This window comes from Eisenbergiella tayi (genome assembly GCF_001881565.1).
In the GTDB taxonomy this organism is placed as follows: Bacteria; Bacillota; Clostridia; order Lachnospirales; family Lachnospiraceae; genus Eisenbergiella; species Eisenbergiella tayi.
In genome coordinates this window covers 1-57,671 of the sequence record NZ_MPDJ01000001.1, presented here as the reverse complement: position 1 = coordinate 57,671, position 57,671 = coordinate 1, and the positions used below count along the sequence as shown (strand labels likewise).

General features: G+C 47.9%; 46 protein-coding genes and 1 tRNA gene (1 of these 47 running past the window's edge). 31 read left to right on the top strand and 16 right to left on the bottom strand.

The features are described 5' to 3' along the window. From BLA28_RS00245 to BLA28_RS00220, 6 genes are all read left to right on the top strand, one after another. Window positions 1–241, top strand: partial view of a HAMP domain-containing sensor histidine kinase gene (locus tag BLA28_RS00245; RefSeq protein WP_069155558.1) — the final stretch only. Its footprint begins 1,001 nt before the window's first position; 241 of the gene's 1,242 nt are visible here — the last part of the coding sequence; its start codon lies beyond the left edge, outside the window; the stop codon is at window positions 239–241. 174 nt (window positions 242–415) lie between these two features. Next, window positions 416–1,111 (top strand): ABC transporter ATP-binding protein, encoded by a 696-nt coding sequence (locus tag BLA28_RS00240; protein ID WP_044972248.1) that lies wholly within the window; start codon window positions 416–418, stop codon window positions 1,109–1,111. After that, window positions 1,104–3,446, top strand: coding sequence for an ABC transporter permease (locus tag BLA28_RS00235; RefSeq protein WP_069155557.1), 2,343 nt, complete (start codon window positions 1,104–1,106; stop codon window positions 3,444–3,446). The genes BLA28_RS00240 and BLA28_RS00235 overlap by 8 nt, the downstream gene beginning before the upstream one ends. 122 nt (window positions 3,447–3,568) lie before the next feature. After that, complete coding sequence (locus tag BLA28_RS00230) at window positions 3,569–4,930, top strand: ADP-ribosylglycohydrolase family protein (protein WP_069155556.1); 1,362 nt, start codon at window positions 3,569–3,571, stop codon at window positions 4,928–4,930. A gap of 258 nt (window positions 4,931–5,188) precedes the next feature. Then, window positions 5,189–5,758: a TetR/AcrR family transcriptional regulator gene (locus BLA28_RS00225; protein WP_069155555.1), complete on the top strand. Its 570-nt coding sequence runs from the start codon at window positions 5,189–5,191 to the stop codon at window positions 5,756–5,758. Next, a complete protein-coding gene (locus BLA28_RS00220) occupies window positions 5,751–6,269 on the top strand; it encodes a flavodoxin domain-containing protein (protein WP_069155554.1) in 519 nt (172 codons plus the stop codon). Before BLA28_RS00225 ends, BLA28_RS00220 begins: the two co-directional genes overlap by 8 nt. A 138-nt stretch (window positions 6,270–6,407) precedes the next feature. Here the strand turns inward: BLA28_RS00220 and BLA28_RS00215 are convergent, their stop codons facing one another. Then, window positions 6,408–7,256 carry a creatininase family protein gene (locus BLA28_RS00215; protein ID WP_069155553.1) on the bottom strand — a complete coding sequence of 283 codons (849 nt, stop codon included), beginning with the start codon at window positions 7,254–7,256 and terminating at the stop codon, window positions 6,408–6,410. A 408-nt stretch (window positions 7,257–7,664) separates the two neighbouring features. Between BLA28_RS00215 and BLA28_RS00205 the strand changes: the two genes are divergently transcribed. The 7 genes from BLA28_RS00205 to BLA28_RS00175 all read left to right on the top strand — a co-directional run bounded on the left by BLA28_RS00205 (window position 7,665) and on the right by BLA28_RS00175 (window position 17,669). Then, window positions 7,665–8,636 (top strand): hypothetical protein, encoded by a 972-nt coding sequence (locus tag BLA28_RS00205; RefSeq protein ID WP_069155552.1) that lies wholly within the window; start codon window positions 7,665–7,667, stop codon window positions 8,634–8,636. Between the two features lie 38 nt (window positions 8,637–8,674). Then, a complete protein-coding gene (locus BLA28_RS00200) occupies window positions 8,675–10,396 on the top strand; it encodes a sensor histidine kinase (RefSeq protein ID WP_242880565.1) in 1,722 nt (573 codons plus the stop codon). A 337-nt stretch (window positions 10,397–10,733) separates the two neighbouring features. Continuing rightward, the gene (locus tag BLA28_RS00195; protein WP_069155550.1) at window positions 10,734–12,368 is read left to right on the top strand and encodes a response regulator; all 1,635 of its coding nucleotides are present in this window, start codon (window positions 10,734–10,736) and stop codon (window positions 12,366–12,368) included. A gap of 176 nt (window positions 12,369–12,544) precedes the next feature. Then, window positions 12,545–13,465 (top strand): ABC transporter permease, encoded by a 921-nt coding sequence (locus tag BLA28_RS00190; RefSeq protein ID WP_069155549.1) that lies wholly within the window; start codon window positions 12,545–12,547, stop codon window positions 13,463–13,465. A gap of 20 nt (window positions 13,466–13,485) precedes the next feature. Then, on the top strand, window positions 13,486–14,382 hold the full coding sequence (locus BLA28_RS00185) for a carbohydrate ABC transporter permease (RefSeq protein ID WP_069155548.1): 897 nt from the start codon (window positions 13,486–13,488) through the stop codon (window positions 14,380–14,382). A 17-nt stretch (window positions 14,383–14,399) separates the two neighbouring features. Continuing rightward, complete coding sequence (locus BLA28_RS00180) at window positions 14,400–16,118, top strand: extracellular solute-binding protein (RefSeq protein ID WP_069155547.1); 1,719 nt, start codon at window positions 14,400–14,402, stop codon at window positions 16,116–16,118. Between the two features lie 132 nt (window positions 16,119–16,250). Continuing rightward, a complete protein-coding gene (locus tag BLA28_RS00175) occupies window positions 16,251–17,669 on the top strand; it encodes a glycoside hydrolase family protein (RefSeq protein WP_069155546.1) in 1,419 nt (472 codons plus the stop codon). A gap of 51 nt (window positions 17,670–17,720) precedes the next feature. Here BLA28_RS00175 and BLA28_RS00170 read toward each other — a convergent pair whose 3' ends face one another. Genes BLA28_RS00170 through BLA28_RS00160 form a run of 3 tightly spaced genes read right to left on the bottom strand, consistent with a single transcriptional unit; the run spans window position 17,721 to window position 23,004 of the window. Beyond that, complete coding sequence (locus tag BLA28_RS00170; RefSeq protein WP_069152280.1) at window positions 17,721–18,479, bottom strand: heparan-alpha-glucosaminide N-acetyltransferase; 759 nt, start codon at window positions 18,477–18,479, stop codon at window positions 17,721–17,723. Between the two features lie 6 nt (window positions 18,480–18,485). Continuing rightward, entirely contained in the window at window positions 18,486–21,206 is a 2,721-nt protein-coding gene (locus BLA28_RS00165) for a YfhO family protein (RefSeq protein WP_069155545.1), read from the bottom strand. 22 nt (window positions 21,207–21,228) lie between these two features. After that, window positions 21,229–23,004, bottom strand: a complete 1,776-nt coding sequence (locus tag BLA28_RS00160; RefSeq protein ID WP_069155544.1) for an LTA synthase family protein — start codon at window positions 23,002–23,004, stop codon at window positions 21,229–21,231. 191 nt (window positions 23,005–23,195) lie between these two features. On the opposite strand from BLA28_RS00160, the gene BLA28_RS00155 reads away from it, so the two are divergent. The 5 genes from BLA28_RS00155 to BLA28_RS00135 all read left to right on the top strand — a co-directional run bounded on the left by BLA28_RS00155 (window position 23,196) and on the right by BLA28_RS00135 (window position 28,739). Then, on the top strand, window positions 23,196–24,056 hold the full coding sequence (locus BLA28_RS00155) for a GNAT family N-acetyltransferase (RefSeq protein WP_069155543.1): 861 nt from the start codon (window positions 23,196–23,198) through the stop codon (window positions 24,054–24,056). Window positions 24,057–24,184: 128 nt separating this feature from the next. Beyond that, on the top strand, window positions 24,185–25,225 hold the full coding sequence (locus BLA28_RS00150; RefSeq protein WP_069155542.1) for an MORN repeat-containing protein: 1,041 nt from the start codon (window positions 24,185–24,187) through the stop codon (window positions 25,223–25,225). A gap of 13 nt (window positions 25,226–25,238) precedes the next feature. Continuing rightward, window positions 25,239–26,663, top strand: coding sequence for a glutamate synthase-related protein (locus tag BLA28_RS00145; protein ID WP_069155541.1), 1,425 nt, complete (start codon window positions 25,239–25,241; stop codon window positions 26,661–26,663). Between the two features lie 216 nt (window positions 26,664–26,879). Beyond that, the gene (locus tag BLA28_RS00140) at window positions 26,880–28,247 is read left to right on the top strand and encodes an MATE family efflux transporter (protein ID WP_069156534.1); all 1,368 of its coding nucleotides are present in this window, start codon (window positions 26,880–26,882) and stop codon (window positions 28,245–28,247) included. 3 nt (window positions 28,248–28,250) lie between these two features. After that, the gene (locus BLA28_RS00135) at window positions 28,251–28,739 is read left to right on the top strand and encodes a GNAT family N-acetyltransferase (protein WP_050018445.1); all 489 of its coding nucleotides are present in this window, start codon (window positions 28,251–28,253) and stop codon (window positions 28,737–28,739) included. A 46-nt stretch (window positions 28,740–28,785) separates the two neighbouring features. Here BLA28_RS00135 and BLA28_RS00130 read toward each other — a convergent pair whose 3' ends face one another. Further along, on the bottom strand, window positions 28,786–30,504 hold the full coding sequence (locus BLA28_RS00130; RefSeq protein WP_069156533.1) for a glycoside hydrolase family 2 protein: 1,719 nt from the start codon (window positions 30,502–30,504) through the stop codon (window positions 28,786–28,788). 159 nt (window positions 30,505–30,663) lie between these two features. Between BLA28_RS00130 and BLA28_RS00125 the strand changes: the two genes are divergently transcribed. Further along, window positions 30,664–31,485, top strand: coding sequence for a helix-turn-helix transcriptional regulator (locus tag BLA28_RS00125; RefSeq protein ID WP_009255847.1), 822 nt, complete (start codon window positions 30,664–30,666; stop codon window positions 31,483–31,485). Window positions 31,486–31,680: 195 nt separating this feature from the next. Then, the gene (locus BLA28_RS00120; RefSeq protein WP_069155540.1) at window positions 31,681–33,984 is read left to right on the top strand and encodes an ATP-binding protein; all 2,304 of its coding nucleotides are present in this window, start codon (window positions 31,681–31,683) and stop codon (window positions 33,982–33,984) included. Between the two features lie 298 nt (window positions 33,985–34,282). On the opposite strand, the gene BLA28_RS00115 is transcribed toward BLA28_RS00120, so the two are convergent. The 8 genes from BLA28_RS00115 to BLA28_RS00080 all read right to left on the bottom strand — a co-directional run bounded on the left by BLA28_RS00115 (window position 34,283) and on the right by BLA28_RS00080 (window position 41,853). Next, on the bottom strand, window positions 34,283–36,382 hold the full coding sequence (locus BLA28_RS00115) for an ABC transporter permease (RefSeq protein ID WP_242880538.1): 2,100 nt from the start codon (window positions 36,380–36,382) through the stop codon (window positions 34,283–34,285). A gap of 197 nt (window positions 36,383–36,579) precedes the next feature. Continuing rightward, a tRNA-Leu gene (locus BLA28_RS00110) sits at window positions 36,580–36,659 on the bottom strand. Window positions 36,660–36,821: 162 nt separating this feature from the next. Further along, window positions 36,822–37,445, bottom strand: coding sequence for a DUF47 domain-containing protein (locus BLA28_RS00105; RefSeq protein WP_069155539.1), 624 nt, complete (start codon window positions 37,443–37,445; stop codon window positions 36,822–36,824). A gap of 82 nt (window positions 37,446–37,527) precedes the next feature. Next, window positions 37,528–38,580, bottom strand: coding sequence for an inorganic phosphate transporter (locus tag BLA28_RS00100; RefSeq protein WP_009255841.1), 1,053 nt, complete (start codon window positions 38,578–38,580; stop codon window positions 37,528–37,530). A gap of 202 nt (window positions 38,581–38,782) precedes the next feature. Next, complete coding sequence (locus BLA28_RS00095; protein WP_069155538.1) at window positions 38,783–39,379, bottom strand: cytidylate kinase-like family protein; 597 nt, start codon at window positions 39,377–39,379, stop codon at window positions 38,783–38,785. A gap of 113 nt (window positions 39,380–39,492) precedes the next feature. Next, complete coding sequence (locus BLA28_RS00090; RefSeq protein WP_044963393.1) at window positions 39,493–39,939, bottom strand: GNAT family N-acetyltransferase; 447 nt, start codon at window positions 39,937–39,939, stop codon at window positions 39,493–39,495. A gap of 70 nt (window positions 39,940–40,009) precedes the next feature. Then, window positions 40,010–40,477, bottom strand: coding sequence for a GNAT family N-acetyltransferase (locus BLA28_RS00085; protein WP_071698853.1), 468 nt, complete (start codon window positions 40,475–40,477; stop codon window positions 40,010–40,012). Window positions 40,478–40,497: 20 nt separating this feature from the next. Then, window positions 40,498–41,853: an MATE family efflux transporter gene (locus tag BLA28_RS00080; RefSeq protein ID WP_069152293.1), complete on the bottom strand. Its 1,356-nt coding sequence runs from the start codon at window positions 41,851–41,853 to the stop codon at window positions 40,498–40,500. A 261-nt stretch (window positions 41,854–42,114) separates the two neighbouring features. On the opposite strand from BLA28_RS00080, the gene BLA28_RS00075 reads away from it, so the two are divergent. The 9 genes from BLA28_RS00075 to BLA28_RS00035 all read left to right on the top strand — a co-directional run bounded on the left by BLA28_RS00075 (window position 42,115) and on the right by BLA28_RS00035 (window position 54,446). Then, a complete protein-coding gene (locus tag BLA28_RS00075) occupies window positions 42,115–43,065 on the top strand; it encodes a calcium/sodium antiporter (protein ID WP_044963396.1) in 951 nt (316 codons plus the stop codon). Window positions 43,066–43,158: 93 nt separating this feature from the next. Beyond that, window positions 43,159–44,388, top strand: coding sequence for a 6-phosphofructokinase (locus BLA28_RS00070; RefSeq protein WP_009255835.1), 1,230 nt, complete (start codon window positions 43,159–43,161; stop codon window positions 44,386–44,388). Between the two features lie 327 nt (window positions 44,389–44,715). Beyond that, complete coding sequence (locus BLA28_RS00065; protein ID WP_009255834.1) at window positions 44,716–45,054, top strand: HEAT repeat domain-containing protein; 339 nt, start codon at window positions 44,716–44,718, stop codon at window positions 45,052–45,054. A gap of 201 nt (window positions 45,055–45,255) precedes the next feature. Further along, window positions 45,256–46,245, top strand: coding sequence for a LacI family DNA-binding transcriptional regulator (locus BLA28_RS00060; protein ID WP_069155536.1), 990 nt, complete (start codon window positions 45,256–45,258; stop codon window positions 46,243–46,245). 41 nt (window positions 46,246–46,286) lie between these two features. After that, entirely contained in the window at window positions 46,287–48,596 is a 2,310-nt protein-coding gene (locus BLA28_RS00055; RefSeq protein ID WP_081329770.1) for a glycogen/starch/alpha-glucan phosphorylase, read from the top strand. A gap of 53 nt (window positions 48,597–48,649) precedes the next feature. Continuing rightward, on the top strand, window positions 48,650–50,122 hold the full coding sequence (malQ, locus tag BLA28_RS00050; RefSeq protein ID WP_069155535.1) for a 4-alpha-glucanotransferase: 1,473 nt from the start codon (window positions 48,650–48,652) through the stop codon (window positions 50,120–50,122). 112 nt (window positions 50,123–50,234) lie between these two features. Then, window positions 50,235–51,626, top strand: coding sequence for an MBL fold metallo-hydrolase (locus BLA28_RS00045; RefSeq protein ID WP_069155534.1), 1,392 nt, complete (start codon window positions 50,235–50,237; stop codon window positions 51,624–51,626). Window positions 51,627–51,807: 181 nt separating this feature from the next. After that, window positions 51,808–53,265 carry a 5-bromo-4-chloroindolyl phosphate hydrolysis family protein gene (locus BLA28_RS00040; RefSeq protein ID WP_069155533.1) on the top strand — a complete coding sequence of 486 codons (1,458 nt, stop codon included), beginning with the start codon at window positions 51,808–51,810 and terminating at the stop codon, window positions 53,263–53,265. A gap of 32 nt (window positions 53,266–53,297) precedes the next feature. Beyond that, on the top strand, window positions 53,298–54,446 hold the full coding sequence (locus tag BLA28_RS00035) for a toxic anion resistance protein (RefSeq protein WP_069155532.1): 1,149 nt from the start codon (window positions 53,298–53,300) through the stop codon (window positions 54,444–54,446). Between the two features lie 44 nt (window positions 54,447–54,490). Here the strand turns inward: BLA28_RS00035 and BLA28_RS00030 are convergent, their stop codons facing one another. Next, window positions 54,491–54,937, bottom strand: a complete 447-nt coding sequence (locus tag BLA28_RS00030; RefSeq protein WP_069155531.1) for a CYTH domain-containing protein — start codon at window positions 54,935–54,937, stop codon at window positions 54,491–54,493. A gap of 355 nt (window positions 54,938–55,292) precedes the next feature. Between BLA28_RS00030 and BLA28_RS00020 the strand changes: the two genes are divergently transcribed. Both BLA28_RS00020 and BLA28_RS00015 read left to right on the top strand, forming a co-directional pair. Beyond that, window positions 55,293–55,844, top strand: a complete 552-nt coding sequence (locus BLA28_RS00020) for a DJ-1 family glyoxalase III (protein WP_044971411.1) — start codon at window positions 55,293–55,295, stop codon at window positions 55,842–55,844. A 28-nt stretch (window positions 55,845–55,872) separates the two neighbouring features. After that, window positions 55,873–56,334 carry a CBS domain-containing protein gene (locus BLA28_RS00015; protein ID WP_044971412.1) on the top strand — a complete coding sequence of 154 codons (462 nt, stop codon included), beginning with the start codon at window positions 55,873–55,875 and terminating at the stop codon, window positions 56,332–56,334. 55 nt (window positions 56,335–56,389) lie between these two features. Here BLA28_RS00015 and BLA28_RS00010 read toward each other — a convergent pair whose 3' ends face one another. Together BLA28_RS00010 and BLA28_RS00005 are read right to left on the bottom strand one after the other, a co-directional pair. Next, the gene (locus tag BLA28_RS00010) at window positions 56,390–56,593 is read right to left on the bottom strand and encodes an alpha/beta-type small acid-soluble spore protein (RefSeq protein WP_009255824.1); all 204 of its coding nucleotides are present in this window, start codon (window positions 56,591–56,593) and stop codon (window positions 56,390–56,392) included. A gap of 262 nt (window positions 56,594–56,855) precedes the next feature. Further along, on the bottom strand, window positions 56,856–57,458 hold the full coding sequence (locus tag BLA28_RS00005; protein ID WP_069155529.1) for an ATP-binding cassette domain-containing protein: 603 nt from the start codon (window positions 57,456–57,458) through the stop codon (window positions 56,856–56,858). Window positions 57,459–57,671 lie beyond the last annotated feature (213 nt).

Here is a 57,671-nt window from a genome sequence, read left to right as displayed (position 1 = left end):
AGAAACCGGAGTGGGCATGAGGGTGCAGGTGGAGGATAACGGAAGCGGAATTCATCCTGAGGATATGTACTCGATTTTTAAACGATTCTACCGCAGCCGCTTTTCCAATGACCGGGAAGGGGCAGGGCTGGGGCTTCCTCTGACAAAGGCCATTGTGGAAGGCCACGGCGGTACCGTCGGAGTGGACAGTGTTCCGGGACAGGGCTCGGTATTCACACTTTTCTTTCCGGATAATCGGTAGATTCAGCCATTAAAAGCTTACAGAACTGTAAGGTGGCAGACATGTGGGAGTAAGCTTTTTCCGATATACTTACTTTCGTAGTAAAACAGTAAGGTTATTTACGCCGTATCCGGAAGCGCAAATGTACAGCGTGGGAAATGCGGCGGAAGAGAACAGAAGGAAAGGAAGTATACCATGGAAATATTAAAGGTGGATAAGCTGTGTAAAACATACGGTACAGGAGATGCAAGAGTAGAGGCGCTTAAAGCGGTTTCCCTCACGTTGGAAAAAGGTGAATTTGCCGCGGTGGTGGGGGAATCCGGTTCCGGAAAGAGCACCCTGCTGAATCTGGTGGGCGGACTGGATACACCGAATGCAGGAAAAGTGTTTCTGGACGGAAAAGATCTGTTTGCCATGAAAGAAAAGGAACTGACGGTTTTCAGAAGGAGGAACATAGGATTTATTTTTCAGGGCTTTCATCTCATTCCGGAGCTTACGGTGGAGCAGAATCTGGTCTTTCCTGTTTTGCTGGACTATAAGAAGCCTGACATGGACTATGTGGAGGAACTGCTGGGGAGCCTGGGGCTGAAGGAGAGAAGAAAGCACCTGCCCAGCCAGCTTTCCGGCGGACAGCAGCAGAGGGTGGCAATCGGCCGCGCCCTGATGAACCATCCGGCATTAATACTGGCGGATGAGCCCACAGGAAACCTGGACTCCAAAACAAGCCGGGAGGTGATTGCCCTGCTTCACGGGATGTCGCGCAAATACCGGCAGAGCGTTTTGATGATAACCCATAACATGAATATTGCGGCGGATGCGGACCGGGTGTTCCGGGTGACTGACGGCTGTCTGGAGGAAGTGAATTCCGGAAGGGAGGCCTTTCATGAATAGTTATCTGGATCTGGTAAAAGAATATGCCAAAAAGCATAAGAATAAAAACCGGATGAGCCTGTTTGTTATCCTTCTGGCTGTTGCGCTGGTAGCCACTATTTTCGGAATGGCGGACATGGAGATGCAGACCCAGCAGCGCAGCATGAAAAAACAGTATGGGAACTGGCATATTAATATCCGGGATATATCCGGGGAACAGGCGGAACTGCTGGCACTGCGTCCACAGGCCGCTTTGAGCGGTTATGTGGGGGTTACGGGAGGGCTGGCAGGGTATCTTCTGGACGGAAAAGCCGCCAATATTATGGGGGCGGGTGAGCAGATGGCAGGAGAGATCGGGATCCGCCTGACGGAAGGCAGATATCCGCAGAATGCAGGGGAAGCGGTGCTTACCGCGTCCATGGCCCAAACGCTGGGAATAGAGGCTGGAGATAAGATTGAAATAAAGAAGCCTGACGGCGGCATAATCCCGCTGACAATTACAGCACTGGCAGAGGATACCGCCGCCATTCTGAAGACGGATCAGGCTGGGATTGTCATGACAATACAGGGATTTTATGATACGATTCCGCCGGAAGACTATACGGAACGTTTTTATATTCAATTTAAGCCTTTCACCAATATCCAGGAGGAAAAAGGAAAAATAGAGCAGGCTTTCGGCATCTCACAGGAGCAGATACAGGATAATGTCTATCTGCTGGCGGCTATGGGGCAGAGCGGGGATTCTTACTTCCTGGCCATGTATGGTACAGCCGTTATCCTTTTCCTTTTTGTACTGATTGCAGCCGTTTTGATGATCAGCAGCAGTTTTCAGACAAGTGTTTCGGAACGGATTCGTTTTTTCGGCATGCTGCGCTGCCTGGGAGCTTCCCGTAAACAGATCAAAAGGTTTGTGATTAAGGAAGGGCTGACCTATTGCAAAAAGGCAATACCGGCCGGAGCGGCCGTGGGTATTCTGGTAATCTGGGGGCTCAGCGGTTTGCTGCGGGGTCTGAGCCCGGAGTATTTTGCAGACATGCCTGTATTCGGGTTCAGTATTCCCGGTATCCTGGCAGGAGCCGCGGTCGGGATCGCATCCTGCCTTCTGGCTTCCCTGTCCCCTGCCAAAAAAGCGGCGGCAGTTTCGCCTCTTACGGCGGTAAGCGGCAATGCCGGCAAAAGTACTGTAATGAATAACACCCGTATGTTCAGCGGCAGGAAAATAGACAGTACACTTGGTATTTATCATGCGCTGGAAAACCGGAAAAACCTGGTATTGATGGTTGCATCTTTTGCCTTCAGCATTCTCATGTTCATGAGCTTTTCAGGATTGATCGACTTTATGAACCACGCGATACGGCCCCTGCGCCCGTGGTCGCCGGATATTTCCCTGATAAGCGCTGACAACAGCTGTTCCATTGATATAGGTGTGTATGAAAAACTGCAGGCCATGCCGGAAACGGATAAGGTTTACGGGCGCATGTTTGATTATGAAGTCCCTTATGTAAGGACGAACGGAGGAGAACAGGAAAAGGCCTGCCTGATATCCTATGAACAGTATCAGTTCGGATGGGCCCGGGATTCGCTGGTGGACGGGAGTATAGAAGCTGTCATGAACGAACCGGGGAAGTTGCTGGTCATATCCCGGGGAGACAGTCCCTGGCAGGTGGGGGAAACCCTCTCCCTTTATCCTGACGGAAACGGCAGGACAGCTGAGATAGCCGGCATTTTGGGCAGCTGTCCTTTTGAAAGTGAGGACGGAGAACAGATTGTTATCTGCTCGGAGGAAACGTTCCGGTCGATCACAGGGAAAAATGCTTATACCATCCTTGATGTGCGTCTGAAAAAAGGGAATGGCGAAAAAGCGGCGGTACAGCTGCGGGATGAGGCATTGAAGCTGGGGCTTAATTTTTCCGATTCCAGAAAAGACAAAGAAGAAACACAGGCAATAAAGTTTTCCTTTTCCGTGTTTGTCTATGGTTTCCTTGCGGTAATTCTTCTGATATCCGTACTGCATATTATCAATAATATCAATATGAGTGTTGCCGGAAGAATGAACCAGTGCGGTGTGATGCGGGCCATCGGGATGGAGGGGAAACAGCTTCTCCATATGGTCAGGGCGGAGGCTGTGGTATATGCTCTTTTCGGAGCGGCGGCAGGAATTCTTATGGGCCTGCCGGCCCATCGTTTTGTGTATGAGCAGCTGGTGACCTCCAGATGGGGGACCGCATGGCGGGTACCATACGGACAGCTTATGGTGATTGTGGGAGTTACTGTTGTGACCACACTGCTGGCAGTAAGAAGGCCGGCCCGAAAGATAAAGGAGATGGATATTGTGGAGACCATTCATGCACTGTAAGCCGGGCAAAGAAGAAGGATTACTAAAGAAGTAAAGAAAATGGTATAAATTCCTATATTTTTGCATTGAACCTTCTGACGGATTATTTTATAGTGAAAGAAAAAGAATGGAGAGGAAGGGTTATGCTGAAAGATAAGATGCTGTGGATGAAGGACAGCGAAAACATCCGGGATGAAATCCGCCAGTGCAGGGAGGAGGGAAGGATGATATCCGGTCTCCTTCCCCGGGCGGAGGAAATCCTGAGCATGGAAGAGGGATCGGAGAAAGAAAGCTGTGCGAGACAGCTTCTTCTGGAGCTGGAAAACTGCCCTGTGGATGAGGCGTTTCCTTTTGAGGAACCGGTGGAGTGGGAGAAGCTTGCTGCGGCTTGTGAAGGAAACGGGATTCACTTACAGATACCGGAGGAAGAACTGCAGGACAGAATCCGGGGTGCCTGGACAGGCCGGGCCTCCGGGTGCCTGCTGGGCGTTCCGGTGGAGGGCTGGAGCAGAGAGAAAATCCGGGGATATCTGGAAGAAAGCGGCCAGTATCCGCTGGAAGGCTATATCCGTTCCGATACAGAACGGGAGGTCAGGGAGAAATACGGCGTGAAGGACGTGGATGAAGGTACGGCATATGATCGCCAGAACATCTGCTGGATCAATAACATGGATACCTATCCCGTGGATGATGACATGAATTATACGGTTCTCTCCCTCCGTGTCCTGGAACGCAGCGGAAGCAATTTTATTTCGGAGGATGTGGCGCAGTCATGGCTGTTCGGCCTGCCTGCCTTCCATACCTGCACTGCCGAACGGGTTGCCTACAGGAACCTTATGCACGGGATTCTGCCTCCCGAATCCGGCATTCTTGCCAATCCCTTCCGGGAATGGATAGGGGCTCAGATCCGGGTGGACTTTTACGGATACATAGCGGCAGGAAATCCGGCGCTTGCTGCACAAATGGCCTGGCGTGACGCGGTGGTGGCTCAAACGAAAAACGGGGTATATGCCGCAATGTATATTGCAGCGCTCATTGCATCTGCGCCTGTTCTGCCAAAACCGAGCGGATGGGTGGAGGAAGCAATGAAGCAGATCCCACGTAACTGCAGGCTGTACGCCGCCCTGAAGGAGCTTTTGGATTCCTGGAAAAAGGGTGCATCCTGGGAGGAACTGCTGGAAGCGATCCATGGGAAATATGAAGAATCCAACTCCTTCGACTGGTGCCTGGCGATTCCCAATGCCCTGATTGTAACGGCCTGTGTTCTGTGTTTCGGCACGGATTACAGCCAGGCTGTTATCCATGCGGTTCTTGCGGGCTTTGATACAGACTGCAATGGGGCGACCGTAGGTTCCGTGGTGGGCATTGCCCTTGGATGCGGAGGAATAGACAGCCGGTGGACGGAACCTGTAAAGCAGATTATCTGTTCCAGTGTTAACAGCTATACGAGACTTTCTGTGGAGGAAGTAACAGAAAGAACGATAGCGGTAATGAAAAAGTTATAATGCCTGCTTTAATGAGGCGGCGTCTTCGGACAGAGGGAATTCTGACCGGAGGGCCGCCTTTTTTTGTGTGTATGAGAATCCTTTGCAGGAAGGAATGGCCGGAAGGGTTGATGCTGGAAGCTGGTTCATTCAGGAAGGATACAGAGACGGGATCAGGCGGATGAAGGATAGAAAAGAAATTGACAAAACCTAAGGGTTAATATAAACTAGTTATATAAAAGGTTTATATAACTAGTTTATAAGAGAGGAGGAGGTTATTTGCCAAAGCAGAGAATTACAAAAGAAATGGTAGTGGAAGCCGCTTTTGAGATTGCGCGTAAGGAAGGGGCGGAAAAGGTAATTGTAAAAAATATTGCGGAAAGGCTGGGCTGTTCCGTCCAGCCCATTTACAGCTACTGCTCCAATATGGAGGGGCTTCGGGAGGAACTGGTGGAACGTACCCGGGCTTTTATGAAGGATTATATAGCGTCGCGGCTGGAGCGGACCAACTATTTCTGGAGCATGGGGCAGGCCCAGATACATTTTGCCAAGGAGGAACCAAACCTGTTCAAAATGTATTTCCTGCGCCGCCGCCAGGACATCAGTTCCCTGCAGGAGCTGTATACGAAAGAAGGCAGTCCGGACATGGGGGAGTATCTTTCCCAAACCCTGCAGATCAGTCCGGAAAAGGCCAGGGAGCTGCACCTTAACATGATCATTTACACAATGGGTATCGCATCGATTCTTGCCACAATGGGTTCCGATATACCGGAGGAAGAGATAAGCGATCGGCTGGAAAAGGCGTATCATGCCTTTTGTGCACAGAGCAGAGAGGAACATAATGAGTAAAACAGCAGTCATCTATAAATCAAAAACAGGGTTTACACGTAAATATGCCCAGTGGATTGCGGAAGAAACGGGGTGTGACCTGTTTCCCTATGAACAGCGGGAAAAGGTGGATTTTTCCCGCTATGACACGATTCTGTACGGAGGCGGATTCTATGCGGGAACCATCGGCGGCCTTAAGTGGTTCAAAAAAAAGCTGCCTGAACTGTCCGGAAAGAAAACTGCCGTATTTGCGACAGGCTCCACGCCTGCCAATACACCGGAGGCGGAAAAGGCAATGAAGCAGAACTTCACACCTGAGGAAAAGAAGCAGCTGAAAACCTTTTATCTGCAGAGCGGCCTGGATTATGAGAAAATGGGAGGCGCGGATAGATTCCTGATGTTCATGTTCCGGGGAATGATGAAGAAAACGGAAGGGGAGGACAGTGAAATGTATCGTGCGATCAGCGCTTCTCATGATAATAGCTCACGGGAATTTCTGAAGGAGCTGTTTGATTGGCTGAGGAACGGATGAAGATGGATGATTAGAAAGCGGTGGAGGGATGCTAACCTGGCAAGGAAGTCTTTATCGTAGGCCCTGCACCGCTGAAAAATAAAGTCAGCTTTCATGCGGGAGACAACAATTCCACCGCTCCGATTCAAAGGGAATCGCTCATTCTGCCAGATTATCTTCCATAATTTTTTGGGCGCAGTAATCTGCTAATTTTTCAAAGATAACTTTCGCGGTTGAAATTTTCTTTTCATATCCTGCCGGATTTCCCGCATACCCTAGCGGAACAACACTTCTTACTTTTTCTCCGCCTGTAAGCCAAACATCCAAACTGCTTTCCGTCAAAGAATATGATTTCAATTGTTTGGCAGTATCCTGACATACAGCATCCGGATAAAAATTTAACATTGCCGCTGTTTCCAAGGCACCGGCATGGATATCCAATAAAGTCTTTTCATTTATATCATCCTCGGCAAACAGCTCCGGTGAATACTCTGCCTCATCAAGCAAAATATAATCTTCTTTACCGGACAGCCCCTGCTGAGGCAAATCAAATGGCTCCATTAACAGTCTTATATGCATGTCAAAGTTTTTATTTGCTGCCTTTATTGCATCAATTATGGTTTTCACATGAACTGCATCTCCGTGTTGATTTATGCAATACACTTTATCAAATCCAAACTGATGCAGATTTCCAAAAATTTCAGTTAAAACAACTATCATTGTTTCAGGCTTGAGAGAAAATGTGCCTGGAAATGATCCGGTGCAATGATTGACACCCCAATAATATGGAGGTGCAATCAGGCAATCTCCTTGTTGTGCACGTACCGTATCCTTTATCTTTTTGCAAATGGCATAGCTTAAATAAATGTCGGTTCCTAAAGGAAGATGTGGTCCATGTTCCTCAATAACACCTAATGGAAATAAAACAGGCACTTTCTGCCTGCCTTTATTCTCTATCTCCCTCCAGTCTGAATCAGCCATTGTATCTGTGAATATAGAGTAATTCATAACTTCCTGCCTCCTTTTAACACTGCAAATCTAAACTTACCGTTCTATTGCGAATTATCCTTTGGTGGGTGCATTATGGCCTAAATGACCGCTATGACCGATTTACCTGCCTTATTCATAAGTGTGATTTTGGGCAGAAAACGCCAGAATGTTCAAAAACAAAAGATAAATGTAAGAGTATAATTATGTTACTTTATTATTGTCAAAATGTCAATTTCTTTTCAGCTTAAATATTCCCTGCTTATCCGAAAGTATGGATTTTGCTATCCAAGTAAATTTATTTGTATATTTTTTAGCATCTCCGAAAGCTACAATAAAGTAAAGAACAGTCAAATATTCCGCCGCAGGCAGCGGGGTATGTAACCCTCGCGGCAGTTGCAGATTGGAGAAGCTATGAGGAAACATGGTATGAAAAGGCTTTGGGCAGCAGCATTTTTGCTGACAGCAGCAATAATCATTACAGGGAGCGGCTATAACAGGATTAAAACAAGGACGTCAGACATGGAAAACGGCAAGATACCTCCTTCTTCCAAGGAAGCGGTTCTTAATCTGGAAACCAGAGGCAAAAATAAAATACAGGCAGGAAACAGGGAAACTATGAACCGGCTGGCTGTCACCGAAAACGGAAGTATAATATTTGCCATGGAAAAAGGACCGTCAGAAAACCAGGAGGATTTTGAAGAATGGTATGTCACAAGCCCGTATAAAAACAAGCAGCTGGTTAACGTATCCGATCTCTATGCATTTCTGGAGCATTATGCTGCCTGGGATTACTTGAATCAGGCGGAAAATGTGGAATTCAGGGACTCCGGCCTGGCGGTGGAAGAAAGCTTTACAGACAGCGGCACGGTGAGGTTTTTAATCGGACAGAAGAATAAAAACGGAAATTATTATGTAAAAGAGGAGAGAACCGGCAGGCTGTATGAGATCGACGGGACTCAGACAGAGGCTATGACAGGGCTGAGGCCTTATGATTTCATTATGGGGATAGCGAATCTGGTTTATCTTACGACGGTGGATAAACTGGAAATCAGAACGAAGGAAACAGCTGCTGTTTTCCTAGTGGAAACAGATGAGGACAGAAATCAGGTATTTATAAAAGAGGGACAGGTATTGGAAGAGGATGGATTTAAGAAAATGTATTCTTCCATTATTTCCATTGTCGCTGCAAAAGAGGCAGAAGACAGTACAGCTTCAGGTCAGCCGGCGCTTCAATTGTCATTCTCCAGAAATACTGATAAACTAAAGAATACACAAATCAGTTACATTCCTTATAATGAGGAATACTATCTGATTATAAAGGATGGCCAGAGTGATTTCCTGGCTGAAAAATCGGCGGTGGATGATGTGATTGCCGTTATTGACGAATACTGCCGGTAACAGGAAAAGAGCCGGAAGGAGAAGAAGCGGTGGAGAAAATGGAGATGAAAAGAGAAAGTGATTTTGTCAGATATCTGTTTAAATGGCTTCTTCTGATATTTACGGTTTTTGCGGTGGTAAGTATCTGTTTTAACCTGGTTACCTATATGAGGGAAAAACAGTATTATTCCCGCATTATAGAGCAGGAACAGCAGGAGAGAATCAATTATTTATCCAGAAACATCAATGAAGAACTCACGAATCTGAAGATTACCGCCAATATAGCTGTGAAAGAAGAAATCGTTCAGGATCTGTACTGCCGCTATGACTATGTAAACAGCTATGAAAGAAGCAAACTGATGGAGGCTATCCGAAAGCGGTGTATGGAAATTGACAACCTGAATTCCTTTGTTTCCTCCAGCTGGCTTTATCTTCCGGAGAAAAATCTTAAGATAGGCCGGGACGGATATGATTTTGTAGAAGAAGAGGCGTATGCTTTCGTGTTGGAAAACAAGGAGAATGAACTGATTTCCATAAAAGACGGCAAAGCCTATATTATCGAGATTCTTAATAAAAATTATCTTTTGGATAAATGGTCCAGGGATAATATCCTGAGTATTTTTGTGATTGAGCTGAATACCGGACTGATCCGGCAGGAACTGCAGTATGCTAAAATGATGGATGATGATGTGCTTTTTATGGTAAGCCCTGATAATGCAACGGTTTATTTTTCCACAAGAGATATCATCTATCAAAACCTGAAACAGGGGGAGAAGCCTAATAAGCTTCTGTTGGACGGAGAGGAATATCTTTTTATGAGTTCCCATGATGACGGGCATTTTTTCGGGCTGTATTATATGCAGGATCAGAGCTTCCTTCATTTAATCCAGAATAAAATGATAACCAGCATTCTGTTGTTTGCCGGAATTATTGTCCTGACCATACTGCTGGCGTTCGCCCTCTTTTACCGAAGAGTGTTCCGGCCTCTGGAGGTGCTGCTGGTAGATGCTTTTGCGCAGATTAAGAAGTCCAACCTTTCTTATCGGATTCCTGTAACGGAGAAAAACAGAGTGTTCACCAATCTGTATCAGAATTTTAATTATATGGCCGAGCGCATAGACACTCTTGTTTCCAGGGAACTGAAACAGGAAATTCTGGTTAATCAGGCTAATTTCAAGCATCTGCAGGCCCAGATCAATCCGCATTTCATGTATAACAGTTACTTCCTTTTGTATCGCATGATTAAGAGCGGTGATAAAGAAGGAAGCCTTCTTGTCTGTGAAAACCTGGGCCGTTTTTTTAAATATATCAACAGGGATTCCGGAGAAAATAAAAGCCTGGAGGATGAAATCAGCCATGCGCGCTCCTATGCCATAATTCAGGGATACCGTTATAAAGGGATCATCCATGTGGATTTCCCGGAACTGCCTGCGCGTTATCACTATATTGAGGTTCCCCGCCTGATAATACAGCCTTTAATTGAAAATGTTTTCAAATATGTGGTGAGCGAAATGGAGGAGGAAGAGGAAATCTGCCTGAGGGTAAGCTATGAAGAAAAAGGGGAAGAACTTCTGATTCATGTGGAAAATTCCGGAAAGCTGGACGCAGAACAGCTGGAGATTATCCGTAAGAAATTGAAAGATACGGAAGAAAATTCGGATATCACCGCACTGATGAATATTAATGCAAGACTCCAGGTATTCTTTAAAAAAGAAAAGCCTTTGGATGTGAACCGTTCCCTGCTGGGAGGGCTTCGGGTAACACTTCATGTGAATCTGTAACTTAAAATTCGCACATGCCCTGTCCCCTCCGGCCAGTGATTTTGGAGCAGCTGTCCGGTCTGGATTCTCTTCCTTCCCTCTGCCGGCTATGCAGGGATCCTTACAGGGGACGCTCTCGCTCGGATAAACACGCAGCGGTACTAAGGCCACAAAGTACGTGGCCTAAGGACCGGCGAGTTTATACGCCCCTTACAGGAAACCCTGCATAGCCGGCAGAGGGAAGGAAGAGAATCCAGACCGGACAGCTGCTCCAAAATCACTGGCCGGAGGGGACAGGGCATGTGCGAATTTTGAATCTGTAAAAAGGACGATGCCGTAAGGCGAGGGGGAAGCACGGATGGGTGAAAAGAAGAAATATACGCTGCTTGTAGTGGATGACGAACCTATTATATCTGATGGGCTGAAAAGTCTGTTTGAAGAAGGGTTCCCGGATATATTTCAGGTATATAACTGTTATCATCCCAAAAAGGCGCTTGAGCTTTTTAAGTTCCGTCTGCCGGATGTTGTGGTAAGTGATGTGAAAATGCCGAAGATGACCGGAATCGAAATGGCGGAGGAAATGCGGAAAATAAAGCCGGATATCCACGTCCTTTTCCTCTCCGGTTATGATGAATTTGATTATGTATATTCTGCCATAAAACAGGATGCAGATGATTATATATTGAAAACAGAGGGGGATGCCACTATTGTGGAGGCTATGAGGAAAATGGTGGAGCTTCTGGATTCCGAAACTCTTTTTATGGAGGAATTTAAGAGTGCTCAGACCAAGGTTACCTATATGGCGCCGGCCTTCAAGCAGCAGGCGCTCATCCATATCCTGGATGGTTCGGTTTCCACAGAGGCGGAATTTAAGGATACCATGGCAGAACTGGAAAATCCCCTGCCTGAACAGAAAAAAATGCTTCTGCTTGTCGGGACGCTGAAGGAAAAAGTTACCCATATGACTCAGGAAAACATACTGGAAACAGTGGTGGGCCTCCTTCAGAAAGCCTATGGAGATAAGATAGCCTACATCCATAAAGTGATATATCGAAAAAGTTTTGTATGGCTGCTTGAATCAGAGGAAGAGGAGCTGCCGGCCCTTCTGTTTGTGACTGCGCTGGATATCCAGAAGATGATACAGCTGCGCCTTGGACTGCTGATGTATTTTGGGATAGCCAGGGAAAGTGTTTCCTGGAAAGGGCTGAGCGCAGGCTATGGGAGTCTGTGGACGGAAATGCAGCGTCAGGCCATCAATGAAGAGAACAGTATTATCCTGGAACGAAGAGAGCTGTCCATCAGTGATTCCTTTAATGGAGAGGAATCGGATTTTGAACAGATGCTGGCGCCCATTACGGAAAAACTCAGAGTTATGGAAGAATTCCTCATGGGAGAAAATTTTCCGGCATTTATGGAAGACACGGAAGATATCCTGAAAATTCTGGAAAAGTCCAAAAGGCACTCCATGTATGCCCTGGAAATTTATTATTCCCTGGGAAATATATTGATTACCTTTATCAACAAAAAGAATATCCGCCCAAGACTTGCTTCCCGCATCCAGCTCATGGAGCTTTTCGATCCCGGATCTTTTGTCACCTGGGAGCAGGCTGCGGCTTACATCAGGCGGCTTACGGACGCTATCCGGGATATATGCATGGAAACCCAGCAGAATACGATGATGAGTATTACAGAGAGGACCAAATCCTACTGCCTTTCTCACCTGAGCGAGGATTTGTCGCTGACGGTCATAGGCCAGGCAATCGGCTTTAATCCGGTTTATCTCTCCCGTATTTTCAAACAGTTTGAAGGGACAAGCATCCGGGAATATATTGAAAACTGCCGTATGGATATGGCAATGCGCCTGATACAGAATTCACGGATGAAAATTTATGAAGTCTCAGAGAAATGCGGTTATCAGAATACCGCCTATTTTATAAAAATATTTAAGGCACACTTCGGAATGACACCGCAGGAATGCAGAGATATGAGGTAATAAAAAGAAAAGGATGCCGTACGGGAAAGCGTTTAGAATGAAAAAGCTTTGCCTGTACGGCATTTTTTCATACTGAAACAGAAAAACCTATTTTTTTTACTATAAAAGTATCAATCGTTTTATATTTTTCCCTTTTGTCTCCTGATATAGTGGAATTACAGAAAGGGAGGGATGATATGAAAGCTGTTGCTGTGAATAAAAGAAAAGGCTGGTTTCGGAAGGAGATACCGTTCCACCTCATGCTTCTGCCTGCGGTGATAATTACCTTTATTTTTAAATACATACCCTTTGTGGGAATCACCATGGCTTTTGAGGATTACACCCCGCTGAAAAGACTGTTTGATCAGAAATGGGTAGGGCTGGATAATTACAAATATCTCTTTTCCCTGCCGGGCTTCGGAAGCGTCATCTGGAATACTATATTCATTGCGGTCATGAAGCTGGTGGGAAACCTGATTTTCCCGGTGCTGGTGGCTCTGCTGCTGAATGAAATCCGGGCCAGACATTTTAAAAAGACCGTACAGACCGTACTTTATCTGCCGCATTTCATATCCTGGGCGGCGCTGGCCGGGATTTTCATAGACATTCTTTCTCCGTCGGGCGGCATTGTGAACCAGCTTCTGTCGGCGGTAGGGCTGAAGCCGGTATTCTTTCTCGGAAATTCCGCGGTGTTCCCCTATACCATGGCGGTAACGGATATCTGGAAAGAGCTGGGATGGGGAACCATTGTGTATCTGGCGGCCATAACGGGAATTGATCCCACCTATTATGAGGCGGCGAGAATGGACGGGGCAGGACGGTTCAAGCAGGTTTTGTATGTGACCATACCCAGTATCCTTCCCATGATTCTGCTCATGATGGTGCTCAGCGTGGGAAATGTACTGCAGGCGGGATTTGAGCAGGTCTTCAACCTGTACAGCCCTCAGGTATATTCCACAGGAGATATCATTGATACCTATGTATACCGTATTGGTGTAATTGAAGCAAAATTTGATCTGGCTACCGCCGTGGGGCTTTTCAAGTCCGGCATATCCTTTGTGCTGATTATTATGGGATATAAACTGGCGGATAAGCTGGCCGGCTACAAAGTATTTTAGCATACGGAAAGGAATGAGGAATGAAAATAAAAGAATCACCATCCAGAAAGGTTTTCATGTTTTTTAACTACTTCCTTTTGGGATTTCTGAGCCTTACCTGTCTGCTGCCGCTTATCAATCTGTTTGCCATTTCCTTCAGCGCAAGATCCATGGTGGATGCCAATGCGGTAACATTCTGGCCCAAAGGCTTCAATACGGCGGCATATGAATACATACTTTCCAATAAACAGTATTTCCAGTCCTTTGGGATTACCATAGCAAGAGTGGTGCTGGGCTGGATCATAAACCTGGTATTGATTATCCTTGTGGCTTATCCCCTGTCCAAGGATGATCCCAGAATCTTCCGGTGCAGAAAATACTATACCTGGTTTTTCCTGGTAACAATGGTATTTAACGGAGGGCTCATCCCCACATACCTCGTGGTGAGCAAAATGCATATGATCAATTCCTTTATGGCATTGATTCTGCCGGAGGCCCTGCCGATGTTCTGCGTGCTCATCATGATGAATTTTTTCAGAGGACTTCCGAAAGCTATTGAGGAAGCAGCTCTGGTGGATGGGGCGAACTGGTTTGTGACCATGTGGAAAATTTACCTGCCGCTGTCCAAACCGTCCCTGGCAACGGTTTCCCTGTTTGTGATTGTAAATCACTGGAATGCCTGGTTTGACGGCCTGATTTATATGAATCTGCCGGAAAAATATCCGTTGATGACCTATTTGCAGTCTGTGGTTCTGAAGTTTGATGTTACCAAGATTACCTCGGAGCAGCTGATGCTCAATCCCCATCTGATGGAAGTGACAGGAAGGGGGATCAAGGGGGCTTTGATTTTATTATGCACGGTTCCGATTCTTCTGGTGTATCCGTTCCTGCAGAAGTACTTTGTAGCAGGTGTGGTTATGGGAAGTGTAAAGGAATAGATTAAGGAGGGTTTTTTATGAAAATCAAAAAAATGACGGCGCTGCTTATGTCGGCAGCAATGACAGTATCCCTGGCGGCCTGCGGAGGAAGCGGGCAGAGTACGGGAGCCGCTTCCGGAACGGAGGGCGCCGGAAGCACGGAAGGGAGCGCTCAGGCTGATGACGGCGGGAATGTGGAACTGACCTACATGCACAAGCTTAACGGTACGGAAAAATACGTGGGAAGCGATGATATCAACAATAATGTGTATACAAGGTGCTATCAGGATGAGCTGGGCATTACCCTGAAATATACCATTGCTGCAGCCGGGGACGATTATACCCAGAAGCTGACCATGGCAATCGCATCCAACGATCTTCCGGATCTGATGGATCTGCCTCCGGAGGAATTCTCCGAGCTGGCAAATGCGGGAATGCTGGCAGATATTACAGAAGCTTATGATACTTATGCATCCGATCTTCTTAAGGAGACCATTGAAGTGGACGGCGGAGTCCAGCTGGCGTCCGCCAAGGTGGACGGAAAGCTTTACGGACTTCCCCAGCTGTCCGCAGCGGACGGTACCTGTGACCTTTTATGGATCCGCACCGACTGGCTGGATAACCTGGGACTTAAGGCGCCCACCACGATGGATGAGCTTCTTGAAGTGGCAAGGGCATTCCGTTATGACGATCCGGACGGAAACGGTCAGGATGATACCTGGGGAATCGGCTTCCAGAAGGATATCGTGAAGGAGGATGGCGCAAGCCCCGGAAGCTACGAAGGCTTCTTTGCAGCCTACGGCGCATATGCCAAAGCCTGGGTAAAGGATGAAAACGGTCAGATATCCTATTCCGGCATCAACCCGGGAATGAAGGACGCGCTGGCACAGCTGAATCAGATGTATGAAGACGGTTTGATTGATCCGGAATTCGGAGTTAAGGATACCGTAAAGCTGGGAGAAGACATTGCAGCAGGCAAAGTGGGTATGTTCTATGGCCTGGAAGGAATGCCCTGGGGCGCATGTAAGAGCAATATTGAAAATGACCCGGAAGCGGACTGGCAGTGCTATCCCATCGTATCCGCTACAGCGGAGCCTGCAAAGCCCATTACCTATGTGAGGATCTCCCGTTACTATGCGGCAAACGCCAAATGTGAACATCCTGAAGCCTTGGTGAAAATAGCGAACGTATTCCAGGATAAAATCAATTCCCTGGATGCAACAGAAGAAACACTGAATACCTTTGGCGTGGATCCTTCCACAGGAATCAACTTTGCGGAATATGCGGCATTCGCCATGGATCCGGCCATTCAAAAATGTAATACCTATTATAAGGAAATCAAGGAAACCCTGAATGGGGAAAGCAAGGTAGAGGATATTCATCCGGAAGCAGCCAGATACTATAATGTCATCAAAAACTTCCTGGATAACGGAAGCGATAAGGGTGCGGATTCCCTGGGCTGGAATTATTATAAATTCATCGGGCCGGAAGGCAGCTGGAACACCATTATCAATGATTACAAAGCGAATGATAAGCTGGTACAGTCCGTATTCTTCGGAGCCCCTACTCCTACTATGAGTACGAACCTTTCCTCCATGGACAAAATGCAGGCGGAAACCTATGTCAATATCATAATGGGAACACAGGAACCGGATACCTTTTATGATTTTGTAAAAAGCTGGAAGGAGTTGGGCGGTGATCAAATCACCACAGAAGTAAACGACTGGTATAATACCACATTCGGAGAACTTAAGTAAGAGTAACATTTCAGACAGGTCTGAAATGTTACAAGGAGGGGCGGATGGTGCATGTAAGGCATATCCGCCCGCAGTAAGTAGGAATAAATCAAAGTATAGCAAAAGGATGTTACATCCGGGAAGGTCTGCAAGATGAAAGGAAATTACAATATTTTTTATACACCGGAAAAGCAGTATCCGGGAATGCCCCATGGGGAGATGTGCGGTGACTTTATGCCCTTCTTCTGGAAAGGAACCTATTATCTGTTTTATTTATATAAATATTGTGTTTATGCCGTGGAGACAAGAGATTTTGTGAGCTTCGGGGAGCCGTATCTGGTTCTGCAGAATGGGTCTCCCGATGATCAGGACTGGCATATCGGCACCGGAAGCGTGTTTGAACACGACGGCCTGTTTACCTTCCATTATACCGGCTTCTGTGAAGGGAATAATGGTGTGGAAGGAAAAAATGTACAGGTGGTTTTACGGGCGACAAGCAGAGATCTGAAGCATTGGGAAAAGGATAAGGAATTTTTCTTCAGACCCGATACCGAATATTACGGAAACCTTCACTGGAGGGATCCTCATGTGATTTGGAACGAAGAGCTGGGGAAATTCTGTATGCTGATTACGGCAACCGAGAAGGAAGGGGCATATCTTCGGACTGGCTGCACCGCTGTTTACGTATCGGAGGATGTAAGAAACTGGGAGCATTACAAGACGCTCTATGCGCCCCGGACCTTTATTACTCATGAGTGCCATGACTGTTTCCGTATGGGGGATAAATGGTATCTGACCTTTTCCAATTATTCCCGCTGGTGGGAGACCAGATATCGTGTCGCTGACAGCTTTGACGGTCCCTGGCGGGTGCCGGCTGAAGACGATATGTTTGACGGAAGGGAATTCTATGCGGCAAAATCCGTAACGGACGGGAAGAAACGCTATATGATTGGCTGGGAATCCATACGGGAAGACTGCCGTGACAACGGACGGCATCTCTGGGGAGGCAATCTGCTGGTGCATGAACTTGTACAGAGAGAGGACGGAAGCCTGGGAGTCCGCCTGCCGGAAACGATAGAGGATTCCTTCCGGAAAGAGCTTCCTGTGACTCTTTCACCCAGACAGGGAAGCTTTGCGGAGGATAAGGAAGGGCTCACCGGCAGTGTCCCTGACGGATTCGGCTGGGCTGGATTAGGAATGCTGAAGGAAACCTGTCTCCTTCAGACGACTCTTTCCTGGAGCGAAGGCACAGAAGCAGTGGGACTGATGATACATACGGATGATGAACTGAGGAAGTGGTGCCAGCTCCGCCTGGAAGTACGTCATGGGAAAATCCTGATGGATCGGTATAACCGTGTGGATGGCGACCAGTATTATCTGGATGAGAGGCCTGTGGTATTCCGGGATAACAAAGCGGAAGTAAAACTGATCGTCAGCGGAAATATTATGCTGGTATATGTGGATGATGTTGCGCTTGCCTGCAGATGCTATGAGATCGGGATCGGTGAGGTAGGAATTTTTGTGGAGTACGGAAACGTGCGGTGTACACAGACGCGGCTGCTGGAGCAATAAGAGAAAGGGAATCCTCAGAGTTACGTTTTCCATTCAGCCTGCCCTCTGCCGTCAAATCATCCCAATCAGGTCAAGTGCAGTAAACACCGCCATCAGCGCCGGCTGATGCAGCATATAAACAGGAAGAGTATTTCTGCCGATAAGCTCAAGCGGCCTGCATAATGACCGGCGCAGGAGAGAAGGAAAGGAGCTGTCTGCGCATTCCAGCAGCTTCCAGAAATAATATCCGGTAAGAAACAGAAAAAGCCAGGGGATCACGGAAAAATAATCAGTGGAATAGAATCCGTCATACGGAAATCCCAAAACCATCATCAGCTTTCCCTGATAAAGAAAACGGGGAAGCGCCGCCAGGCGCAGCCCTTCAAAGCCAAGATAACCGGACGGGACCTCTCTGGTCAGCAGAAACAACAGAAAGCTTACCGGTATGCCTGCATAAGCCGGAATACGGCGGAGCAAAGGCTGCAGGAAAGCGGTTATGAGGGTGGCAAACCCGAAAAAGTTCAGGACACCCATAATTACGATGGATTCCGGCATGACAAGCACAGTAACAAGAGTGATAATCAGGCCGCAGCCCGTGAGTATAAGACCTCTCTTCACAGGATGGCGGCCCAGTGAAAAGCACATGCCGGACAAAAAGATAAATGTCCAGCAGATGCTCTGCTGCCACAGATACCCCGGTTCCCCATGGAACCAGGGTATTTTTATGGAAAAAAGATAAACCAGATCATAAGTCCCATGATAGGCAATCATACTGATGAGGGTAAGCCCCCTCACCAGATCCAGAACCGAATAACGGGAACGGGCATTCATAGAAAATCACTCCTGTCTGCTGCTTTTTTGCTCTAAACCGCGTCTGCGGCGCCTTTCCAGTACAATAATAAGAAGGAAACCTGCCAGGCAAAGAGAACTGATAACAATGCCGAGGGCCAACCCGGTGGGATAATAATGCATTTCAATGGTATGCTCGCCCGGTTCCAGAGAAAGGCTGATGAAAGTATCGTCAAACAGGCCTGCCTGGACTTTTTCTCCATCCACCAGGATCTTCCAGCCAGGTTCGTAGGGGACACTGAGAATCAGTTCCCCCGGACGGCTCACATCAATATGGCCTTTTATATGGGTGGAATCAAAGGAATCCACAGTCATAGATTCCTGGCTCAGTATGTCAATCGCGCCGGCCATGACTGTTTCATTCAGGCGGTAGGCGGATACATTCAAAGAAGTGCTGTCTTCAGAATGCAGGGAAATCACATCTCCCTCGTCATGCCAGCCCAAATCACAGATATAACGGTATTTCAGCTTGGTAAAGGATTTGGAGAGGGCTTCGGATTCCATTTTCAGAGTATCCACTTTACTGTCGTTTACATAAGCATAATAGTGTCCGCTCTGTTGTGCGGTAATGACCGTGGCCGCCCCGTCCTGCTCAGTGCCCACGCTGGAGAACAGCGCCTCATCAAGACCCAGTGCCCGGACCATCAGGTTCTGGGTTTCCACCGGATTGCTGCCCTCGCGGTCCAGTACCTTTTCCAGGACATCAGTCTGCGTGTCCTCAATGTTTCCGAGAAATTCATCCAGTGCCCCTGCGTTTTCCGTTTCGGTACCGGTCTGTTCCTGAGAACTTCCTTCGCCGACTTCCCCGGAAGCCATCTGGGAATCCCCGGAGGAAATATTGAAGCCGGGATGATTATTTACCATAAAACCGAGAGGCAGGGTATACTTGCATTCATACAGGTAAATATCTCCCTGGCTGTCAATCAGGGTGTACAGATTGGGATCCTCCTGGGAGGATTTGGAAAACATGTATCGCACCGAAAGAAGGGAAGAGGTAAAAGGGGTAGCCCCGTCAAAACAGTAAAATACCTTGCTGTGGCTCATTCCCAGCTTTTCATAAAATTCCTCCACATGGCCGTTTGCCGTGGAAGAGAACAGGGAAGCGGTGGGATAGCCGATCATAGTCCCGTCATTTTTAGTCACCCGGCTGAATTTCTCAAACCGGTAAAAATCCGGATCCTCTTCACGGATACGCTCCACCAGGATACGGTAATTATCATGGTTTTCCAGATATTTGCTGCGGCTGGTGACGGAAACACTGGTCTGGTACATGTTTACGGCGGATTCCGCGGTCACGGCAAGGAGAGTCAGGATGGCAAGAAGCTTCAGGCTGAAGCTTCTTTTTTTATAATAATACAGGAAAACACCATAGAGACATAAAAAGGCGGCAGTAAGGATAAAGGTTTCCACGGGAAAGGCCTCTTCATTGTCGATGATTTTTTCACAAAGAAGGACAAAGCCCATGGAAATACAGAAGCTGACGCCCAGCGCCTTATAGGAACATTCCCGGATGCGCATAACCGCCTCACAGCAGAGGGTGAGCAGCAGGAAAATGTACATAAAGGACTGCCTGCAGGGCAGGGAATCCGGATAATTCATGCCGTGCCATATGAAATTCAGCATGTTGGTGGAAAAACTCACCAGTATGAAGGCCAGCAGGCCGATACGCAGCGCCTTATCCCGCAGGGAAATCTTACTGTTGGAAAGATACAGAGGAACCAGAAGGAAAATGGCGACTCCGCAGTAAATATTGGGCCAGTGATCCAGCCCGGTCTCCACGGCCACATCCATACAATGCCGTGCCAGCATATCAATGGTGGAAAAATAAAAGGTCAGCTTGGAGGGGAAATTGATATCACTGAATTTTGTCAGATGCAGCGCTGAATATTCGGGAATGAGCAGAATGGCGGCCATTCCCCCCGCCAGCGCGGAAAATAAAGCAAAACGCAGTACAGCCTTCCCCATATGACGGAAGGTATGGCAGTTTGTCAGCACCAGTACCAGGAAATAGAGAACCAGGAAGATGCAGACCATAATGGAAATATAATAATTCGAAAGAATACACAGCCCTAAGCTGATGCAGTAAAGCTTGTATTTTCCTTCGGTCACCAGCTTTTCCAGACCCAGGGCGATCAGCGGGAAGAGGAAGATGCAGTCAAGCCACATCACGTTCCAGTTGTAGGCAGCCAGATAACCTGACATGGCATAGAAAACGGCAAAAGGGACGACAGCCGCGCTTCTTGTTTTGAAATGCCTTGTGAGATACCAGGCGAAGGTAAAGCCGCAGAAGCCTATTTTCAGGATCACCAGATAAGACATAAATTCGATCAGATACTTGGCTGGGAAGAGTACGACGAGCCAGTTAAAGGGGCTGGCCATATAATAGGCATACAGGGCCAGAAAATTGGATCCCACACCCACATTCCAGGAATAGGTCATACTGTCCCCGCTGTGCAGCTTGCTCAGCATTTCAGAAAGAAAAGGAACATACTGATGATACATATCGGAATGCATAAAGCTTTCGTCACCGAAAGGGAAAATACCGTTAATGATGAAAATGGTGAGCATGATCAGGAACGGTATGGCGAAGGAAAGCAGGCATACCCAATTGCTGCGGATGCGGGACCGGAAAGAAGGCGAACCGTCCGCAGCCTGTGAACCCTTTTTCCGGACCGTCAGGCCCGCTTTCATGTTTTGCGCAAATTTCATTTGTCGTTATACCTCCGGGGTATTAATTATCGGAAGAATCAAAGAGCTGATAATACTGATAACCTTTATATTGTAACAGCAGGCTTTCCTGCTCCTCCGCATTGGTGAAGGTGCCGTCCTTTAAATCCACATGGTTTGCGGATATGACGGGAACCTCCTGTGAAAAGGCGGTGAGGTAGCTGAAGTAGGCGGGCAGGGGAAGCCCAGCGGCCTGCAGGGTTTTGCTGCCCAAATAGTTGGCGCTTGTCTCCACGTTCTGCGCGCCTTCTATTTCATAGTTTGCCCAGATAATAAAGGGAACCTTATAGCGGCGTGACACCTCTTCCTCAGTCAGTGTGGAATTCCGTTTGCCGTTAAGCTTCCAGACCGGTTCCACGACGGAATTGGTGGGCTGGTGATCGCCGAAAAAGACGATAATGGTTTCCTCATCCTGTCCTTCAAAGTAGGTGATAAGCTCCTGAAGCGCTTCATCGGAGAGCTTCATCAGGGACAAGTAATTATTAAGGGCGGCGGAATCCGTTCCCTCTACCTTGATATCCGGATGGAAATTGTCAAAACTTTCCGTATAGGAAGAATGATTCTGCATGGTGACATTAAACAGGAAAAGGGGCTGGCCTTCCTCTTTCTGCTCAAAGCTTTCTATGATTTTGTCAAAATCCGATTTGTCGCTGACATAATCCCTTACCAGGACGGGATTTTTATAATCCGGAAGAAAATGGGTTTCCTGGAATCCGAATAAGGGATATACCTTATCCCTGTCCCAGCCGGTGGCCTTATAGGGATGCATGGCTTCGGTCTTATAACCCAGCGAGGCGAGGTAAGAGGCCATGGAAGGGGTTTCTCCGGTAATATACTGCTGATAAGGTATGCTTCCCGTAGGAAGAAAAGCCATGGTATTGCCGGTCAGATATTCAAATTCCGTGTTCGCGGTATTCCCGCCGAGCACCGAAACATTCAGCCAGCCGGATATGGTATTGTCGGCTCCGTCCATCAGACTGTGCATGAAGGGCATATAGTCCTCATTTGTCTGGAAATCGGCAAGGACGGCAGGATCCGAAAACGCTTCGTTCATGATTACGATAATATTGGGAGTTTTTTCCGGCGTTTCTTCCGGCGCGGAATAAGCCTCCAGCTCTTCCCGTACCGTACCCGCATTATAGCCCGCAGGCTTGTCTACGGAAATATAACGCAGTTCCATGACGAAAGCCAGGGCGGTGCCGTTCTTGAAGCTGATGGTGGTAGGCGTAAAAAGCTTGTCGTACAGACGAAGCTTCTGCTGTACGATTTCATCGGAATGGAACATGGCGCCGAAGGCAACCAGCATACCGCAGATGACAGCCGCGGTGGGTACACGGAACTTCCAGGTCCCTTTTTTCAGGGAATAACGGCAGAAAAACTCCAGCGCCAGCAGGATCAGAAAGCCGAGAATGACAAGTACGGCCTGTTTATCCAGCGTATATTCGTAGTTATCCGCCACGCTGGCCGCCGTGCGGATGGAAAAAAGATCCCAGGGCTGAATGGGTACCGAACGGAAATTCAGCACGAAATAATTCACCAGCCCGTAAAGGAAGAAAAATAAGGTTTCCGTCATCAGCGCCACGTGCAGCTTTCCGATGGCGGCGAACAGCAGCAGGGCGATGAGCTCAAACATGATGATATTCAGAACCTGCGGAGTAGCCTTCATTGTTTTCCAGGGATTATGAGTGAACCACTCCAGAAGATAAAAAGTGACAATCGGATAGAGAAGCATCAGAATAAAATTCAGCTTACTGTCCTTTATTTTTTTAAGAAATTTCATGTCGCACCTCGTAGTCCTTTTCTTAGGACGCAAATTGATATATAATAAAAATCGCTTTTCCCCCATATTCTTGTTACATTCTAGTCAGACCGGTGAAAACTGTCAAGAGAAGCGGGGAATTATTTATAAAATGGAAAGAATTTCACATAAAAACGAAAATAAAGTGACGGAATGAAAAGGAGGATACCACCGTGAGGATTGGAAAAGATATGATAAAGCAGGCAGAGGCTCAGTTCCTTATGGATTGTGCCCTTCCGCCGGAAAGTGCGGGGACACGTCAGGGATATCTGATTGGGAAAAAGCCCGGGATGCCGGAACAGGATTTTATGACGGATGTTTCTTATGGATACCTGGTCAGGGAATGCATGGAAAAGGCGGCGGCAGGGCTGGATTATGGGATCGCTTCCAGAGCCAGGGTTTATCAGGGGATGGACTTGTTTTTCCGTGCCGTTTTATTTTGCGGGAAGGGCTATCTTCTGGCGGATGATGCCATCTACGATTGGTGCTGCCGGGAATATCAGGAAGGCGGGGTCGCGCCGGAGTGGTTCTGTCAGTTTTCCAACCTCCGCAGGCTGGATCGGCAGCTGGCCCGTTTTGGCCGCCGTATTGCGGATACCCATATTTATTTCCTGCCGGGAGGAAAAGAGGAGGCTGTGCTGCCGCCATCCTTTGAAATCCGATGGTATGAAAAGGACGAGCTTGCGGACTGGAAGGAAGGGGCGGCCTTCCGCCATGCCATATGCGGCGCGGAGCTGATGCCGGATATGATTGCGGCGGCAGCGGTGCTGGACGGGAAAACCGTGGCGGTGGCCGGAGCCAGTGAGGACAGCCCTCTTATGTGGCAGATCGGGATTGATGTCCTCCCCGCTTTTGAGGGAAAAGGGCTGGCGGCGGGGCTGGTCACTCTTCTGAAGCGGGAGATTCTGCGGAGGGGGAAGATCCCTTTTTACGGAACCAGCGAATCCCATGGGGTTTCCAGGAATGTGGCTGTCCGTTCAGGCTTTCTTCCCGCCTGGGCGGAGATCTATGTACAGAAGAAAAGGAAGAATTAAGAAAATCTTTCTGTGACAGCAGGTACAAGTGTGATAGAATAAAAGAGATATCGCCGGACAGCCGCCAGGATTACAGCATTCCTGCGGCAGTAAGCTCCGGAGAGACAAAAAGGCAGGAGAATATCTGAATGAAAAATAACAAACTGGTCAGGGAGCTGGTGCCGATCATTGCACTGCTTCTTTTTATCATTGTAATCCTGATTCTGTGTGTGGTGAGCGCCAGAGGGAAAAGAGCGTCCGAAGAAACGGAAACAGCATCGGAAACTGTGGCGGAGAGCACGGTTCCTAAACAGGAAGAAACCGGGGAACAGGCAGGCAGTGAAGAAAATGACGGAACTGTGCCCGATAAGGAGCCTGTGGAGGTTCAGGAAACCATAGAACTGGAGGCGGAAGAGCCTGCCGAAACGCCGTCGGCAGCCGGACAGGGGACGGTATCCGGCTCAGGGATTCCTCCCGCAGCCCAGGTGAGTGGCAATACCGGTGTTACGGTGGTGAAGAAAACAAATTCCCAGATGCTTGCGGAAATGATGGATTACTGGTCCGGGAATAATGTGGAGGCCGTGGAGGATTTAAGTGGTCTGGCGCATTACAGGGCTATGTCCGCTTCTCTGAAAAGCTCCGCATACTTCTATTACTATGGAGACAGGAATGAAGAGGGCCGTCCGGAGGGGACAGGCATTGCTGTTTACGGGGAGGATCAATATTACTACGGAGAATGGAAGGACGGTTTCCGCAGCGGACAGGGCATGTGGATTAAAATGTACTACGGAGACGGAAAAGCCGCGGATGTCGATCCGGCTTTTGTCAGCCACAGCTATGAAGGCGCCTGGCTGAATAACCTTCCTAACGGAGAAGGGCATGAGCGCTATGATCTGGATGTGGGAAAGGCAGAACCCGGAAGCCGTTATTTTCAGAATATAATAGGAAACTTCAAGGATGGCCTGTATGACGGCGATATGTATATCAATACCCTGAATACGGAAAAAAATGTGCAGGAGTGGAAGGGAAAAGCGAAGAACGGCGTTTTTGAGACCTTTGAAGGAAGGGATCTGGAAGGGCGGGTGCCCATCTGCCAGGATGTGCAGAACCCGGACAGTCACATGTGGATCCAGCCCCTGGAAAATAAAGATCAGGGGATTGAAGAAGTAAGAGATCAAATAAAGAAATAAGGGGGAACAGCGTATGGCAAGGTACCAATGTGGAATCTGCGGTTACATCTTTGATGAGGACGCGGAAGAGAAGGAGTTTTCTGATCTGGAGAAATGTCCGGTCTGCGGAGGCAGCATGGATAAATTCCGTCTGGTGGAGGAAAGCGGAGGACAGGAAGCCGTTCCGGAACCGGCGAGGCCGGAGACAGCCGCGCCGGAGGCGGAAGAGAGTCAGGATTTATCTTATCCAACGGAATACAGGCGGATGGATGGCTCTGTCCGCTACATGGATCAAATCCATGAAATGGCGGTGACCGGACAGCCTATTATAGAAGCGATGGGGACGCGGATGAGCATGCCAGGGTGGGATGATATCCTTCTCCTGGGGGCCCAGCTGAATCCGCTTCCGCTGGATGAGCATGCTTTTGTGGATACCACAACGGTGATTGGGCCGAATGCCAAAAAGCCGCTGGTGCTGAGCAATCCGGTGTACATATCCCATATGTCCTTCGGCGCTTTGTCCAAGGAGGCCAAGGTGTCTCTGGCAAAGGGAAGCGCGCTTGCCCATACGGCCATGTGCAGCGGTGAGGGTGGAATCCTGCCGGAGGAAAGAGAGGCGGCGGAAAAATATATTTTCGAATATGTGCCCAATCTGTACAGCGTCACTTCGGAAAACCTGCGCAGGGCTGACGCTGTGGAAATTAAAATCGGCCAGGGCACCAAACCCGGGATGGGCGGCCATCTGCCGGGAGGCAAGGTGACACCGGAAATTGCGGCGCTGCGGAACAAGCCCTTAGGTGAGGATGTGATCAGTCCTTCCCGGTTTCCGGGGATTGCAACGAAAGAGGATTTGAAGGCTCTGGTGGATAAGCTGAGGGCGGAATCCGACGGGCGGCCTATTGGTATCAAGATTGCGGCCGGACGATTGGAACGGGATTTGGAATATTGTGTATTTGCAGGGCCGGATTTTATAACCATTGACGGAAGAGGGGGAGCCACGGGAGCGAGTCCCAGGCTTGTGAGAGATTCCACCAGTGTCCCTACCGTATTCGCCCTGTACCGGGCAAGGAAATACCTGGACAGCGTGAAATCGGATATTTCCCTGGTGATTACCGGCGGGCTGCGGGTATCCTCCGATTTTGCAAAGGCGCTGGCTATGGGCGCGGATGCCGTTGCCGTGGCTTCCGGTGCGCTGATGGCGGCGGCCTGCCAGCAGTACCGTATCTGCGGTACCGGCAAATGTCCGATAGGGATGGCGACTCAGGATGAAACGCTCAGGGCGAGGCTGAAGGTGGATGCGGCGGCGGCCCGCGTTGCCAACTACCTGAATTGTTCCCTTGCGGAGCTGAAGACCTTTGCCAGGATAACCGGCCATCAAAGACTGCATGATTTGAATACAGGGGATTTGTGCACCATCAGCCGTGAAATCTCGGAATTCACCAATATCCCTCACGCATAACGGCACATTTGGTTATTGTGCTTATAGAATATGGAAAGAACAGCGGATTGTTTTACGAGTAAAAATTACTTGCAACCGACTGTTCTTTCTATTATACTTAAACAGTTAGCTAGTTAAGAGATAGAAAGTGGTGTTATTATGAATGAAGAACAAAAGAACAGTGTAACAGGAGAAGAACGGGCTGCGGTCCGGGAAGGCGGAAGCGGAGAACGGGTAATGACCAATAAGATGGGAACCATGCCTATGAATAAGCTGCTTTTATCCATGGCGCTTCCCATGATGATTTCCATGCTGGTACAGGCCCTTTATAATATCGTGGACAGCGTATTCGTTTCCATGATCAACGAAAATGCGCTGACCGCAGTTTCCCTTGCCTTTCCCATCCAGTCCCTTATGATTGCCCTGAGCACGGGAACCGGCGTAGGTATCAATGCGGTGCTCTCCAGGAGCTTGGGAGAAAAGAATCAGGAGAATGTAAATAAGGCTGCGGAAAACGGAGTATTTCTTGCAATTGTATCTTACATACTCTTTCTGATTATCGGCCTGCTTATTGCAAAGCCTTTTTATTTAAGTCAGACAAAGAATGAAGAAATCGTTTCCTACGGGGTGACCTATCTGACCATTGTATGTATCTGTTCCATAGGTATGTTTACACAGATGACCTTTGAAAAGCTGCTGCAGTCCACCGGACGCACCATGTACACCATGGTTACGCAGTCCATCGGGGCTGTTATCAATATTATTTTTGACCCTATTCTGATTTTCGGTTTATTCGGGTTCCCTGAGCTGGGAGTGGCCGGCGCGGCGGCGGCCACCGTTTTCGGCCAGGCTGTGGCAGGAACCCTTGCCATCCTGTTTAATGTAAAGGTGAATAAAGATATCCAGTTGGATTTCCGGAAATTCAGGCCGGATAAGATGATGATCGGGAAGATTTATGCCGTTGGCGTACCTTCTATTATCATGCAGGCAATAGGCTCGGTAATGACCTATGGCATGAACCTAATCCTCATTCAGTTCACATCCACCGCAACGGCGGTTTTCGGTGTGTATTTCAAGGTACAGAGCTTTATTTTCATGCCGGTATTCGGGCTGAATAACGGTATGGTGCCTATTGTGGCCTATAATTACGGGGCGGGCAGCAAAAAGAGGGTGAAGCATGTAACCCGCCTGAGTATTACTTATGCGGTATCCATTATGCTGATTGGGCTTTTGGTATTCCAGATCTTCCCGGACAAGCTGCTGGCCATGTTCAATGCTTCGGAAAACATGCTGGCCATCGGCATTCCGGCGCTGCGCATTATAAGCATAAGCTTTATGTTTGCCGGATTCTGTATCGTTATGGGAAGTGTGTTCCAGGCTCTGGGAAACGGTGTTTACAGTCTTGTTGTTTCCGTGGCAAGACAGCTTATCGTGCTGCTTCCCGCCGCATATCTGCTTTCCCTTACCGGAAATGTGAACAACGTATGGTGGGCCTTCCCCATAGCGGAGCTCATGTCCTTAAGCATGACGCTTTTCTTCTATGGAAGGATTAACAGGAAAATTATCAGTAAAATAGGAGAGCCGGTGCTGATGCCGGAAGAATAAATCATGAACAGCGAAAAGAAGATAACCGTCAGAGAAGGCGGCTGGGATGATTTTTGGATTCTGCGCGACGGAATCGGGGAGGAACAGCATATCCATGCCATGAACCGCCCTGATATTTTTGCGGATCTGGAAGAAAGCCCTTTCGGGCCGGAAGATTTCCGCCTGATTATGGAGGATGAAAACAGCTTCTTCCTGGTGGCGGAGGTGGACGGCAAAGCGGCGGGCATGTGCAATGTGAAGCTGAAAAAGGCTCCGGTACATCCTGTAGTGCTGCCGCGCAGATATGCTTATATTGACGATATCTGCATCCTGCCGGATTTCCGCCATATGGGAGTGGGAAAGGCGCTGTATGATGCTCTTGCGGAGAGGATCAGGCCTATGGGAATCCGGAAGGTGGAGCTTAAGGTTTGGGCATTCAATGAATCTGCCATGGGCTTTTATGAGGCCCTGGGCATGAAGCCTCAGAATATCATTATGGAAGGCCATATATAGAAGAAAGCAGGTGCGCGGACGCACCTGCTTTCTGTATGTATCGGGCTTAATCTTCAATGGCAGCTTTTCTGCTGTTGATTTCCTTGAAGAGATTAACATCTATCTTAGCTGTCCTGTCATAGTAATAGATACCGTTCTGCTCCTGCTCCACATCGGTGAGCTGGGTATAACAGAAACCGAACATCCTCGGATTATCCAGAAGGGCATCCGTAAGCCCCTTATATCTGGCCACATATTCTTCTTCGGTCTTAGGGCCGTTACCATATCCCCAGGCCTTGTCATCCGTGCTGTTCGGAGCCCATTTGATTCCGCCGTATTCACTGACAAACATGGCCTGGCCCTCCCGATAGGTCTGCTTATCGGCAAAACGGTCATAGAAGACGCCTGTTCCATCCTTAAAGGGCTGATAGGTGGCGGCGAATTTTTCAGGATCCTGTTCGTAATCATGTACGTCAAAAATATCCGTAACCACATGGAAATTGCCGCTGGTATCAATACAGGGCCGTGTGGTGTCATACTGCTTGGTGATCTTCCAGGTGAGGGCAAGCAGACCGTCCACCTGCTTTCTTCCTTCATAATCCCAGGTTTCATTAAACGGGCACCAGCCTACGATGGAGGGATGGTTGAAATCCCTTTCAATAGCCTGGATCCACTCGGGAATAAAGGCCTCATAGCCGGAATAGGAGGAGTGGTCAAAGCCCCAGTTGGCCATTTCACCCCAGGCCAGATAGCCCAGCCGGTCACAATGATAAAGGAAACGGGGCTCAAATACCTTCTGGTGAAGCCTTGCGCCGTTGAAGCCAGCCGCCATGGAAAGGCGGATGTCATTTTCCAGCGCTTCATCGGAAGGGGCGGTGTAGATGCCATCGGGATAGAAGCCCTGATCCAGGATAAGACGCTGGAAAACAGATTTTCCGTTGATGAGAAAACGATAGCCGTCAAGCTTTACTTCACGAAGTCCGAAATAGCTGCTTACCTTATCCTCACAGAAGGTAAGACGGAGATCATAAAGACGGCCTGCGCCGGCTTCCCAAAGATGAATCTCACTTAAGGGGATGGTGACGGTTACATTCCCGGAAATCGTTTCCGCCATGGCGCTTCCGCATTCGGTCCCTTCATAAAAAGCAGATGCGCAGAAGGTGCCTTCCCCTTCCACCACAGCTTTGATGGTAACGGAACCATCAGCGGTATTGGGATAGTACTGTACGCTGCGGATATGGGACTGGGGAGTGAATTCCAGCCATACGGTCTGCCAGATGCCTGTGGTACGGGTATAGGAACAAGCGTAGGAATAATACCGGTCGCTCTGCTTGCCGATGGGCTGCATGGGACTTCTGGTATCGTCGCGGGCATAAACCACAAGATGGTTTTCCCCTTCCTTCAGAAGCGAAGAAATTTCCAGTGCGAAGGAAACATAACCGCCTTTATGGCTTCCGGCTTCCGTTCCGTTGACAAAGACCATACACTCATAATCAACCGCGCCGAAATGCAGATAAACCTTTCCCTTCAGCTGTTCGGAAGTAATATTTATAGTACGGTGATACCACACTGCCGGAATAAAATCGGTATAGCCGATGCCGCTCAGCTTGCTTTCCGGACAGAAGGGAACCAGGATTTTGTCCGGGAATTCCGTACTCTTTCCGAAGCCCCTCTCCAGGCCGCTGCAGTTAAAATCAAATGCAAAGTCCCATGTCCCGTTCAGGTTTGTCCAGTCCTCTCTCACAAATTGCGGGAACGGATGCTCCGCTCTGGGCATTGTTTCCATAAAAACCTCCATTCTGCCGGATAACCGGCGGTACGATCCAAGACAATACCGGCCGTTATGCCTGTTTTGCCTGCATTTCTTGTTTTTCTTGTAGTATACCGCTATAATATACCTTGATAAATGGATTATACGCGCAAAAAAGTGAGGAAAACAAGCGTCATGGAGCATATTATTACATTCCTTCCCGGACAGCTGCCGGGAGAAGAGGTTTTCGGGATAGAAATGACAGGAATTACCTATCCGGACAGCCATTATCATATCGTCAGGGAAAATTCCCTCATTTACTGCCTGGAATATGTTATGGAAGGAACGGGAGTGGTGCAGATCGGAGAGGAGATTTACCATCCCGAAAAAGGCGATGTATATCTCCTGGCATCAGGGAAATATCAGGACTATCGGGCGGACCCGAGACACCCGTGGCAGAAAATCTGGATGAATGTGAGGGGGACGCTCTGTGACACCCTTGTGGACGGTTACGGGCTGCGGGACGTGGTATTGTTTAAAAACTGCAGTATTTACCCTCTTTTCAGAGAATTTGTCCAGCTTTGTGAAAAGAAGGAGGGGAGCAAAACAGAACTGGCCAAACGCACGTCCCTGCTGTTTCATGAAATCCTGCTGAATCTTGCGGCACATGAAGCTGCAGGGGGCAGCCAGGAAAAACCGCTGCCGGAAACCGCCGTACATATCAGAAAATATGTGGACGAGCATATTTATGAAAAGCTGACAATACGGCAGCTTTCGGAAGCAGCCAGTCTCTCCCCCTCGCAGCTCACCCGCGTTTTCCGTCGGGCCTACGGGCAGACGCCTTATGAATATATCCTGTCCCGCAAAGTCGACACCGCCTGCCTCCTTCTCAGGAATACCGGCCTTACCGTCAAGGAAATCGCTTACCGCCTGCAGTTTTCCGATGAACATTATTTTTCCAATCTCTTCCGTCAGCGGACAGGCAGCCCGCCGGGAAAATATAAAGAAGGACGATAGTGTCCCCTGAAAGGAACCTTGCAGGGCGGCGGCACACAGGCGGACGGCAGGAGACACGGCGGCATGCGCCCGGAATTTTTATATGCACCCCTTTGACAGTCAAAGGCTTGTTTTTCCCTGTTTGGAATGGTAAGATGAGAATAAACTATCGATTCAGGGAAGAATAATGGTAGAATAAATCTGACGGAGCAGGGAATGAAGGAAGGTAAAATTTCAAACAGGAAACAAACCATGGTTATGGCTGCGGGAGGAACCGTGGTGGTACTGCTGATTCTGTCTTTGCTGGTCTGGATGGTATATGTGGACAGGAAAGAAACCAACAGGACTATTCTGGAGATCAGTGATATTTATCTGGCGGAAATGGCGGATCAGATGGCAGGTCATTTTGATACGACCATGGCGGGCCAGTTTACCCGTGTCGGCAGTGTGATGACCAATATTACACCCGGCGATCTGGAGTCTCAGGAAACCCTGAGCCATTTTATAGAAGAAAAGCGGCAGAAAAACAACTTTGTTTTTCTCGCAATGCTGGATGATAAAGGTAATTTTTATTCGGCGGACGGCTGCTTTCCCGCGGAGGGGCTTATCGGAAGCGCCCGGGCTCTTCTGGACGGAGAAGAAAATTGTATAGAGTCCAATAAGGAGCTGCTGGGGCGGCAGATAATCCTGATAACGGCAAGAATGAAGCCAGTCCAGTTCGGAGAGAACAATATGATTGCGGCAGTAGTGGGAATGGAACCCTCTTTTTTAAGCCAGAGGCTGTCTTTGTACAGGGAAGGCGCCAATGCCTACGGCAATATCATAGACAAAGAGGGCAACTATATCCTGGTATATGAAGGGAACAAAGAGGACAGCGGCGAAAATGTTTTTGATTTCCTGGAAAGCAATGCCGTATTTGACAACGGATATACATCAAACCTGCTGAGCAGGGAAATCAGTGAAGGAAAGACAGGAGTAACGGCGTATACGCTTGACGGTGTACACAAGTATCTTTATTACATTCCGCTGTCTCTGAATGGCTGGTATATGTGTGTGAGCATGCCCTATGGAAAGCTGGATGAAAGAATCAGCGGACTGAGCGATGTTATGGCCCGGATGGCCATAATAGTAATTCTGATGATAACTGCGGTTCTTTTGAGCATGTTTACCGGATATGCCGTGGTTATCCGGCAGAAGAACAGGCTTCTTACCCGGGAGAAGGCTTCAACGGAACAGGCGCTGAGCCTGGCGGAGGAGGCCAGCCTTGCCAAGAGTGAGTTCCTTTCCCGGATGTCCCATGAAATCCGTACGCCATTAAACGGTATTATCGGCATGAACCATATAGCCATGCATAGTCTGGACAATCCGGAAAAAGTGCAGGACTGTCTCAGAAAGGTGGAAATATCTTCCGAACAGCTGCTTGTCCTTTTAAATGATGTGCTGGATATGACAAAAGTGGAGAGCGGTAAAATTGAACTCTGCGTGGAGAAAATGGATTTCAGCCTGATGCTGGATCAGCTTACGGCGATTGCAGGCTCCCAGGCAGCAGAAAAGAATATTGATTTCCGTATGGATATCAGTCTGGACAGAGACTTGTCTCTCATGGGAGATTCCCTCCGTGTCAGCCAGATCATAAATAATCTTCTTTCCAATGCATTTAAGTTTACGCCGCCGGGAGGACGGGTAGAGCTTCGGGTACGGGAAACGGAAGTCCGGGAGAATATGCACTGGATGCAGTTTTCCGTGAAGGATTCCGGGTGCGGAATAAGAAAAGAAAACCTGGAAAAGATATTCCGTCCCTTTGAACAGGAAGGGAGCAAAACGGCGAAAATCTATGGTGGAACAGGCCTTGGACTGGCAATCAGCAGACGTCTTGCCGAGCTGATGGGCGGCAGGATCACAGTGGAAAGCCGGCCCGGGGAAGGCAGCCTGTTTACGGTGGAAATCCCTTTCCGGGAAGCGGAGGCGTCAGAGGCTGTCCTTCAGGGCGCACAGCATAATACGGAGGGAATGGAAAAGATTCCGGAAGAAAAGCTGTCGGAAAGAAATACCCGGGAGCAGGATAACGGGGGAAAGAAATCAGACATCACAGCCGGAGCGGAAAGCAAGACATTTAAGGGAAAACGAATCCTTATTGTGGAGGATAATGAACTGAATCAGGAAATTGCCTCCGAATTTATCCGTATGACGGGGGCCGAAGCGGAAATTGCCGGAAACGGAAAAGAAGCTGTTTCTAAATTTGCCGCATCGGAAGAAGGATATTATGATTTGATTCTTATGGATATCCTCATGCCGGAAATGGGAGGCTACGAAGCATCGGGCATCATTCGATCCATGAAGCGTAAGGATGCGGGAACAGTGCCTATTTTTGCAATGACTGCAAACGCCTTTGCAGAGGATGTGGAAAAGAGCAGGAAGGCGGGAATGAACGCACATATCAGCAAACCGGTTTCCGCTGCCAGTCTGTATGAGGAGATGGACAAGGTTTTTGATGAGGATCAACGGCAGGGAAATTCATAACAAAAACGGACTGACTTATTTGATAAAATCTATGTCTTGAAAATGTAAAATATAGGTAAAAAGTAGAATACCCTGCTAGGAATGAGCGGGGTATTTGTGTTAAGATATGCTTGCCGAGAAAATTGTGCAGGAAACGGCACCTGCACAAGGAAATCGTCCAAAACCTGACACCAGGCAGGGCGTGGTCGCCCGGGCGTCCCCCAACTCCCGGGGCGGGCTGAACTAAATGGGATCCGGGTATTTTACCGTCTGGTAATTACCCGGATCCTTTTTTTGTCTCCTCCGGTATCGGATATTATCAGTCCCGGGGTTTAATTGTTTCCATGACAGACATTTGACTAATCTGCCTGACAGGACGCAGCATGGACAAGACGGCGGAGCCAAGGCATAACAGAAGAATCAGCAGCAGAGGAGCGAAGGGGATCTGCCAGCCGGTTTCCCATTTTTCCGCAATCAGATACCGGAACATCATTTTATTCAGAGGGAGTCCCAAAAGACAGCCGGCTATGCAGCCTGACAGGGCATAGCTCATAGCTTGTGCTGCTATCATTCTGCGCAGCTGTTTGGAACTCATACCCATGGAGCGCATAATGCCATATTGTTTCATATGGGCTGAAACACTGGCGTTCATGCTGTTGATGATCTGGAATATAGTTATTAAAGCTATGATGATTAAAAATCCATAGATAAAGACTGCGCCGATGTAAAAAGAACTCTGTGCTTCCGCGTTGGACAGACGTTTATCGGAAATGCTGCAGCCCGGAGGAAGCAGGCCGCGTATGGAAGAGATAGCGTTGTCGTCAGCATTTTTTTCAAGCTGTATGTCAATTGAAGTATAATCTGCGTAACCGGAAATATCGGCAGAAGTCTGTTCCGTGCATACCGGTTCCCCATTATCGACGTATACATTTTTGACTCCGGGGATATTTTGTATCCTCTCAGCCAGAGAACGGTCAAGTACGGCGCCTCCCATAATGATGGATACATCGGGCGCGTCAGGTTTTAATGCGGGCATGCTTTCATTCAAAAAAACGACCATAACATGAAAAGAGAGAAACAGCATGATACTGATTGCATAAGAGCAGGTCATGAGAAATAAATTTTTTCTGTCGGCCGTTGCATGAAAAATCCCCATGCCGATGTCAATAGGAAAAATTTTGGTGTTTGCCGCCTTTTTCGTACGGAGTTGAAGTGTGCTGCCGCTTACAGCTGTCACAGGAGAAACTTCCGATGCTTTTTTCGCAGGAGACAGCGATGCCAGCAGAACGATTAAAAAGCCCACTGAGGCACCGGCTGTCAGGCCGATCGCACTGAAACGAAATAAGGGGATTTCGGAAAAACGCTGTACGCTTACTGATTTAAGCAGCAGACACGCGCACCATGTGATGATTTGCCCGGCCAGCAAGCCGATCGGGACCCCTTTTATGCTATGCCGCAGTCCCTGCAGTACGACGAAATGTCTGACCTGTTTTTCGGATGCGCCTATACAGCGGAGCAGGCCATAAAACTGAATACGTTCCCGGACATTAGTACGGAAGCTTGCAGAAATCATAACAGTTCCTGCGAGCAGAATCAGAAAGACAAGTATACCTGCGACAAGATACAGCGACTGCATGAGGCTGTTTTTGCTCTGACCGGTCAGTCCCAATAATGCTGTGTTTTCGGATATCTGATGATCTGACAGTCCATAATTTTCTTTGATTTCCGTAATTGCATGCTGCACATTGGCGCCGGATTTGAACTGGATACGGTAGGTGGTGCCTTCTGCTGCGTTTTCATCTGCAATTGACCGGAATCCCTCTTCACTTAAAACCATGCCATAAACATCTGCTTTTTGAAGACTTCCGGTATCTTCAAGAATTCCTGTAATTTTGTATTTCTGTTCCATGCCGTCCGGTATGGTTACAAGGACAGTACTGCCTATAGACAGACCACACTGTTCCATAGCGGAATTGTTAAGCAAAGCTTCGTTAGGCAGAACCGGATAAGCTCCCTCAGCCAGCTTCATTTCTGTTAGTCCTGAACAGGTTTTCTCATCGGCACCTGCAAAGCTGACCGTTTTCCCCATTAACGAACCGCTGCATCCCTGGTATACCCAGCCGGACAGGGCTACGTCGGGCCTCATGGCTATCATGGCAATTAGCTGTTGGTCAATATCGGTTAAGCTGATATGATATTTTCCATTTGTCCTGATAAAATAATTTTCCTGGGCACGCCGTCCCATGTCAGCCATGCTGAAAATCGCAGTAACAAGACATACGGCAAGAACAATACACAGAACAGATATCCGCTCATTTTTTCTGTGTATTTTTCCATACCGGGAGACGAGGCTTAAATAGCTTTTCATGATTGGGCTGTGATCCTGGTTTTCCTTATTTTTTACATTAGACGTATTCATAATAATAACCTGCCTTTCCGATTAAAGAATAGCCCTTTTTTCTTACGGGCAGGTGAAATGCAGCTTACTTTTTTGTAAGCTTGCTAAAAAAAGTTTATCAGGGGAATTAAAAAAAAGTTATTATGTCAGAATAATATTTTAATATAAAAAAGCCCCGTATTTACAGGAAAACATGTAAATACAGGACTTTTAAGCAATGCGGTTAACAGGACTTGAACCTGCACGGTCTCCCACCAGAACCTAAATCTGGCGCGTCTGCCAATTCCGCCATAACCGCAAAACACAGCATCTGATATGCTGTCACGGTGTATATTATACCGTGAGAATTTCAGGCTTGTCAAGGGTGAGGTATGAAAAATACCCTGAATCAGCTGTATATGCTTTGGGTGCGTAGGTGGAGCCTGCGGGAAAAGAAAATGTTCTTCGCTTATATGTTCCATTAACTGTATTTCAGGATAACAGCCTCCACGACATCCGCCGCGTCTTCACATTTATCACAGCATTTCTCCATACAGTTATAAATGGTAGTCCAGGAAAGCACCTCAAGAGTGTCCGGCGTATTTGTATAAAGCCGGTGCATGGCCTCCGTGTACAGACGGTCCCCATTTTCTTCCAGATGGTTGATTTCAATGATCATGTCTTTAATAACCTTCGATTTACGGAAGTTTTCAAATTCCTGCATCAGCTTTTTCAGGGCATGGCAGCAGTCATTGATGATGGCGGCAAAGGTTAAGGAATCCTCCCGCAGGGAGATGATTCCGAACATATACAGCTGCAGGAGGACATCCTCCAGGCTGTCGGTCACATCATCCAGGGCATTGGAAAGCTCCAGGATATCCTCCCGGTCAATAGGAGTGATAAATTCCTTCATGAGCTTTTCCATGAGTTCATGCTTGGCAATGTCAGCCGTATGTTCAATATGATGCATTTCCTCAATCCGGACAGCCAGCCGGGAAGGATCGAAATCCGTAAAATCCTCCTTCAGCATATCCGCTGCCGTACAGGAATAGCTGACAGCTTCTGCAAACATTTTAAAATAATTATTTTCATTTTTTCTTGCCATGACGGTATCCTTTCTTTAAGTTGTGATCCATGAAATGGTTTTTCCGGACGGTGGTAAGAGACGCGCTGCAGCAGAGTGTTGCTCAGAAGATAAACAAAAACAATTTTGCACACAGGAAGCCGATAATTCCGCAGCCGGGAAAGGTCAAAACCCAGGTCAGGACCATTTCCTTCACCACGCCCCAGTTGACGGCGGAAAGCCTTCGTGCGGCGCCCACGCCCATAATGGCTGTGGTTTTGGTATGAGTGGTGGAGACCGGAAGCCCGGTGAGGGAAGAAAAGAGAAGACATGCGGCGCCTGCCATATCCGCGGCAAAACCCTGGTATTTTTCCAGTTTTACCATATCCATGCCTACTGCTTTTATAATGCGGTAGCCTCCGATAGAAGTCCCCAGCGCCATTACCAGACTGCAGAGAATCATAAGCCACAGCGGGATTTGGAAGGAGGTTACATTGTCCTGTCCGCCTGCAAGAAAAATTCCCAGCATGAATACACCCATAAATTTCTGTCCGTCCTGCGCTCCATGCATAAAGGCCATAGCCGCACCTCCGGCGATCTGTGCGCCTCCAAAAAAACGGGTTGTCCGACGCCGATCCATATTCCGACAGGATAATTCCACACCTTTGGCAGACAGCCATCCCAAAAGAAAGCCCAGCAGAGTTGACAGGATCAGTCCGTAGATAACCTTGATCCATTCGGAAAGCTGGATTCCGGCCAGACTGTTGTGCATGGCGATAGCCGCTCCCGAAAGTCCTGCGATCAGGGCATGGCTTTCACTGGTTGGAATCCCGAACCACCAGGCCGCGGTAGCCCAGGCCACAATTGCCACAAGGGCGGCACACAGAGCGATTAGCGCCTGGTCGGTATTCCCTCCAAAATCCACCATATTATAAATCGTGGAAGCTACGCCGGCATTTATCATGGTCATGACAAAGACTCCCAGAAAATTAAAAACGGCGGCCATAATTATGGCTTTTTCAGGACGGATGGCTCTGGTGGAAACACAGGTTGCGATGGCGTTGGGAGCATCTGTCCAGCCGTTGACCAGGATAACACCGAGAGTCAGAAGAACAGTGACGGCAAGAGCGGGATTAGACACGAGCTGTGAAAGAAAAGCAGAGAAGCTTATAGTCATTTCTTTACCCTTTCTTAACATGTATTAAACATATAATTTACATGGCTCATTATATATAGAAGGAAAAGAAAAAACCATGGCGGAACGGTCTTTTTTACATACTTTTTACATAGGTTAAAATGTCGCCAAAAAAGAAGGCCTTCCGGGATTTTCTGTTTCCCGGAAGGCCTTGTAATTCCATATGGACTGTTTCTTATACGGTCTATTTTACTAAGGAGCAGATTATCTGAACACATCTGTCCACACCCAGCGTCGTGCTGTTCAAAACAATATCGTAGCTCTCTGCGCGCCCCCATTTTTTGTCGGTAAAGAAGTTATAATAGAGGCTTCTGTCCTTGTCTCTTTTTTTGATAAGGCTTTCCGCTTCCCGTGAAGAGATGTTCTGCCGTTCCGTAATCCGTTTGATTCGTTCCGGCATATTTGCACGGATAAATACGGAAATCACATTAGGGTAGGACTCCAGAACAGAATCGGCGCATCTTCCCACAATGATGCAGGATTCCCTGTCGGCCAGCTGCCGGATCACCTGGGACTGTACATTGAACAGCATGTCGTTCATGGGAAGTCCAAAGCCGGTCATTTCGTTGGAATAATCGGAAGGAACGGTATACAGCCAGGGATTGGCACGCTTTTCATCCACCGGTTTCAGATGTTCCATCCCGATACAGCTTTTTTCGGAAGCCATTTGAATCAGCCTGCTGTCGTAGCATTCAATTCCCAGTTCCTTTGCGGCAATTTTACCAATTTCATGACCGCCGCTGCCGAACTGCCTGCCGATCGTAATAATTGTATTTGCCATATAAAAGCCCCCTTTTCTATATGAAAAAACATACGTCAAAAGTTACCTTCCTACTATTATAATACTGCAAAAAAGTAAGTTTGGAAAGAGCAGAAAACAGGGGAAGAGGCGAATTATCGTTCCATTTTAAGAAGAATTTCCGGCGTTCCGTCTTCATAGCGCCATATTCCTTTACAGAGAAAACCATGTCTTTCATAAAAAGATATGGCTCTTTCATTTTTCTTTAAGACCCATAGATATGTAACCGCATGATTTTCCATTGCGAATTCCAGAAGCTTTCCTCCGATTCCCTGGCCCTCAAAAAAACAGTCTACATAAAGCTCCTTTACACAATGGCCTTCTATATGAATCAGGCCTTTGACGAATTCATCGTCATAAACCCAGATGCTGTCCAGAAGATGGGGGTTATTTATATATTCCCGTGCTGCAGATAATACCTGCAGGTTACCGAAGGAAAATTTATCGTCACGAAAAATCGAACGATAATTCATCCTTTTTGTAAACACTAATATTTCTGCGATTCTGGAAATGTCTTCTGTCCCGGCTTTTCTGATATTCATCTTTATGCACCTGCCTGTTCCGATTTTCTTTTTCTTAAAAAATTACACCGCCGAAAAGTATGCCGCCACCTTATCCCAGCTTCAAAACATAAATCATTTCGTCATTGTCGATTCCGGCATAACAAAAATTCAGTTTTTCAAGTAAGGCAATGGAAGCCGTATTCCCGCCCTCGACTCCGGCTTTGATACATGCGGCTCCTCTGTCTTTTAAGGAAGAGATTACGGCGGCAGCCGCTTCACAGGCATAGCCCTGACAAGACATGGTACGGCAGACGGAATACCCTATCCAAAAGGAATCTCCTTCCTGCTTCAGATACACATCACCAATTAATTTTCCGGACTTTTTATGAATGACAGCAAGCTGAACCCCGTCCTGAAAAGTATGCTCACCGAGAAGAGCGTCCTCATATTCCTGTTTTGTCAGCCCTTTAAATCCCTGGTATTTCATCCAGTCCATATCATTTCTATATACCATAAAATCGTCAATATCCGGCGATTCAAACCGGCGTATCAGGCAGCGCTCCGTGCATATTTCCATATCGTTTTCCCTCCTGTTTTCTATTGAAGCCCCCGCCTGCGTTTCAGCCAATTGCCCCTCAGGTAATAAATAATGAACATGACAGAGGTTACTGTCCAGGTCAGCGGATAGCTGAAGGCCACAGTGGAAACATCCGGGCGCAGGGGGACGATGACTAGGATCCAGATAACACGCAGGACGCAGATGCCGAAGCAGGTGAGGAGCATGGGGATGATGGAATCCCCGCAGCCTCTGGCTGTGCCTCCCAAAATTTCAATACAGATATAGGTAATATAGCTTGGAGAGATGACGGCCATCATATGCAGGCCGATATCGATTACGCTGTCATCGGAGGTAAACAGGCGGAAGAAAATCCTGCCGCCGAGAAGCACAACCGCGCTGAGCAGTACGCTGGTAAAGGCGGCCATTCCCAGGCAGACCTTGACGCTTTTATGAATCCGGTCGTATTTGCCTGCGCCGAAATTCTGGCCCGCAAAGGTGGTGATGGCAACACCGTAAGCCCCCATAATCATCCAGAAAATACCGTCCACCTTTCCATAGGCGGTCCAGGCGGCAATCGTATCCGTCCCGAAGGCGTTGATACTGGCCTGGATGATCAGATTGGAAACGGAATACATGGTGGACTGCAGCCCGGCAGGCAGGCCTATGCGGATGATGTGCTTCAGGATAGCCGGGGCAAAACGGATTTCCCTTATATATAATTTATAGGAATCGGTGGTTCTCATCAGTGCGGCGAGAACCATGACGGCGCTTGCCACCTGGGAAAGGGTGGTGGCGATGGCAACGCCTGCCACACCCAGCTTCAGGACAACCACGAAAAATATGTCCAGGATAATATTAATAAAACAGGAAATTATCAGAAAGTACAGAGGCCGTTTGGCATCTCCTGCCGCACGGAGAATACCGGATCCCATGTTATATATTAAAGAAGGAATGACTCCCAGGAAGTATATACGCATATAGGTCAGGGAGAGCTTCATGATATCATCGGGCGTATTCATGAGCTGCAGGGCTGCGCCGGAAAAAATAAGCCCGAGGATCATGATAATGGCACCGCCTGCAAGGGAGAGAGCGATGGAGGTATGTACGGCCTTTTTTACGTCAGCATTGTTTTTAGCTCCGTAAAATTGGGATATAATAACAGTAGCGCCTGAAGACAGACCTACAAAGAAGCCTACCAGAAGGTTGATCAGGGTGGCGGCAGGGCCTCCCACGGCGGCCAGAGCCTCTTTTCCCACAAAATTGCCTACAATAACAGCATCGGCAGTATTGTACAGCTGCTGGAAAAAGGTGCCGAAAAGAATGGGAAAAAAGAAAAGCAGAAGCTGCTTCCAGATAACCCCTTCCGTAATTTGATTTGCTGTCTGTTTTTTCATAAAACCTCCTGCCCGCTTTTTCGGGTGTATAATTTGGTTTAAAGCCTTGCGTGTTTTTGCCTGAACGCCCTTTGGCAAGGATTAACAGGCGGACAATTTACCGCAAAAAAATAGCAGCCTGACGGCGTCTGTTACCTATTATAAAGTGTTTATTCCTGAAACTCAATAGGCGTTTGATTTACTTGACGGATAGGATGGCGGAAAGGTATACTGAAAATTGCTCGTCAGCATATGACTAAAGATAATTTGGAGGATCAGTAAATGATTTCAGTAATTCTTTTATTTATATTGGGGCTGTTTCTTATCTGCTTCGGAGGGGACAAGCTGGTGGATTCTTCCGTGGCCCTGGCTAAGAAAATAGGGATTCCGCAGATTGTTGTGGGGGCAACCATCGTGAGCATCGGTACGACGCTGCCCGAAATCCTGGTATCCACAACCGCCGCGTTTGATGGTTCCGCCGCAATTAGCGCAGGAAATGCTTTCGGCTCCATCATATGTAATACCGCTTTAATCGCCGGCTTCGGACAGCTTATCCGCCCGGCAAAAAAGGTGGAATTCACTTCTCTGGCCTGGAGATGTCTGTTCTTTTTCGCAACGATTCTGGCATTGACGGCATACGGCTGGTTTACCGGCAGTTTTGACAGAGTCAGCGGAATTGTGCTTTTGTGCCTGTTTGTCCTGTATGCGTGGCTGAATATGGCACGTGCCAAATCGGAAGAAGAGGTGACGGTAGAAAGTGAGGAAAGCCTGGAGGAGCTGAAGAAGATTTCTCTTCCCAGGAATCTGATGATGCTGGCCTTCTGTGCGGTGCTTCTGTTCCTCGGCGCCAACCTTCTTGTGGATAACGGCATTATAATCGCCGGTTACCTGGGTGTCCCGGAAAGAGTGATCGCCGTTACGGCCATCGCGCTGGGAACCTCCCTTCCGGAGCTGGTAACCACCATTATGTCATTGGTCAAGGGCTGTGAAAACGTGGGCCTGGGAAATATCATAGGGGCCAATATACTGAATCTGCTGCTTGTCATCGGTATTCCTGCCACGATCACCGGCATGAAGCTGGAGACACAGACAGTACGTGTGGATGCTCCTTTAGGTGCCCTGCTCATGGGTATCCTCATCCTCCCCATCCTTTTCCGGAAAAAAGGAAGCCGTGTCCAGGGGGCCGTGCTTTTAGGCTGTTATGCCCTTTACTGTGCGTTCAACTTTTTCTGAGACTTGTACTTGTAATAGGGAAATGAATCTGCTATAATTTTAGCGGACTATGGAAAAATCTATATATTGAGAATTTTAAAAGGAGATGTCAAAATGAGAGGAAACATTGTAGTTGGACAGTCCGGCGGACCGACAGCCGTAATTAACTCTTCCGTTGCCGGCGTATATGCCGCAGCTAAGAAGCTTGGAGTAAAGAAAATCTATGGTATGGTTCATGGTATTCAGGGATTCTTACAGGACAACCTGATCGACCTTGGAGAGTATCTGGATGACGAAACAGGTATCGAATTACTGAAGAGAACTCCTTCCGCATTTTTAGGCTCCTGCCGTTTCAAAATGCCTAAGATTGAAGGACATGAAGAAGTGTATGAAAAAGTATTCGAAATCATGGAAAAGCATGATATTGAGTGTCTTTTCTACGCAGGCGGAAATGACTCCATGGATACGGTGAAGATGCTGTCCGATTATGCGGCTGCTCACAATAAGCCTCAGCGCTTCATGGGTGTTCCCAAGACAATTGACAATGACCTGCCGGTAACCGATCACTGCCCGGGATACGGTTCCGCAGCTAAATATATCGCAACCAGCATGAAGGAAATCATCCGTGACAACGAGTCCTTCGGTGTGGAAAAGCCCACCGTTTGTATCGTTGAAATCATGGGACGCCATGCAGGATGGCTGACAGCAGCAGCAGCATTAAGCCGCGGCGATGACTGTACAGGACCGGATGCCATCTATCTTCCGGAAGTTACTTTTGATATGGACAAGTTCATGGAGAAGGTAAAGCATCTGGCAGCAACCAAATCCTCCGTTGTAATCGCAGTTTCCGAAGGAATTGCCCTGGCTGACGGACGTTTTGTATGCGAACTGGGCAATGCTTCCGATTTCGTGGATGCATTCGGACACAAGCAGCTTTCCGGCTGTGCGGCTACTCTGGCTAACAAGGTAGCGGCAGAAACAGGACTCAAGACCCGTGCGGTAGAATTCTCCACCCTGCAGCGTGCGGCTACCCACCTCGCTTCCCTGACAGATATCAACGAAGCATTCCAGGTAGGACATGACGCAGTAGTTGCTGCAGAAGAAGGAAAGACCGGCATGATGATCACTCTGGACAGAAATGGAGACGATCCTTACCAGTGCGGTACCAGCGCTTACGATATCCATGCAATCGCCAATGTGGAAAGACCTGTTCCGGCTGAATGGATTACCGAAGACGGCTGCGATGTAAACGAAGGCTATGAGAAATATGCAAGACCTCTCATCATGGGCGAACTGCAGCCGCTGTTCATCAACGGTGTTCCCCGTCATCTTGTAAGAAAATAAATATGTTTATAGAAAAGGCGGTACCGGGATTTCTTCCGGTACCGTTTTTTATTTTTTGAAAACCGTATCCTTTGATTTTCTCAGAATCAGCGTCCGTTTTCGTACAATTTATATATAAGACAGTGTTTTTTTAGTCGGATTTATAGTATTTTTAGAACATGGACACAATTTAGACACATTTGAGGTATACAGTTATATATATGAAGTAAGACACCGGCTGTGCTGACCTGAATAAAAGCCAGAATAGCAGGCGCTTTACAAACAGGGCGGGCAGATGACGGAAATAATAAAAGCCGCAGCCCGGAGAAAATTCAGGAGGCATATAAAATGAGTGATCAGAAAGAATTAGCAAAAATCCAAAAATTTGCGGAAAAGAAAAAAACGGCTGGTATTATTAAAATGATGGGCAAGGCAGACAGTGATGTACTTGTAGCAGCGCTGGAAGCATTGGGAATCATCGGAGATGAGGATTCATTTAACCAGATAACCCATTATCTGGAGCATGAGGATGCAAAGGTAAGAGTTGCCGCCTGCAAGGCAGCACTGGTTATTGATACGGAATATATGAAGACAAGAGTAAGACACCAGCTAATGGTGGAAGCGGATCCGGAAGCAAAGAAACAGATTCAGGATGCACTGAATAATTCGAAAGAAACAAGAGTATAAATTCCATCTACATAGAGTGTGGAATATAATGTGGCTGTAGGGAAGGCGGTGTTCGTAAGACGCTGCTTTACCTACAGCCATTTTTACGCTTTTTTTACCAGCTGTTCTTGACAAGAAAGGGAGGATGGAGTATGATTTGAACAACAGGGAAAACGTTTTCCGGACATGGCAGGGAAAACGGATATGTAAAGGAGGGATGAGATGGCTTCCATCAGGGATGTGGCACAGAAGGCGGGAGTTGCAATTTCTACCGTTTCCAAGGTGCTCAACCAATATCCCAATGTGAGTGAAGAAACGAAAGCCAAAGTAAATGAGGCGATCAGGGAGCTGAATTTCACACCCAATACCATAGCTTCCGCATTATCGTCCAAGCAGGCGGGAAGAGTGGCGCTCCTGTTGAATCTGAATACCCAGACCCAGGCGATTGACGAAATTGATATGCAGTATATTTCCGGAGCCATTAATAAGGCCCAGGAAATGAAGCTGGATGTCATAACTGTATTTTTTTCCATGATCAAAGATCGGGATGTTTACGGAATTGTCAATTATTTAAGGGCACAAAGCATTGAAGGCATTATTATTTACGGAATGAGCCGTGAAGATAAGATTCTTCATAAGCTGATCGAGGAACAGCATTTCCGGATTGTGGTGGTCGATGCCCCGTTTGTGAATCCCAACACCTCTTCGGTGCAGATAGACCATGAAAAGGCGCAGTATGATGTGGCGAAGAAGACAATCCTTGAAAATAAGGGAAATAAAATCCTTTATATTGCAGGGAAAAAGAACGGGTTTGTCACGAAAGACCGGCTTGACGGCATGAAGCGCCTTGCGGAAGAAGAAAAGCTTTCACTGCTTGTCCGTCAGGGAGATTTCAGTGAAAAGAAAGCCAGACAGCTGGCCTTCCAGTATGCCCGAAGCAGGGACATCGTTGTATGCGCTTCGGATTTAATGGCCATCGGCGCTATGAGAGCGCTTCAGGAAATGGATATATTCAGGCCTGTCTGCGGCTTTGACGGAATCACGTTAATGGGATATGCAGGAAAACAGATGAATACGGTGAGACAGGATTTTTACAGGATCTCCGCGGAAGCCATGGAAGAGATGGCGAGGCTTCTGGAAGGCGGGGAAGGACGGGAAATCCTGCTGGACTATTCAATCATAAGAATGCAATATCTGGATATTATATGTTAAATAAACATGTTTTTTATTGTAAAAGCTAGGAGGAAGGAATAATGGCGTTAATGGACACAATTCAAAGGGAAATTCTCGAGGAACGGCTGGAGCAGGAAATGGAAGCTCTGTCACAGGAAATGTACGGGAAAAGGATTGCGGAAATATCAGATAAGGACTTGTATTATGTGATACTGAATCTGACAAAAGGCATGATGAGTGCAACCATCCCTACAGACGGAAAGAAAAAGGTATATTATATTTCCGCAGAATTCCTTATCGGAAAGCTGCTTTCCAACAACCTGATAAATTTAGGGGTTTATGACAAGGTGGAGAGCATATTGAAGGCGAAAGGAAGAAATCTGGCGGAAATCGAAGAAGCGGAGCCGGAACCTTCTTTAGGAAACGGCGGTCTGGGAAGGCTTGCGGCATGCTTCATGGATTCTATCGCCACTCTGGGGCTTCCCGGAGAGGGAATCGGCCTGAATTATCATTTCGGCCTTTTCAAACAGGCCTTTAAGGATAATCTGCAGACGGCGGAAAAGGACGCATGGCTGGAAAAACAGTCCTGGCTCACCAAAACCGATACCAGCTTCGATGTGTATTTTGGAAAGAAAAAGGTGACGTCCAGACTTTACGATATTGATGTGATTGGATATGACAGCGGTGTGAACAAACTGCGTCTGTTTGATTTGGAGTCCGTGGATGAGAGCCTGGTGAAGGACGGCATTACCTTTGATAAAGAGGACGTGGAAAAAAATCTGACTCTGTTCCTTTATCCGGATGATTCGGACGAAGCAGGAAATTTACTGCGTATTTACCAGCAGTATTTTATGGTGAGCAATGCGGCCCAGCTCATTCTGAAGGAGATGAGGGAGAAGCATTATGATCTGCGCAAGCTGTATGAGCATGCGGTAATCCAGATCAATGACACGCATCCTTCCATGATCATCCCTGAATTGATCCGTATCCTGGTGGAGGAGAAAGCCTTTACCATAGATGAAGCGATTGAAGTGGTGAGCAAAACCTGTGCTTACACAAACCATACGATTCTGGCAGAAGCCCTGGAAAAATGGCCTTATGCTTATTTGGAGAAGGTTGTGCCTCAGCTGATTCCTGTTATCGACGAGCTTGATAAAAGGATCAAGGCAAAATATAAGGATCCCAAGGTACAGATCATCGACAAGGATAAGAGGGTCCATATGGCCCATATGGATATCCACTACGGTTTCTCAGTAAACGGTGTGGCGGCTATTCATACCCAGATCCTTGAGGAAACGGAGCTGCATCATTTTTATGAGATTTATCCGGAAAAATTCAATAATAAGACAAACGGCATAACCTTCCGCAGGTGGCTGCTTTCCTGTAACAGGGAACTGACCTCTTTGATTGAGGAAGGGATCGGCTGCGGCTTCAAGAAGGATGCGGATGAACTGGAGAAGCTCCTGGAATTCAAAAATGATGAAGAATTCCTGAATCGTCTGGAAGCCATCAAGATGGATAATAAGAAAAAACTGGCGGCCTTCATACAGGAAAAAGAAGGGGTGGAAATCAACCCTGATTCCGTATTTGATATCCAGGCCAAGAGGCTTCATGAGTATAAGCGCCAGCAGATGAATGCGCTGTACATCATTCATAAATACCTGGAAATTAAAAAAGGAAAGAAGCCCTCCGTTCCGGTAACCTATATATTCGGCGCCAAGGCGGCACCCGCTTATGTCATTGCACAGGATATCATCCATCTGCTCCTTGTTCTGCAGGAAATCTTGAATAAGGATCCGGAAGCCAGCAAGTATATGAAGATCGTCATGGTGGAAAATTATAATGTAAGCTATGCGGAGAAGCTGATTCCCGCCTGTGATATTTCCGAGCAGATATCCCTCGCTTCCAAGGAAGCCTCCGGCACCGGCAATATGAAATTCATGCTTAACGGTGCGGTGACGCTGGGAACAGCGGACGGAGCCAATGTGGAAATCCATGATCTGGTTGGTGACGACAATATCTATATTTTCGGAAAGGATTCCGAAACGGTCATTAAGCATTATGAAAAGGCAGATTATGTATCGAAGGATTATTATAAGAAGAGTCCTGTCATCAGGGAAGCGGTGGACTTCATTATAGGTGAGCAGGCGATGAAGGCCGGCCATAAGGAAAATCTGGAACGCCTTTACAAAGAGCTTTTGAACAAAGACTGGTTTATGACGCTTCTGGATCTGGAGGATTATATCGCTGTTAAGGATAAGATGCTGGAAGATTATAAAGACAGGGAAAAATGGAAAAAGATGATGCTTGTTAATATTGCCAAAGCCGGCTTCTTCTCTTCTGACAGGACAATCAGGGAATATAACAGGGATATCTGGAAGTTAAAATGATAAGCTGAGCTGATTGGAAAACAGGTGTGCAACGCCTGCAGAGGGGTATATAAATGAGAAGAAGTGGTATATTAATGCCGGTTTCCAGCCTTCCTTCGGAGTATGGAATCGGATCCTTTTCGAAGGAAGCTTATGAATTTGTGGATTTTCTGGAAAGCGCGGGGCAAAAGCTGTGGCAGATACTGCCCCTTGGCCCCACCGGGTACGGGGATTCCCCGTACCAGTCCTTTTCCACATTTGCAGGAAATCCGTATTTTATTGATTTGGAAAGCCTTGTGGAAGAAGGCTGGATCACCCGCGCCGAATGTGATAAAATGGACTTTGGAGAGGACGAATGCTATATCGATTATGAAAAGATGTATCATTCCCGTTTCCGGATCCTGAAAAAGGCTTTTGATAAAAGCGGCATAGAGGAAAATCCTGAATATCAGGAGTTTGTGAAAGAAAATGCTTTCTGGCTGGAGGATTATTCCTTATACATGGCCATTAAGGATTCCCTTGGAGGAGCCAGCTTCCTGACCTGGGAACAGGATATTAAGCTCCGCAGGGAAGAGGCCCTGGAGGAATGGCGTAAGAAGCTTTCGAAGGAAATTGCTTTTTATAAGTTCCAGCAGTTCCTGTTTACGAAGCAGTGGCTCGCACTGAAGAGCTATGCGAATAAGAAGGGGATCCTTATTGTTGGGGATATTCCTATTTATGTGGCGCTGGACGGAGCGGATACCTGGGCCAATCCGGAGCTTTTCCAGCTGGATGAGGATTGTACGCCCCTTGCAGTGGCCGGCTGTCCGCCGGATGCATTTTCCGCAACAGGGCAGCTTTGGGGAAATCCTCTTTACCGTTGGGAATACCATAAGGAAACAGGCTATGCCTGGTGGATGAAGCGTATTTCCTATTGTTATAAGCTGTACGATATCCTGCGTATCGATCATTTCCGCGGATTTGAATCCTACTATTCGATACCGTACGGAGATCCCACGGCAGAGTTCGGCCACTGGGAAAAAGGGCCTGATTATGATTTCTTCCGTACGCTGAAGCAGGAGCTTGGCGCAAAGGAAGTGATCGCGGAGGATTTGGGCTATCTGACCCCTGCGGTGCTTAAGATGGTAAAGAAAACAGGCTACCCGGGGATGAAGGTACTTCAGTTCGCTTTTGATCCCAGGGAAGAGAGCGATTATCTTCCTCATAACTATACCCAGAACAGTGTGGTATATACGGGGACCCATGATAACCAGACGACAACGGCCTGGGTGGAAGAAATTGGCAGAGAGGATCGGGCTTTTGCCAAACAATATCTGAATGTAAAAAGGAGCAAGGACGTGCCGGAAGCCATGGTAAGGGCGGCGCTTTCCAGCGTTTCCGACACTGCTGTAATACCGGTTCAGGACTGGCTGGGCCTGGGTGCCGAGGCACGTATCAATACCCCCTCCACTCTGGGGGAGAACTGGAAGTGGCGCCTGAAAAAAGGCCAGTGCAGCCAGGAGCTTGCGGAGCACATCCGCACGATGACCAGACTGTACGGCAGATAAGCAGTATAATATAGAAAAAACCGCCGCAGGGCGGTTTTTTCTGTCTTTACATAGCTTCAGTATGGAAAGGAAAACAAACAGCTCAGAAGTCAAACGACCAGGAGGTATGGGGATGGAAAACAAGGAAATGACTTATTTGGGAAAACCCGTGGATTGGAGCAGGGAAAAAGCGGGAGACGGTTATCCGCTCCTTCTTTATGCGGAAGATGATGGGAAAAGGCTGCATTGGGATCAGGAGAAATATCCCTGTTTTTTCTGGCAGGTTTCCGTGGATAAGGACACGGAGCATATGGACATTGCGGAGCAGATGCGTGCCCTTGTGGAAAAATATCCTGTTGATGTGAGCCGGATCTACGGGGCAGGAGCGGGAAAAGCCGCGAATGTGATTTGGGAAATGATGGGTGCATATCCGGATTTATTCGCCGCTGTGGCTGTTTCCGGAGGCGCGGGACAGACCTGGAAGGTGAGAAGGGCATCCTATGTGCCGGCATGGATATTCGGCCGTGAGAATGACAGCTATTGTCCGGCGGGCGGACAGATCTGGTCGGACCAGGGAAAACTCCTTCATGGCTGCCTTACACTGGTCAGAAGCCTGAGGGCGGCAGGAAACGAAAGAGTGCTTTATTCCCCCAAGCCGGAAATGACGGGAGAAGAACTGCTGGAGGACAAAGAGGCCGTACAGTGGATGTTTGTCCGGAGCAAAAGAGAGGGCTACCGTATCGATATGCTCCGTCCCGGCGTCTGGAAGCTTCAGGATTATACGGGAAGCTCCTTCTATGTAGTGGAAGGCACCAGGGCGGCGCTGGTTATTGATACAGGCTTCGGGCCGGAGCTGGTTACCCCGTGGATAAGAAAAATCACGTCACTTCCGCTGGAGCTGGCATTGACCCACTGCCACGGGGATCATATGTATCATGCGGATGAATTCAAAACCGTATATCTGTCCGCCAAAGAAAAGGAACCGCTGGAGAGAATGAAAAAGACCATGCTCGCAGGCAGAGACATCGACTATGATTCCCTTCAGGATATTCCTGACGGCACCGTGATCGATTTGGGCGGCCTGGGGATTGAAGTGATGGAGCTGCCGGGGCATACGCCGGGCAGCGTACTTTTTATCGATCATACCCATAAGGTGATCTTCACGGGTGACGCCATCGGATCCGGACAGATGGTGCTCCTGCAGCTGGAACCGGTGATATCCCTGAAGGAATATAAGAAGAATCTGGAACGTCTGTATGAACGGCTGGAGGAGATGGACGACTATGTGCTCCTGGGAGGGCATATGGAACAGGAGGGAGGCTATCCTTTCGGAACGCCCTATAATCCGTCGCCCTATAATCCTCTGGGCAGGGAGGTCGTGCAGGATATGATGGAGCTGTGCGATATCTTCGGAAGCGACAAGGTGAAAAAGGAAGAACTGCCGCCGGACCGGATGTGTGAGGAACCCTCCTTCCTGGGATATTTCGGCAAAGCCGGACTCTGTGCCAGAAGCAGCCAGTTCTGAAATTTCCATGAAAAATATCCCTGAAAGTTACCAGGAAAGCCTCCGGAATTGTTTCCGAAGGCTTTCTTAAGAAAATCCTTAGGAATTTAACCGTCGGTTTCGTTGATTTTTTATAACATATCATATATAATTTATCCAGACGTTTATCTTGAGGGGAACTGATAGAGACTGGGAGAATAATATGAGTGATAAAGATTGGACAGACCTGGGGAATGATATCAGGGACATGGTGGATGACGCTGTCAAGTCACAGGACTTCAGAAAACTGAATGAAAATATCTGCCGTACCGTGACGGACGGGCTTGACAATATCAGCAGAAGTATAAAGAAAAATCTGGGATATGGGGATCCGCACGGCCCCTATCAGAATAATAACGGACAGTGGGGACCCCATTATACAAACGGCCCCGGAGTGCCGCCCGGACAGCCGCAGGGACCGAACCCTGCAGGGCCTTTTCCTAATAACGGCGCCGGAAACTGGCGTCAGGGGAATGGCGGCAATCCCGGGCCGGGGAATCCGGTTCAGGGGAATCCCGGACAGGCAGGGGGCTGGAGACCGCAGAATGGTGTTCCTTATGGAAATAATGCGCCGGGACAATGGCAGTATAACCGTCCGCCCCAGAATGCCGCGGGCACGGCGGTGCAGAATGCTTTTTCATCGGCAAGGAACAGCCTGATGCAGCATCCGCTCTATGCCAAGACCTTTGGCTCTCAGGCGGGAGGGACAGCCTTGTCCGCAGTGGGCTTTACGATTGCGGGATGCTCTGCGGTGGGAATACTGATAACCGCGTTGGTAGGGCTTGCCAGTACCTGGGTGGGCGGCATGAGCGTGGCCATAGCCATTCTTGCGGTGGTTTTGGGCGGCTCATCTATTATGGCCTGGAAAGGGACCAGTATCCTGGGAAGGGTAAAAAGATTCCGTAAATATGTGGACGGGCTGAAGGGAAGGACCTACTGCAGCGTCAGGGAACTGGCAGAAGCCGTCGGCAAGAATGAAAAGTATGTCCGCAATGACCTGCAGAAGCTGATAAAGATGGGCTGGTTCAAGCAGGGGCATATGGACCGTATGGGGACATGCCTGATTGTCAGCCATGAAACCTACAAACAGTATGAGGAAACACAGCTGCGGCTTGACGAACGCCAGAAGCAGGAAAGCGCCAGGGAACTGGAAATGAAAAAAGCAACGGACGGACTTTCCGGGGAAGTGAAGGAAATGATCCGGACGGGAAATGAATATATTATCCAGATTAAGAAAAGCAACGACGCTATCAAGGGAGAGGAAATTTCCGAAAAGATATCCCACATGCAGATGATTGTGGAAAAGATTTTCCAGAGGGTGAAGGAACATCCTGAATTTGCCCCGGATCTTCACAAATTTATGGAATATTATCTTCCTACAACAGTAAAACTTCTGGATGCCTATGAAGAACTGGATAAACAGCCCGTACAGGGAGAAAATATCACAAATGGGAAGGGTGAGATTGAGAAAACGCTGGATACGCTGAATGTGGCGTTTGAAAAGCTGTTGGACAGCCTGTTTGAGGATACGGCCTGGGATGTTGCAACCGATATTTCCGTCCTGCATACCATGCTGGCGCAGGAAGGCCTGACGGAATCCGGTATGAAAGCAAAAGACTGATACTGCAAAGAGAGATAAAAGGAGCATAAAAAATGAGTGAAGAATTCAAAGATTTTACGGCAACGCCCACACTGACACTGAACCCGGTGGCTGAAGAAAGCGCGGTGCCGGCAATGGCGCAGGAAACCCGTGTCCAGCCCAATGAAGCAGGCTGGGATGACAGCATGCTCAGCGCTGAAGAAAAACAGATGGTAGTGGATTTTTCCAAACAGATAGATCTGAAAAATTCCAATTTGATCATGCAGTATGGTGCAGGCGCACAGAAGAAAATGGCGGACTTCTCTGAAAAAGCCCTGGATAATGTAAAGACACAGGATCTGGGAGAGGTCGGAGATCTTCTCAGCGGCGTTGTTTCTGAATTAAAGAGTTTTGATGCGGAAGAGGAAAGAGGCGTTTTCGGATTCTTCAAGAAATCTGCAAATAAGATAACCGCCATGAAGGCAAAATATGCCAAGGCGGAAACTAACATAAATAAAATCTGCCAGGTCCTGGAGGGACATCAGGTACAGCTGATGAAGGATGCTGCTACTCTGGACAAGATGTATGAGCTGAACAAAACGTATTTCAAAGAGCTGTCCATGTATATCCTGGCCGGAAAGAAAAAGCTGAAAGAGGTCAGAGAAGGCGAGCTGGCACAGATTACGGCAAAGGCCCAGCAGTCAGGGCTGCCTGAGGATGCCCAGGAAGCAAGAGACCTGGATTCCATGTGCAACCGTTTTGAGAAGAAGCTTCACGATCTGGAGCTTACCCGTATGATATCCATTCAGACGGCGCCTCAGATCCGTCTGGTGCAGAATAATGATACGCTGATGGTGGAAAAGATTCAGTCTACTATCGTCAATACTGTGCCCTTGTGGAAAAGCCAGATGGTTCTGGCGCTGGGTGTGGAACACTCCACCCAGGCGGCTGCTGCACAGCGTCAGGTTATGGATATGACTAATGAACTGCTTCGCAAGAACGCAGCCACACTGAAAACGGCAACCATTGAGACCGCCAAGGAATCCGAACGCGGAATCGTGGATATGGAGACTCTGAAGATTACCAATGAATCCCTGATTTCCACGCTGGACGAGGTAATGCGTATCCAGCAGGAGGGCAGGCAGAAGCGCCAGGAAGCGGAAGTGGAAATGGCACGTATGGAAAGCGAACTGAAAACAAAGCTGCTGCAGATCAGCGGCTGAAAAAAGCAGGGAGGCTTAAAATTAAGCCTCCCTGTTGTTATGGACTAAAATTGTTTTGTACTCAGGGTGGAGTTATGATACTCCGGGTTAAAAGTTACATCTTCCAGAAACCATTCCGGCGGGATAAAAGCTTCCGCTTCTTTTTCTGTGGGAAATTCCACCTCCGCAATGACCAAAGGCGCGAATGGCTCCATAAAAACATCCAGCTCGATGGTATAGGGAGGAAGCGGGATAAGATACCTGCGCTTTGTAATGATATTTCCGTCGGCTTTGGCAACCAGGTGGTTATAAGCCTGTTCATTCAGAGGAAGATTATATTCCTCCCTGGCCATGAGCCCCTTTCCCTTATAGGTGAGATAATAGGTATCGTCCTCTCTGCGGACACGTACAACCGGGTTTGTATTCAGGTATCCCTGTTCAATGAGATGGCTGTCATACCGGGCCAGATCTTCCGGCAGCTGTCTGACTGTAAATTTTCTTTCTATTTCCATCGGTATTCCTCTTTTCTCCTGCATGGTACGGCGCTGCATGAATATTACAGTAATGCGCTGTATAGGCCTTGGGCCGGCAGATTTTTTTATTCATGGCCTCTTTTTTTTCAGTGTAACACAGGGCAGCGTATGGTACAAGGCGGATGCTTGCGCAATTAAGGCAATGCCGCCGTATAAGTCACGGTTCCTGGTTCTGCTGTCCTCCTTTCCATTATAAAATTAAGGAAATATTCACAGAAATTTTATTGGATATTGGGTGGCTATTTGGTACAATGAACAAGGATATAAGAAAAGCTTGCCTGAAAGAACAACAGTTGTATAATAAGTGCGCCAACGCGTACGGATGGGAGCAAAAATGAGCAGAATCGGAATTTTTTTTGCAGAAGGATATGAAGAGATAGAAGCCCTGACTGTAGTGGACCTGGTGAGAAGGGCGGGAATCTCCATTGACATGATCTCAGTTACAGAAGCAGGAGAAGTAACAGGTTCTCATGGCATAACGGTAAAAATGGACAGAACGCTTGCGGAAACAGACTTTTCTCAGCTGGATATGCTTGTTCTTCCCGGAGGTATGCCGGGGACAAAAGGGCTTGAGGACTGTGAAGCGCTGATGGAAAAGCTGGATGAATTTTACACGTCCGGAAAGTATATAGCCGCTATTTGTGCGGCCCCCAGTATTTTTGGACACAGAGGTTATCTGAAGGGAAGGAAGGCAACCTCTTATCCGGATTTTGAAAGCCATCTGGAGGGCGCCGATGTTACCGGAGCAGCCGCAATCGTGGATGGAAATGTCATTACCGGCAGAGGAATGGGCTGTGCAATTCCCTTCGGACTCGCTATAGTAGAGCACTTTAAGGGAAAGAGTGCGGCGGACGAGCTTGCGGAAAAAATTGTTTACAGCAGATAAGGAATAGAAAAGGGAGTTATAACGACGAATGAATATTTTATTTTTTCTGACCCCAAAAAGCGAAGTGGCCTATGTAGATGAAAATGACAGCCTTCGTCAGGTCCTGGAAAAGATGGAGCATCACGGCTATGCAGCGGTCCCGCTGTTATCTTCCGGGGGGAAGTATATCGGGACAATAACGGAAGGGGATGTCCTCTGGAAGCTGAAAAAAGAAGGTTTTCCGGAACTTCATGAAATGGAAGATATTTCTGTCATGGAAATGATTAGGAACCGGGACAATAAACCCGTACATATTAATGTGGATATGGAAGGGCTGATGGAACGGATAATGAAACAGAACTTTGTTCCCGTTGTGGATGATGATAAGGTTTTTATTGGAATTGTCACAAGAAAGGATGCTATCCAGTATCTGATCGATGAACTGAAAAAAAGGAAGTATGACGGCACGGCTGCCGATAAAATTAAGACAATGGTACAGGCGGCCAAATAATAGAAAAACAAATATCCCGGCAGCTATGCTGCCGGGATTCCTGTTACAGAAAAAGTTATTTCATCTGCTCTTCCTGTTTCTTGATCATTCTACGAACCATTTCTCCGCCGATAGAACCAGCTTCTTTGGAAGTAAGGTCACCGTTGTAGCCTTCTTTTAAGTTAACTCCTAATTCAGAAGCAACCTCAGTTTTGAAACGATCCATTGCTGCCTTTGCTTCAGGGACCTCTACTCTATTAGATCTGTTAGAACTTGCCATTTGAATTCACCTCCGTAATTCTTGTTTCTATTTTTCTTAGTTTTTTTAGATAAGCGGGCGGCGACATTCGTTGGCCGTCCGCTTATCCAGGGGGATGTCTGAATTTGCATATCGGCGTTTCGTTTGTTTCCGTCGCTTATCTTGATGTTATTATTTGCGGAATTCATTTAATTATTATGACAATATCTGGTAATTTTACGGAGGCGTTTTCAGAAAGAAAAACGCTGCTTTTGGAATACTTATTTATAAAAGCAAAATGAATTTAAAAAGGCCGGATAATTTCATCAGCCATATAAGAAGCTTCCGCTTCCTCATGCGTCACGAGAAGCACGGTTTTGGCATTACCCGCGGCGGCGGCCTGCCTGACGGAGCCCAAAGTATAATCCATAATCCGAAGACGGGTATCCGTATCCAGCCCCTTAAAAGGTTCATCCAGCAAAAGCAGATCATAAGGAGAAAGCAAAGCCCGAAGCAGCGCCACACGCCGGCTCTGCCCGCCGGAAAGCTCTCTCACCGGCTGCGAAGCACAGGAAAGCAGATCCGTTTCTTCCAAAGCCCTTAAAATAGTCTGCTTAGGAAAATGCGATCCCGCAGTAAGACGTATATTGGAGACCGGACTCAAATTGCCGCACAGCCGATCCTCCTGAAAAACGGCTGAAAGCCGCATCCCCTGAATCCCCTCAACAGAACCGGAATCCGCCTCCTCCAGCCCCATCAGTATCCGAAGCAAAGTAGTTTTCCCGGCCCCCGAAGGAGCCATCAGTGCAGTTATACAACCATACCTTATTGTAAAGGAAAGTTCCTTCAACACTTTTTTTTCATGATAACTCTTCGATAATTGTATAATACGAATATCTTCCGGCATATATACCTCCTTTAACCTTCGCATCCGGAGCGGTTCCCTGGGTCCCGGCTGTCTCTTGTACACATATAGAGGGGTATAAGAGACAGTCTATGTAGTGGAAGGCACCAGGGCGGCGCTGGTTATTGATACAGGCTTCGGGCCGGAGCTGGTTACCCCGTGGATAAGAAAAATCACGTCACTTCCGCTGGAGCTGGCATTGACCCACTGCCACGG

Excerpts from the sequence above, each read along its gene's own strand:
- BLA28_RS00075 (WP_044963396.1), top strand. The coding sequence starts at position 42,115 with ATGATTTCAGTAATTCTTTTATTTATATTGGGGCTGTTTCTTATCTGC.
- malQ (WP_069155535.1), top strand. The coding sequence starts at position 48,650 with ATGAGAAGAAGTGGTATATTAATGCCGGTTTCCAGCCTTCCTTCGGAG.
- BLA28_RS00030 (WP_069155531.1), bottom strand. The coding sequence starts at position 54,937 with ATGGAAATAGAAAGAAAATTTACAGTCAGACAGCTGCCGGAAGATCTG.
- BLA28_RS00095 (WP_069155538.1), bottom strand. The coding sequence starts at position 39,379 with ATGGCAAATACAATTATTACGATCGGCAGGCAGTTCGGCAGCGGCGGT.
- BLA28_RS00055 (WP_081329770.1), top strand. The coding sequence starts at position 46,287 with ATGGCGTTAATGGACACAATTCAAAGGGAAATTCTCGAGGAACGGCTG.
- BLA28_RS00100 (WP_009255841.1), bottom strand. The coding sequence starts at position 38,580 with ATGACTATAAGCTTCTCTGCTTTTCTTTCACAGCTCGTGTCTAATCCC.
- BLA28_RS00065 (WP_009255834.1), top strand. The coding sequence starts at position 44,716 with ATGAGTGATCAGAAAGAATTAGCAAAAATCCAAAAATTTGCGGAAAAG.
- BLA28_RS00240 (WP_044972248.1), top strand. The coding sequence starts at position 416 with ATGGAAATATTAAAGGTGGATAAGCTGTGTAAAACATACGGTACAGGA.
- BLA28_RS00040 (WP_069155533.1), top strand. The coding sequence starts at position 51,808 with ATGAGTGATAAAGATTGGACAGACCTGGGGAATGATATCAGGGACATG.
- BLA28_RS00105 (WP_069155539.1), bottom strand. The coding sequence starts at position 37,445 with ATGGCAAGAAAAAATGAAAATAATTATTTTAAAATGTTTGCAGAAGCT.
- BLA28_RS00220 (WP_069155554.1), top strand. The coding sequence starts at position 5,751 with ATGAGTAAAACAGCAGTCATCTATAAATCAAAAACAGGGTTTACACGT.
- BLA28_RS00160 (WP_069155544.1), bottom strand. The coding sequence starts at position 23,004 with ATGAAATTTCTTAAAAAAATAAAGGACAGTAAGCTGAATTTTATTCTG.
- BLA28_RS00010 (WP_009255824.1), bottom strand. The coding sequence starts at position 56,593 with ATGGCAAGTTCTAACAGATCTAATAGAGTAGAGGTCCCTGAAGCAAAG.
- BLA28_RS00195 (WP_069155550.1), top strand. The coding sequence starts at position 10,734 with ATGGGTGAAAAGAAGAAATATACGCTGCTTGTAGTGGATGACGAACCT.
- BLA28_RS00200 (WP_242880565.1), top strand. The coding sequence starts at position 8,675 with ATGGAGATGAAAAGAGAAAGTGATTTTGTCAGATATCTGTTTAAATGG.
- BLA28_RS00005 (WP_069155529.1), bottom strand. The coding sequence starts at position 57,458 with ATGCCGGAAGATATTCGTATTATACAATTATCGAAGAGTTATCATGAA.
- BLA28_RS00090 (WP_044963393.1), bottom strand. The coding sequence starts at position 39,939 with ATGAATATCAGAAAAGCCGGGACAGAAGACATTTCCAGAATCGCAGAA.
- BLA28_RS00165 (WP_069155545.1), bottom strand. The coding sequence starts at position 21,206 with ATGAAATTTGCGCAAAACATGAAAGCGGGCCTGACGGTCCGGAAAAAG.
- BLA28_RS00120 (WP_069155540.1), top strand. The coding sequence starts at position 31,681 with ATGAAGGAAGGTAAAATTTCAAACAGGAAACAAACCATGGTTATGGCT.
- BLA28_RS00020 (WP_044971411.1), top strand. The coding sequence starts at position 55,293 with ATGAGCAGAATCGGAATTTTTTTTGCAGAAGGATATGAAGAGATAGAA.
- BLA28_RS00205 (WP_069155552.1), top strand. The coding sequence starts at position 7,665 with ATGAAAAGGCTTTGGGCAGCAGCATTTTTGCTGACAGCAGCAATAATC.
- BLA28_RS00070 (WP_009255835.1), top strand. The coding sequence starts at position 43,159 with ATGAGAGGAAACATTGTAGTTGGACAGTCCGGCGGACCGACAGCCGTA.
- BLA28_RS00180 (WP_069155547.1), top strand. The coding sequence starts at position 14,400 with ATGAAAATCAAAAAAATGACGGCGCTGCTTATGTCGGCAGCAATGACA.
- BLA28_RS00230 (WP_069155556.1), top strand. The coding sequence starts at position 3,569 with ATGCTGAAAGATAAGATGCTGTGGATGAAGGACAGCGAAAACATCCGG.
- BLA28_RS00190 (WP_069155549.1), top strand. The coding sequence starts at position 12,545 with ATGAAAGCTGTTGCTGTGAATAAAAGAAAAGGCTGGTTTCGGAAGGAG.
- BLA28_RS00130 (WP_069156533.1), bottom strand. The coding sequence starts at position 30,504 with ATGGAAACAATGCCCAGAGCGGAGCATCCGTTCCCGCAATTTGTGAGA.
- BLA28_RS00125 (WP_009255847.1), top strand. The coding sequence starts at position 30,664 with ATGGAGCATATTATTACATTCCTTCCCGGACAGCTGCCGGGAGAAGAG.
- BLA28_RS00185 (WP_069155548.1), top strand. The coding sequence starts at position 13,486 with ATGAAAATAAAAGAATCACCATCCAGAAAGGTTTTCATGTTTTTTAAC.
- BLA28_RS00145 (WP_069155541.1), top strand. The coding sequence starts at position 25,239 with ATGGCAAGGTACCAATGTGGAATCTGCGGTTACATCTTTGATGAGGAC.
- BLA28_RS00035 (WP_069155532.1), top strand. The coding sequence starts at position 53,298 with ATGAGTGAAGAATTCAAAGATTTTACGGCAACGCCCACACTGACACTG.
- BLA28_RS00080 (WP_069152293.1), bottom strand. The coding sequence starts at position 41,853 with ATGAAAAAACAGACAGCAAATCAAATTACGGAAGGGGTTATCTGGAAG.
- BLA28_RS00140 (WP_069156534.1), top strand. The coding sequence starts at position 26,880 with ATGACCAATAAGATGGGAACCATGCCTATGAATAAGCTGCTTTTATCC.
- BLA28_RS00085 (WP_071698853.1), bottom strand. The coding sequence starts at position 40,477 with ATGGAAATATGCACGGAGCGCTGCCTGATACGCCGGTTTGAATCGCCG.
- BLA28_RS00115 (WP_242880538.1), bottom strand. The coding sequence starts at position 36,382 with ATGAATACGTCTAATGTAAAAAATAAGGAAAACCAGGATCACAGCCCA.
- BLA28_RS00045 (WP_069155534.1), top strand. The coding sequence starts at position 50,235 with ATGGAAAACAAGGAAATGACTTATTTGGGAAAACCCGTGGATTGGAGC.
- BLA28_RS00235 (WP_069155557.1), top strand. The coding sequence starts at position 1,104 with ATGAATAGTTATCTGGATCTGGTAAAAGAATATGCCAAAAAGCATAAG.
- BLA28_RS00150 (WP_069155542.1), top strand. The coding sequence starts at position 24,185 with ATGAAAAATAACAAACTGGTCAGGGAGCTGGTGCCGATCATTGCACTG.
- BLA28_RS00135 (WP_050018445.1), top strand. The coding sequence starts at position 28,251 with ATGAACAGCGAAAAGAAGATAACCGTCAGAGAAGGCGGCTGGGATGAT.
- BLA28_RS00015 (WP_044971412.1), top strand. The coding sequence starts at position 55,873 with ATGAATATTTTATTTTTTCTGACCCCAAAAAGCGAAGTGGCCTATGTA.
- BLA28_RS00060 (WP_069155536.1), top strand. The coding sequence starts at position 45,256 with ATGGCTTCCATCAGGGATGTGGCACAGAAGGCGGGAGTTGCAATTTCT.
- BLA28_RS00175 (WP_069155546.1), top strand. The coding sequence starts at position 16,251 with ATGAAAGGAAATTACAATATTTTTTATACACCGGAAAAGCAGTATCCG.
- BLA28_RS00170 (WP_069152280.1), bottom strand. The coding sequence starts at position 18,479 with ATGAATGCCCGTTCCCGTTATTCGGTTCTGGATCTGGTGAGGGGGCTT.
- BLA28_RS00215 (WP_069155553.1), bottom strand. The coding sequence starts at position 7,256 with ATGAATTACTCTATATTCACAGATACAATGGCTGATTCAGACTGGAGG.